Below are 56,849 nucleotides of genomic sequence, written 5' to 3'. Positions count from 1 at the left end.
GCTGAGGTTCAGGAAGATGTGGTCTTTATGTTCGCCCACACCACGACCTTCGCGGATTTCCATCGTCATCGAGCGGGACACGTAGTCACGCGGCGCGAGGTCTTTATAGGTCGGGGCATAGCGTTCCATGAAACGCTCGCCTTCGGAGTTGGTCAGATACCCGCCTTCGCCGCGCGCACCCTCGGTGATCAGACAGCCGGAGCCGTAGATGCCGGTCGGGTGGAACTGAACGAATTCCATATCCTGAAGCGCGAGACCCGCACGGGCCACCATACCGCCACCGTCGCCGGTGCAGGTGTGAGCCGAGGTCGCGGAGAAGAAGGCGCGGCCATAGCCGCCGGTCGCCAGAACGACCATCTTCGCGGAGAAGAGGTGGAAAGTTCCGTCATCGAGTTTCCAGCACAGAACGCCTTGGCACACACCGTCATCCGACATGATCAGGTCGATGGCGAAATATTCGATGTAGAATTCGGCGTTGTTTTTCACGGACTGGCCGTAAAGCGTGTGCAGGATGGCATGGCCGGTGCGGTCCGCGGCGGCACAGGTGCGCTGCACGGGCGGACCTTCCCCGAATTCGGTGGTGTGGCCACCAAACGGGCGCTGGTAGATCTTGCCTTCTTCTGTCCGGGAGAAGGGCACACCGTAGTGCTCAAGCTCATACACGGCCTTGGGCGCTTCCCGCGCGAGGTATTCCATCGCGTCGGTGTCGCCGAGCCAGTCGGAGCCCTTCACGGTGTCGTACATGTGCCACTGCCAGTTGTCCGGCCCCATGTTGGAGAGCGAGGCGGCGATCCCTCCCTGAGCGGCCACCGTGTGGGAGCGCGTCGGGAAGACCTTGGTCACACAGGCCGTGCGCAGGCCCTGTTCGGCCATGCCCAGCGTCGCACGCAGACCGGACCCGCCGGCGCCCACGACAACGACGTCATATTCGTGTGTTTCGTATTCGTATGCTGCTGTCATGTCAGTCGTCCTTCCCGCGCTCAGAGGATCGCGAGTTTCAAAATGGCGAAGAGACCGCTCAAAATCAGAGCGTAGCAGAAGCCCGCCACGGCAATGAGCGTCAGTTTGCGCTTGATGCCCCCGATATAGTCCTCAACGGCTTCGTCCACTTCAGTCTTCAGGTGGATCACACAGCCCACAAGGCTCAGCGCCATCGCAATCGCGATGAAGGGGTTGCTGAAATAGGCATAGACATCGGCCTGTTCGCGACCCACGGCGCTGCCGAACACAAAGATGAAGAACGGCACGAGAACGATCAGCGAGATCGACGTGGCAATGGTCAGCCAATGATGAGCAACACCGGAGCCCCCGGCGCCAAGACCCGTTGCACGTTTGCGGTCAGTCAGAAAATTCATATCCGGCCCCTCAGAAAATCAGAAAGAGAATGGCGGTCAGGACCGTCAGCACCGTTGCACCGATAAACATGCCCCAGCCCATCTTTTCGGAGGTCGGCACATCGAGGCAGTAGCCGAAGTCCCAGACCACGTGACGCAGACGACCAAGCAGGTGATACCAGAGCGCCCAGGCGGCGGCGAGCATCAGTATCTCACCGAAGATCGAGGAGAAAACGCTGTTGAAAGCAGCGAAAACGCTCGGGGAAGACGCGGCAGCCAACAACCAGCACACAGCCAGGAACACGGTTCCCAGAGAGGCGATTCCAGTGATCCGCACCATGATCGACGAGATCGAAGTCATCTGCGGGCGATAGTATTTTCCGAGCATGAAGGGAGAAAGCGGCCGGTTGCCGCGGTTCACATCAGCCATGGTGACGTCCTTTCACGAGTGATGCTGTAAGCTGGGTCCGTAATACTCTTTTCTATCCCCGAGTCACCACCCACTCGCCTACTGATAGCGCTAACAAGGTCTCTTTTCGGCGATTAATGTCGCCCAAAAGGCGCATTGTGATCACAAGCCTGAAAGTGTGATCACATATTTAGCGCTATCGGGTTTTCTTAGGGTTTTCATAGGATTTACTCAACACAACCGTCTCGAATTTACACCGAAAAAGGCCGCACGCGTCACGTACGGCCCGAATTTGCGATCACAAATTCAATAATTCGAATGAATCAGAGCGGCACCACCGCCCAGTAATCCAGATCGAGCAGAACATCGGGGTGATATTTGCCCTCTTCCGTTTTGTAGGCGAACGCCGGAGCGCCGTGTTTATGGGCCACCAAGCGCAAACGCAGCGCGCCGACACCGGGGGCAGAGGTCTCCGCCTTGTCGAGCACCTCGGTATAGGCCCGCACGGTATCGCCGACAAAACAAGGATTGGCATGCGCCCCACCATTGAGCCCCACGATCATCTGCGCATTGGCAAGCCCGTTGAACGACAAAGCCCGCGCCATGGAAATCACATGCCCGCCATAGATCAGCCGTTTGCCATCCTCGCGGTTGGTGGCATCGAAATGCACCTTGGCCGTGTTCTGCCAGAGCCGCGTGGCCATCATGTGCTCGGCCTCCTCGATGGTCACCCCGTCCACATGGTCGATCTTTTCACCGATCTCGTAATCCGCCCAGCGATGCTCTTCACCGGCCAATGTGAAATTGTACTGAAGGAAATCGAGTCCCTCGGGGATCACCAGATCCTCTGGTGCAACAACTTTCGACAGCTCCGGAATCACGGTCTCCGGCGCCGGCGCATCCAGATCGCGTTTGCGCACCATCACCCAACGAACATATTCCAGTACCGGTTCATCCCATTGATTGAGTCCCCACGTGCGCACATAGACCACGCCGGATTTGCCATTGGAATTCTGCTTCAGCCCGATCACTTCGGACACCGATCTCAGCGTATCGCCGGGATAGACCGGTTTCAGCCACCGCCCCTCGGCATAGCCAAGGTTCGCCACCGCGTTGAGCGAAATATCCGGAACGGTTTTACCGAAGACCACATGAAAGGCAATCAGATCGTCCAGCGGGCTTTTCTCCAGCCCGCAGTTTTCGGCAAACTCATCCGAGGAATAAAGCGCATGACGCGCCGGATAAAGCGCATGATAAAGCGCGCGCTCACCGCCCGACACAGTGCGCGGCACGGCATGTTCGATCACCTGCCCGATGGTGTAGTCTTCGAAAAATCGTCCCGGATTGGTTTTCACGCGACCTGCATTCACTCTAAAGTCCTCCCACTATAATTTCCCAAGCTTCACCTCGGGCGAATACTCCCCCTCGGCTTCCTTGATCACCGCCTGCGCGCAGCGCATCTTTCCCGTCGCCGCATCAAAGGCGTAGCTGGGAGACCCGTAAAGCGCCCAGCCCTTGTTCAGAGCCTCCGTCACCTTGTGACAAAAGGCCGACGTGTCTTCTTCGGTCAGCAACCTGTAGGCTTTCATCTCTCACCTCTTCATCCCGGAAATGGGTTGTACCCCAGCCAGATGTGAATCCCCGCGATTGCCGCGAAGACCACGAGAGAGATCAACACCAGCCGGATGTCCCCCGCAAGGCTGCCGTCTTTATAGGCCGCCGGCGTAGACTCCGCCCAGTTGATCAACGTCATCTCAGCAAAGGCCCAAACGATCATGCCCCCGAACAACACCAGTGAGGCTGCGTCCGAATTCACCAAGAGATGCGCCACACCCCATACGATGACCCCAGTCAGCATCGGATGCCGCATCTTGCCGCGTAACCGACTTTTGGACTGGCCGACACCAAAGAGGATCACCGCCAGCACCATCAAGAGGTTGTTGAGATGCCGCAGGTAAGGCGGCAGGGCATAGAGATCGTGCGTCTCCGTCATCCGAAAACCGACAACCATCAACACCAGCCCCGCCAGAATTCCAAGCCCCACCGGCCCCTTCCCCTTCTCGCCCATCCGCGCCCGCGCCCGCGCCTTTGGCGCCAGACGTTTGAACAGATGCGCTGCCACCCAAAGCAGCAGCCCGAGAATGAGAAGAGTCATGTGTTCACTCCATAGCTTTGATCGCATCCGCTTTGGCAAGCGTCGCCCGCGCCGTCACGATATGCAGATTCTCCACGATTTTCCCATCGACAACCGCCACGCCCTCGCCTTTCGCCTCGGCCTCCTCAAAAGCCGCGATCTGGCGCTTGGCAAGGTCGATCTCCGCCTCCGAGGGCGCGAAGGCCGCATTGGCAACCTCAAGTTGCGCCGGGTGGATCAGCGTCTTGCCGTCGAACCCCATATCGCGCCCCTGTTCGCATTCGAACCTGAGACCTTCTTCGTCCTTGAACGCATTGTAAACGCCGTCGAGGCAGATCACCCCATAGGCCCGCGCCGCGATCAGGCACATGTGCAGCCCGCCCATCATCGGCAGACGGTCGGCCCGGAACCGGGTGTTCAGCTCTTTCGCCAGATCGTTCGTCCCCATGACGAACCCCGCCATGCGCGGATGCGCGGCGATCTCGGCAGCGTTGAGCATCCCTTTCGGCGTCTCCATCATCGCCCAGAGCGGCACGTCGGGAATGGCCTGCGCCAGATCCTCGACCATCGCGGCGCTCTCGACCTTGGGCAAAAGAATCCCGTCGATCTCCATCCCCACGAAGGCCGCCACATCGTCGCGCCCCCATTCGGTATCAAAACCGTTGACCCGCACGATCCTGGCACGGTTGCCATAGCCGCCCACCGCCAGCGTCTCTTTCAGAAGTGCCCGTGCGTTGACTTTCTCATCCGGGGCCACCGCGTCTTCAAGATCGAACAGGATCGCGTCACAGGCCAGCCCCTTGGCCTTTTCCAGCGCGCGCTCTTTCGAACCGGGGATATAGAGGGCCGAGCGATAGGGACGGTTAGCGACTTGGGTCATTGATTCTTCTCCTCCGCAATATTGTTGCGCAAGAGGCCACAGAAACGCACCAATTCGCAAGGATAAATTTTCCGCAGCGCAGAAATCGGGACATCACGTCACAGAGCCGGAACAATTACCGTTCAGCCAACCAAGGCCTCCCAGATCAGCTTCCCACCCGTAATCACCAGAAACACATAGGCCATGCCGAAGAACAGTTTTTCCGGTACCTTGTGATGCATCCAGACCCCCACCAGCACGCCGATCACCGCCACCGGGATTAGCGTCAGATCCGCCACAAGCGACTCGTGGGTAAAAATCCCCACGAAAGCATAGGGGATCACCTTCATCAGGTTCACCGCCCAGAAGACCAGCACCGAAGTCGCCTGATAGGTAGTCTTATCCATGCGTTTCGACAGCATGTAGACTGCGGCGGGCGGACCGCCTGCGTGGCTGATGAAACTGGTGAGGCCCGTCACAGCGCCCCAGAAGAGACCTGCACCAGTGCCCAATTCCCGCTTCGGCGGATGGATCAGCCGGGCGGATTTCGCCAGTTGCCAGGCCACAAAGCCCAGCGCGACGACACCGATCAGGAATTTGAACACCTTTGGGTCAGCCACGCCATAGACCAGCGTACCGATCAGGATACCCGGCACCGCGCCAAGGATCAGTACCCCCGCCACACGCAAATCCCATTTGCGCCAGAACATCTTCACCGCGGTCACATCCATGACCATCAGAAGCGGCAACATCAGTCCCACCGCCTGTCCCGGACTGAGAATCAGAGCCAGAAACGGCGTCGCCGCAAAGGCCGCTGCGGAGCCGAAGCCACCCTTCGACATGCCCGCGAAAAGCACTGCGGGAATCGCGAAGAGATAGAAATGCAGATCGAGAGCCATGCGCGCCCCTTTTCAAAACTGTTCGGGTTTGCTGCGAAATCTCGAAGCGGTTAGCGATAACGCCAACAAAACCCGGGCAAGATGCCGCAGCGCAGACTTGCACGAACCGTTTCAAAGGGCTACCCATGCGCCAATCTCACACCAAAATTGGAGACAGATAAATGGCCCGACCCAAGATTGCCCTCATCGGCGCAGGTCAAATCGGTGGCACACTTGCACACCTTGCAGCCCTCAAAGAACTCGGCGACGTCGTTCTCTTCGACATCGCGGAAGGCACCCCGCAGGGCAAGGCGCTCGACATCGCGGAATCCGGTCCCTCCGAAGGTTTTGACGCAACGCTGAAAGGCACCACCGATTACGCCGACATCGCGGGCGCGGACGTCTGCATCGTCACCGCCGGTGTGCCGCGCAAACCGGGCATGTCCCGCGACGATCTGCTGGGCATCAACCTCAAGGTCATGAAATCCGTCGGCGAAGGCATCAAGGAAAACGCTCCTGATGCCTTTGTTATTTGTATCACCAACCCGCTCGATGCGATGGTTTGGGCGCTGCAACAGTACTCCGGCCTCCCGGCTGAAAAAGTCTGCGGCATGGCTGGCGTGCTTGACTCCGCCCGCTTCCGTCACTTCCTCTCCGTCGAGTTCGGCGTGTCCATGAAAGACGTCACCGCCTTCGTTCTCGGCGGCCACGGCGATACCATGGTGCCCTCCGTCCGTTACTCCACCGTTGGCGGCATCCCGCTGCCGGATCTGGTCGAAATGGGCTGGACCACGCAGGAGAAACTCGACGCAATCCTTCAGCGCACCCGTGACGGCGGCGCCGAAATCGTCGGCCTGCTGAAAACCGGTTCCGCCTTCTACGCTCCGGCGACCTCCGCCATCGAGATGGCCGAAGCCTACCTGAAAGACCAGAAACGCGTTCTGCCCTGCGCCGCGTACTGCAACGGCGAGATCGGCGTGGACGGTATGTACGTGGGTGTTCCGACCGTGATCGGCGCCGGCGGCATCGAAAAAGTCATCGACATCAAGCTCAACAAGGAAGAGCAAGTGATGTTCGACAAATCCGTGGACGCCGTGAAAGGTCTCGTCGAAGCCTGTAAAGCCATCGACAGCAACCTCGTCTGATCCGGCCCACATTCGAAACTGAAAAACCCGCGCTTTTCGGCGCGGGTTTTTCTTTGACCTGAAGAGCGGACAAAAGAAAACCGGGCCAAGCCCGGTTTCCGTCGTTTCACCGATCCTTTGGATCAGAACTTATAAGTCACACCGAAGTTCAGCGCATTGGTGATGATGTCGCTTTCGAGATTGCCGCCGCCATCGAGATCAACGTCGAGCTGGCTGTAGGTGCCCTTGTACTCGGTGAACAGATCCCAGCGGTCGTTCAACTCATAGCTCGCACCCAGCACCAACGCGACGGTCGGCCCGGCGATCTGATATTCGATCGTGTCGGTGTTCGCGGTCACCACCTCGACATGCGGGATGATGATCCCTGCGGAAACGCTCGCATAGGGGGTGATGTTGTTCCAAAGCCCCGGCCAGCGCCAGATCGGCCCCACGGTCAGGTTGTTCAGCCCGTCGGTGAATTCCAGCGTCGAAAATCCGTTCGCCGCCATATCGTCTTCGTCGGCATAAACCTTGCTGTGGGTGAAATCCGCGATCCAGCCGAAATTGTCCCGAACCCACCAGGTGCCACGAACACCGTAATAGGGCGGCATCGCAAAGCTCTTGCCTTCCCAACCCGTAGTGAAATCGAAATCGGCCACACCGTCGTTGCCCGATACGCCGCTGTGCGGCGCGGTTTGATAGCCACCGTAGACGGACAGGCTGAAATCACCTGCGGAGGCCAAAGCGGTCGACGCCATCAGCGCAACGCCAGCGAGTGTCGCCTTTGCAAGAACTTGCATGGGAAAGGGTCCTCTTCATCGAATCTCTTGATCCCCGGTTTATACCCGGAGCGGCCTGCGAGGCGAGATCACATTGCAGAAACTGACAATCCGTCACAGTCAGGACACATCTGTTCCTGACCTCCTTGCGGAGAGAATGGCCTCGTGAATAAAGGTTTCACCCCCCGCGCCAGATTCTCCGAAAGCGATTCTCGCCATTTGTGATCACACAAAACTTTGCTGTGATCACAAAAAACGAAAACACGCGCGTTTTACCGCCGAACACATAAAAAACCATTTCTTATGACCTGTTTCCGGTGGCATACACGGGACCAATCGAACCAGGGAGAGGATATCTCTAATGAACATCCACGAGTATCAGGCGAAAGCCCTTCTCAAGGAATACGGTGCCCCGGTCTCCGACGGGCGTGTCGTTCTCAACGCAGCCGACGCGAAAACCGCGGCGGGCGAGCTCGACGGTCCGCTGTGGGTCGTGAAAGCGCAAATCCACGCCGGTGGCCGCGGCAAAGGCTCTTTCAAGGAATCCGGCGCAGGTGAAAAAGGCGGCGTGCGCCTTGCCAAATCCGTCGAAGAAGCAGCGGAAGAAGCCAACCGCATGCTCGGTCACACGCTGGTCACGCACCAGACCGGCCCCGCTGGAAAACAGGTGAACCGCATCTACATCGAAGACGGCTCCGACATCGAACGCGAACTGTACCTCGCCCTGCTCGTCGACCGCCAGTCCTCCCGCGTCTCCATCGTAGCCTCGACCGAGGGCGGCATGGACATCGAGGAAGTCGCCGAGAAAACCCCGGAAAAAATCCTCTCCTTCTCCATCGACCCCGCGACCGGCCTTCAGGGCTTCCACGGCCGCCGCGTCGCATTCGCTCTGGGCCTCGAAGGCAAGCAGATCAAGCAATGTGCGCAGCTGATTTCGAACCTCTACCGTCTCTTCGTCGACAAGGACATGGAGATGCTGGAAATCAACCCGCTGATCGTGACCGACACGGGCGACCTGAAATGTCTCGACTGTAAAGCGGGCTTCGACGGCAACGCGCTCTACCGTCACCCGGACATCGTCGGCCTGCGCGACGAGACCGAAGAAGACCCGAAAGAACTCGCCGCCTCCCAGCACGACCTGAACTACATCGCGCTTGACGGTGAGATCGGCTGCATGGTGAACGGCGCGGGTCTCGCGATGGCCACCATGGACATCATCAAACTCTACGGCGCAGAACCCGCTAACTTCCTCGACGTGGGCGGCGGTGCGACCAAAGAGAAAGTGACCGAAGCGTTCAAGATCATCACCTCCGACGAGAACGTTAAAGGCATCCTCGTGAACATCTTCGGCGGCATCATGCGCTGCGATATCATCGCCGAAGGCGTGATCGCGGCCGTGAAAGAAGTGGGCCTCAAGGTTCCGCTCGTCGTCCGTCTCGAAGGCACCAACGTGGAGCTCGGCAAAGAGATCATCAACAACTCCGGCCTCGACGTGATCGCGGCGGACGATCTCAAAGACGGCGCCCAGAAAATCGTGAAAGCAGTGAAGGGCTAACAGACATGGCAATTCTCGTTAACGAAAACACCAAAGTCATCTGTCAGGGCTTCACCGGCTCGCAGGGCACCTTCCACTCGGAACAAGCCATCGCTTACGGCACCAAAATGGTCGGCGGCGTGACCCCGGGCAAAGGTGGCGCTGAACACCTCGGCCTGCCGGTCTTCAACTCCGTGCACGAAGCCAAGGCGAAAACCGAAGCCAATGCTTCCGTGATCTACGTGCCGCCGCCCTTCGCAGCGGATTCGATCCTTGAGGCCATCGACGCCGAGATGGAACTGATCATCTGCATCACCGAGGGCATTCCGGTGCTCGACATGATGAAGGTGAAACGCGCCCTGATGGACAGCAACTCGCGCCTGATCGGCCCGAACTGCCCGGGTGTCATCACCCCGGACGCCTGCAAAATCGGCATCATGCCGGGTCACATCCACCGTCGCGGTTCCGTCGGTGTGGTCTCCCGCTCCGGCACACTGACCTACGAGGCTGTGAAACAGACCTCCGATCTGGGCCTTGGCCAGTCCACCGCCGTGGGCATCGGCGGCGACCCGATCAAAGGCACCGAGCACATCGACGTCCTCGACATGTTCCTCGACGATCCGGAAACCCAGTCGATCATCATGATCGGTGAGATCGGCGGTTCTGCCGAAGAAGAAGCCGCCGAGTTCCTCGCCGAACAAAAGAAAAAAGGCCGCTGGAAGCCGGTTGCCGGTTTCATCGCCGGTCGCACCGCCCCTCCGGGCCGCCGCATGGGCCACGCAGGCGCCATCGTCGCCGGTGGCAAAGGCGATGCGGAATCAAAGATCGAAGCGATGAAATCCGCAGGCATCGTCGTCGCCGACAGCCCCGCCACTCTTGGCGAAGCTGTGCAGGCGGCGATTGCCAAGGGCTGAACGCGCCCCGCTCGCCTCACGGCGATGCGATTTGACAATAACGCCTGCGCCCTTTGAGAGAAGGGCGCAGGCATACCCACATAAGGCGACGCGTACCTGCCACTAAACGGAAACGCACCCCAAGCAAGGTCATGACGATGAACGACCAATCCCCGAACGACATTTTTCACGCCTCTTCCTTCATGCAGGGGCATAACGCGGAATACCTCGAACAGGTCTACGCGAATTACGTACAGGACCCCGCGTCGGTCGATGCATCCTGGGCGGAATTCTTTCAATCCCTGGGCGATGCCGCGAACGATGTCACCGCAGAAGCGGCGGGACCTTCCTGGGCGCGCATGGACTGGCCACCGGTGCCGAATGACGACCTGACCCACGCGCTCGACGGTCAATGGGCCGAACCGGTCGCCGCCGAGAAGAAGATCAAGGAAAAGGCCGTCGAGAAGGGCGTTGCCGTCTCCGAGGATCAGGTCAAACGCGCTGTGCTCGACTCGGTACGCGCGATCATGATCATCCGCGCCTATCGTATTCGCGGCCATCTGATCGCCGATCTCGATCCGCTGAAAATGCATGCCACGGAACCGCACCCGGAACTCGATCCGCGCTCCTACGGTTTTACCGAAGCCGACATGGATCGCCCGATCTTCATCGACAATGTGCTTGGGCTGACCCACGCCTCCATGCGTCAGATTCTCGACGTGCTCAAGCGCACCTATTGTGGCACTTTCGCGCTGCAATACATGCACATCTCCAACCCGGAAGAAGCGGGCTGGCTGAAAGAGCGCATCGAAGGTTTCGGCAAGGAAATTCAGTTCACCAAGAACGGCCGCCGCGCCATCCTGAACAAGCTGGTCGAGGCCGAGGGCTTCGAGAAATTCCTTCATGTGAAATACATGGGCACCAAACGCTTCGGCCTCGACGGTGGCGAAGCGCTGATCCCCGCCATGGAACAGATCATCAAACGCGGCGGCAGCCTCGGCGCGAAAGAGGTCGTGATCGGTATGCCCCACCGTGGCCGCCTGTCCGTGCTCGCCAACGTTCTGTCGAAACCCTACCGCGCGATCTTCAACGAATTCCAGGGCGGCTCCTTCAAACCCGAGGACGTGGACGGTTCCGGTGACGTGAAATATCACCTTGGCGCCTCCTCCGACCGTGAGTTCGACGGCAACAAGGTCCACCTCAGCTTGACCGCCAACCCCTCGCACCTTGAGGCGGTGAACCCGGTCGTGCTCGGCAAGGCGCGCGCCAAGACCGATCAGAACAACGATAAGGACCGTCACACGGTTATTCCGGTGCTGCTCCATGGTGACGCGGCCTTCGCCGGTCAGGGTGTGGTCGCGGAATGCTTCGGCCTCTCAGGCCTGCGCGGTCACCGCACCGGGGGCACAATCCACATCGTGGTGAATAACCAGATCGGTTTCACCACCGCGCCGCACTTTTCGCGTTCCTCGCCCTACCCGACCGACATCGCGCTGATGGTGGAAGCCCCGATCTTCCACGTCAACGGCGACGATCCGGAGGCCGTGGTGCACGCCGCGAAAGTGGCAACCGAGTTCCGTCAGAAATTCCACAAGGATGTGGTCATCGACATCTTCTGCTACCGCCGCTTCGGTCACAACGAAGGCGACGAGCCGATGTTCACCAACCCGCAGATGTACACCAACATCAAGCGGCACAAGACCACGCTTCAGCTTTACACCGAACGCCTCGTGGCCGATGGTCTCATCCCCGAGGGCGAGATCGAGGACATGAAAGCCGCGTTCCAGGCGCTTTTGAATGAAGAGTTCGAAGCCGGGAAGACGTTCAAACCGAACAAGGCCGACTGGCTCGACGGTCGCTGGTCGCACCTCGACAAAGAGGGCGAAGAGTATCAGCGCGGCCAGACCGCCATTTCGGAAGAGACCATGGCTCAGGTGGGGCGTGCTTTGAGCACCGCGCCGGAAGAGTTCAACATCCACAAAACCGTGGCCCGTCAACTCGAAGCCAAGGCGCATATGTTCGAAACCGGTGAAGGGTTCGACTGGGCGACCGGTGAAGCGCTAGCGTTCGGCTCGTTGCTGTCCGAAGGCTATCCGGTACGTCTCGCCGGTCAGGATTCGACCCGCGGCACCTTCTCCCAGCGCCACTCCGGCCTGATCGACCAGAAATCCGAAGAGCGCTACTACCCGCTCAACCATATCCGGGAGGGCCAAGCGCATTACGAGGTCATCGACTCGATGCTCTCGGAATATGCCGTGCTCGGGTTCGAATATGGCTACTCGCTGGCCGAACCGAATGCGCTCGTGATGTGGGAAGCCCAGTTCGGCGACTTCGCCAACGGCGCGCAGATCATGTTCGACCAGTTCATCTCCTCGGGCGAACGCAAATGGCTGCGGATGTCCGGTCTCGTGATGCTTCTGCCGCACGGATTCGAAGGTCAGGGCCCGGAGCACTCCTCCGCCCGTCTGGAGCGTTTCCTGCAAATGTCCGCCGAGGACAACTGGATCGTCGCGAACTGCACGACGCCCGCGAACTACTTCCATATCCTGCGTCGCCAGTTGCACCGCTCCTACCGCAAACCGCTCGTGCTGATGACACCGAAATCGCTTCTGCGTCACAAGTTGGCGACCTCGACCGCGAAGGATTTCCTCGAAGGCTCTTCCTTCCACCGCGTTCTCTGGGACGATGCCGATGCCAATTTCGGCACCGCGAAATCCGAGCTGAAACTCAAGGCGGACAAGGACATCAAGCGCGTCGTGATCTGCTCCGGCAAGGTCTATTACGACCTTCTGGAGGCCCGCGATGCCGCTGGCAAGGACGACACCTATATCCTGCGCCTCGAACAGTTCTACCCGTTCCCGGCCCTCTCCATGGTCAAGGAACTCGAACGCTTCAAACAGGCCGAGATCGTCTGGTGTCAGGAAGAGCCGAAGAATCAGGGCGGCTGGACCTTTGTCGAGCCGAATATCGAATGGGTGCTGACGCGCATCGGCGCCAAGCACACGCGCCCGGTCTATGCCGGACGTGCCGCCTCCGCCTCGCCCGCCACGGGTCTGGCGTCTCAGCACAAAGCACAACAAACGGCGCTCGTGAACGATGCGCTCAATATCGAAGGGTAATCACATGTCCGTTGAAGTCCGCGTCCCCACTCTGGGCGAGTCCGTCACCGAGGCCACCGTCGCCACCTGGTTCAAGAAACCGGGCGACACCGTGGCCGTCGATGAAATGCTCTGCGAGCTGGAAACCGACAAGGTGACCGTCGAGGTCCCTTCCCCTGCCGCTGGCGTTCTGGGTGAAATCGTCGCAGCCGAAGGCGAAACCGTCGGGGTCGACGCCCTGCTTGCCACGCTCAACGAGGAAGGCAACGCCGGTCCCGAGGAAGTCGCTCCGCGTCACCATTCCGAAATGATGGAAGAGAAACCGGTCGCGTCCGGCGCGTCCGAGACCGTCGACGTCATGGTGCCGACACTTGGCGAATCCGTGACCGAGGCCACCGTCGCCACCTGGTTCAAAGCCGTGGGTGACACGGTTGCCGCCGACGAAATGCTCTGCGAGCTGGAAACCGACAAGGTCTCCGTCGAAGTGCCCGCACCTGCCGCTGGCACCCTGACCGCGATCCTCGCAAATGAGGGCGACACTGTCGCTGCCGGTGGCAAACTGGCCGAGATGTCCTCTGGCGCGGGCGCCGTTGCCGCCACTCCGGCTACCGCTCCGGCCCCGGCCGCAACGACCGGTGGCAAGGACATCGAGAACGCCCCCTCCGCCAACAAGCTGATGGCGGAAAAAGGCATCAACCCGGCGTCTGTTTCCGGCACCGGCAAGGACGGGCGCATCATGAAAGAGGATGTGCTCAAGGCGATGACCTCCGCCCCGTCTGGCACGCCTGCTCCGGCCGCCGCTCCGCGTGCTCCGGTCCCGGCCGATGACGCCGCCCGCGAAGAGCGGGTGAAAATGACGAAACTCCGCCAGACCATCGCGCGCCGTCTGAAAGACAGCCAGAACACCGCCGCTATGCTCACCACCTACAACGAGGTGGACATGACCGAAGTGATGGCACTCCGGAACCAATACAAAGACCAGTTCGAGAAGAAACACGGCGTGCGCCTCGGCTTCATGTCCTTCTTCACCAAGGCCTGTGTCCATGCGCTGAAAGAAGTCCCCGAGGTGAACGCCGAGATCGACGGCACCGACATCGTCTACAAGAACTACGTCCACATGGGCGTGGCCGCAGGCACGCCGCAGGGCCTCGTCGTGCCGGTCATCCGTGACGCCGACAGCATGTCCTTCGCCGACATCGAGAAAGCCATCGCCGAGAAAGGCCGCAAGGCCCGCGACGGCAAGCTCTCCATGGCGGAAATGCAGGGCGGCACCTTCACCATCTCCAACGGCGGTGTCTACGGCTCGCTGATGTCGTCGCCGATCCTGAACCCCCCGCAGTCCGGCATCCTCGGCATGCACAAGATTCAGGACCGTCCGATGGCCATCAACGGCCAGGTCGTCATCCGCCCGATGATGTACCTCGCCCTGTCCTATGACCACCGTATCGTCGACGGCAAAGGCGCCGTGACCTTCCTCGTGCGCGTCAAAGAAGCGCTGGAAGACCCGCGTCGTCTGTTGATGGATTTGTAAGACTATGGATGCGCTGGCTTCGGCTTTCGAGGAGGTGGGAGTTGAACACTTCTCATCGAATGAACCGGACCATTGGTGCGCCGAAGGGGCACTAATGCTCTTGGCCGATGTCAGCGCGGCCTTCAAGGGAGACCAGTCCAGTGACGGATACATCGCTGCAAGTGGTGTCTTCGCCCTAGTTTTTTGCGATCACTTCATCCGCTTGGCGACAGCAAACAAAGAAAATGCTGCGATTTTTGCTCTCAAAGCACTAGGCTTCGGCAACGAAGAAATTCGCGAACGGGTCCCGATTATGGATTTCTATGAGACCCTCCAAGACTCGTCTCCCAATCTATTAAACGAAATTGGGCAAGGGTGCGCACAATGGGTTTTAGCGCCTAATTCAGAGTCGTTGCGCCCTCTGCGGTCGCTGTTCATAGCTCTGGCGGATGGCTTGGAATGACCCCCCTCCTCACCCTCCTCGCCCTCGCAGGCCTTTTGCACATCGCGCAATTCGTGGTGGCCTCTTACATGGCGAATGTCGATCTGGGGCCGGGCTACACCACCTCGCCCCGCGACCGGGCGCCAAGCCGCGAGATGCGCAAGACCACGAGCCGGATGCTGCGCGCCTACGACAATCACATTCAGATGTTCCCCTTCTTCGCCGCGGGCGTGTTCCTGATCCACCTGACGGATCAGTCGAGTGCCCTCACCCTCGGCATGGCCTGGGTCTATCTGATCGCAAGGGTGCTCTACGTGCCCGCCTATGCCCTCGGCTGGCAGCCGTGGCGGAGCTACATCTGGATGCTCGCCATGACCTGCTGCGCCATTCTGTTCATCGCCGCGCTGATCTGAGCGGGCTCAAGATACTGACCAAGGAGAAGACCATGGCATCTTATGACGTCATCATCATCGGCGCTGGCCCCGGCGGCTACGTCTGCGCCATCCGCTGCGCCCAACTGGGCCTCAAGACCGCCGTGGTCGAAGGCCGCGAAACGCTGGGCGGCACCTGCCTCAACGTCGGCTGTATCCCCTCGAAAGCGCTGCTGCACGCCTCGCACATGCTACATGAGGCAGAGCATAATTTCGCCGACATGGGTCTCAAGGGCAAATCCCCGTCCGTCGACTGGGACCAGATGAAGAAATACAAGGACGACGTCATCGGCCAGAACACCGGCGGCATTGAATTCCTGTTCAAAAAGAACAAGATCGCCTGGCTCAAGGGCTGGGGGTCCATCCCGGCTGTCGGCAAGGTGAAAGTCGGCGAAGAGGTCCATGAGGCCAAGAACATCATCGTCGCTTCCGGGTCTGTCCCGACCGCCCTGCCGGGTGTTGAGGTCGACAATGACAAGGGCATCGTGGTGGACTCGACTGGCGCTCTGTCGCTGCCGAAAATCCCGAAGAAAATGGTCGTCATCGGCGCGGGTGTGATCGGGCTGGAACTCGGGTCGGTCTACGCCCGTCTCGGTGCCGAAGTGACCGTGGTGGAATACATGGATTTCATCACCCCCGGCATGGACGGCGAGGTTCAGCGCCAGTTCCAGAAAATCCTTGGCAAGCAAGGCTTCAATTTCATCCTCGGCGCTGCCGTGTCGGGCGTTGAAGCCACGAAAACCAAGGCAAAAGTGAACTACAAGCTGAAGAAAGACGACAGCGAGCACACGCTCGATGCCGACGTCGTTCTCGTCGCCACCGGCCGCAAACCCTTCACCGACGGTCTGGGGCTCGAAGCCCTCGGCGTCGAGTTTACCCCGCGCGGCCAGATCAAGACCGACGCGCATTGGGCCACCAACGTGCCGGGCATCTACGCCATCGGCGACGCCATCGTGGGCCCGATGCTGGCGCACAAGGCCGAAGACGAAGGCATGGCCGTCGCTGAGGTGCTGGCAGGCAAACATGGCCACGTGAACTACGACGTGATCCCCGGCGTGATCTACACCACGCCGGAAGTCGCCTCCGTCGGCAAGACCGAGCAGCGGCTCAAGGAAGAAGGCCGCGCCATCAAGGTCGGCAAATTCTCCTTCATGGGCAACGCCCGCGCCAAAGCCGTGCATCAGGGTGAGGGCTTCGTGAAGCTGATCGTCGATAAAGACACCGACCGCGTGCTCGGTTGTCACATCATCGGCCCGGGCGCCGGCGATCTGATCCACGAGATCTGTGTGGCGATGGAATTCGGAGCCTCGGCGCAGGACATCGCGCTCACCTGCCACGCCCACCCGACCTTCTCCGAAGCGGTGCGCGAGGCGGCTCTGGCCTGTGGTGACGGCGCGATCCACGCCTGATCCCCTTAGACCCTGCAAAGGAAAAGGCGCTCCGACGAGCGCCTTTTTTATTTAGCCCTTCGCGGCCTCTTCCAGTCGCTTGGCATGTTCTCGGCGCAACTCCTTGCGCAGTTCCGCCGCTCGCCAGCGCTGCTTGTCCACCTCGGTTTCCGGTGTGAACTGCGGCACCGCCACGGTCTTGCCACTGTCGTCCACCGCCACCATGGTAAAGTAACAGGAATTCGTGTGCCGCACCTCACGGCTGCGAATGTTCTCCGCTTCGACCCGAATGCCGATCTCCATCGACGTGCGTCCGACATAATTCACCGTCGCGCGAAAATGCACCAACTCGCCCACATGAATCGGCTGTTTGAACATCACCTGATCGACCGACAGCGTCACCGCATATTGTCCCGAATAGCGCGAGGCACAAGAAAAGGCGACGAGATCGAGCAGCCGTAATAACGCGCCGCCATGCACCTTACCGGAAAAATTCGCCAAATCCGGCGTCATCATTTCAGTCATTTCCAGATAGCGCGCCATGGCTGTCCCCTCGCCTGTTCCACTTGGCACAGAACACTCTGCGCCGCAGAAAAGGTCAAGCATCCGTCAGAAAAGCGAGAAGGGGCACCATCTCTGGTGTCCCCTTCTCTCCGGTCCTTCATCGGGGGGGGGGTGACTGGGACCGGATTCCAGAGCGGGGCATCTTATTCCCCACTCTCCGCATGTCAGCTCTCCGGGACCATCACAAACAGGCAGCACCTTTGCCGGCGACTGAACACTCCAGTCTCCGTTCAAACAGCCTGCCTTCCTCTGTGCGACCCGGGCATAAACAACCTCTTTTCATGCGTCTTGATGTGTTGAACGAAAGACGCGTAAAATTCCGTCGCAGTTTTGGGATAATTTTTCGTTTTTTTCGGCGCGCCAAGGCCCGGTCTCAGACCGCCAGCATCCGCAGCCCCTGGGTCACGTCCGAGCGCACCGCAAGGCGTAACCCCGGCTCATCCCCCGCCCGGAGCGCCGCCACGATCAGACGGTGATTATGTGGCACTTCCGTGCGGTTCAGCCGCGCATAAAGCGCCCGCATGGTCGGCCCAAGTTGCAGCCAGACGGTCTCCGTCAACGCCAGCATGGCAGGCGCCTGCGCCCGCAGGTAGAGCGTGCGGTGAAATTCGAGATTGGTGCGAATATAGCCCACGTCATCGTGTTTCGCGACCGCCTCGGCAATCGTGCTGTTGATCGCCTGTAATCGGTCGATCAGCGCAATATGCGCCCGTGGCAGGGCCCGTGAGGCCAGTTCCGGTTCGATCAGCGCCCGGATCGCGGCCAGTTCTTCGATCCGCTCGTTCGAAAGCTCCGGCGTCGTCACGCGTCCCGAGGCCGAGAGGTTCAACCCGCCATCCGCCACCAGCCGCCGCACCGCCTCGCGCGCGGGCGTCATGGAAACGTCGAACATCTTGCCGATACCACGCAGCGTAAGTGCCTCTCCGGGGCGAAATTCGCCATGCATGATACGGGTACGCAGCGCCCGGTATACACGATCATGCGCAGCGGTGGAATGGTCGGTCGGGCGGGGAGACGGATGGATCATGGGCGCAATGTGATCACAAACACAGGCAAGGTCAATCCGTCTCGAAGCGCCAACCATGCAGGCGCTCGCCTTCGGTGCGCAACCAGTTTCGGTGCACCTTATGGCCGGGACACAGCCGCGCCACATGCGCCCAGAACCGCTCCGAATGATTCATTTCCAGCCGGTGCGCCATCTCATGCGCCGCAACGTAATCGAGCACCTCGGGCGGCGCCATGACCAAGCGCCAGGAATACATGAGATTGCCCGCAGAGGTGCAGGACCCCCAGCGCGAACGCGGATCGCGCAGCATGATCCGCCCATAACCGACACCAAGCGCGCCAGCATAGCGATCAGAGGCCTCACGCAGCCGCATCTGCGCCTCCAACTTGAGGAAGGCCCGCACACGCGCCACCACGCTCTCCGGCCCGCCCGGCACCTGTAACGCCCCTTCCCTGAGCTGCGCGCGCCGCCCCTGCCCCGGCACGATCTCCACCTCCTGACCGAGAAACGGCAGGCGCGCGCCAAACACCGGCACCTGATCCGGGCTGCGCCCTGCAAGGTGCTTGCGGATCCAGTCCTGCTTTTCCTGCACAAAGGCGATCGCTTCTGCCTCCGGCAAACGCTGCGGCATCGAAAGCGTCACACGTCCATCGAGCCGCGACACGCGCAAAGACAGTCGCCGCGCCCGCGCAGAGCGGCGCAGCGTCACGGAAACGGGCGGTTCCCCCTGCAATCGGATTTCGCGCATTTTGGCCCTTTCACCCCGGTTTTTCTTCCCATACCCTGCGTCCACCGTACAGACCATCGTCTTTACGGTTTTTTGAGGGAAAAGCCTTTGACACCTCTGTCGCGATATGGCATGGCCCGCAAAATCTCCGCAATGGATCAGTGATTAACGAAAGGGATTCATCATGCCCAAAGAGGAATGGGGTATCAAACGCGTCTGCCCCACCACCGGCAAACGGTTCTATGACCTGAACCGCGACCCGATCGTGTCCCCCTACACCGGCGAAATCGTGACCTTCGATGCAAACAACAAATCGCGCGTCGCGATTTCCGAGAAACCACGACCGACGAACGAGGACGATCTCGATACCGATGACGATCTGCTGATCGACGACGATGCCGATATGGATCTCGACGACGATCTGCTCGACGATGACGACGACGACGACAACGTGTCGCTCGACGACATCACGGATGTCGCGGCAAACGACGACGAGTAATTCGTCCAAAAGGACGGGCTGAAAATTTCGCAGGATTTTTTCGGGCCCGTCATTTTTTCGCTTGCAACCCCAGGCGAGACAAAATAGGAAGCGCGGGCGGACGGGAGACCCCCCCGCAGAACGCAGGACCGGCGTTACAACGGTCAATTCGGGGCCTTAGCTCAGCTGGGAGAGCGCTTGCATGGCATGCAAGAGGTCAGGGGTTCGATCCCCCTAGGCTCCACCAAATTTCCTTTGGAAATCACATCTTATCTTGTCCATTCAAGACAATGATTTGCCATTCCTAGGCTGTAAGAAAACAGCGGCTCACAAAGCTCTCCACAAAGCCTTTGCGCCATATTCTGTGCGATGTGCTTGGGCCTTTTGCTCAGCAACAGCAAATGCACACGTCCAAAGACGGTGAGTGGAACGAACAATGCTCCCTCAGGCAAGCACTCCCGACGAATTTGTTTTACTGCGCCCCCCACGTGGGGCGCGACAGGGCCGCTCTGCTGCGGTGATCTCGCAGTTCCTCGTTACTCTTGAGCCGTTTGCGCCGCCCAGTGCATAGGCCCGCCTCTCCAGCGCGGGAAGCCGTAGCCATGGATTTCGACGAGATCAATGTCACTGGCAGACCCCGAAATACCCTCGGCCAGAATACGCTGTCCTTCATCGGCCATGACACCCACGAGATGGGCAGATATGGCTTCCGAAGGCATGTCTCTCGGCGCGGCACATGAAACGGCCAGCAGGGCTGTGACAGCCGCAGAGGGCGTGGGTCGACGCTCTCCAGGCGCGTAATCATACCAACCGCCGCCCGTCTTTTGCCCCTTGCGCCCCGCACGCACCAACACATCGCCAAGGGTTTCCGGTACGTCCCGGCCCGAAGCCCGTGCGCCTTCACGCTGCAAAAAGGCGATATCGAGGCCCCCAAGATCCTGTGCCTCGAAAGGCCCCATGCGAAAGCCGAAATCGCGCATCGCAGTGTCAATCGCCTGAATGCTCACCCCCTCGCGCACCAAAGCCTCGGCTTCGCTCCGATAGCGTTTGAGGATTCGATTGCCGATGAACCCTTCACAAATCCCTGATTGCACGGGCACCTTACCGAGCCTTTTACCAAGAGCGAAAGCCGTGGCGAGCACCTCCGGCGCGGTTTCTGGAACGGGAACGATTTCAAGGAGCTTCATGATCTGCGCGGGGCTGAAGAAATGCAGGCCGATGAACCGCTCAGGATGACTCAGCCCCTCGGCAATATCGCGCGGGTCCAGATAGGACGTGTTGGTCGCCAGCACGGTGTCCTGACGACAGTGCCGATCCAGCTCGGCAAACACGGCACGTTTGACCCCGATTTCTTCAAACACCGCTTCGATAACCAGATCGCAATCGCCGAGCGCGGCATAATCGGTGGCACCTGTGATACCCACCATCAGTTCTGCGCGCTGTGCCTCGCTCATCTTGCCCCGTTTGACGGCCCCTGCAAATGTCGCGTCCACATTGGACAGTCCACGCGCAAGGGCCTCCTGGTCCCGTTCAACCAGCACAACGGGCAAGCCCGCCGAGCGACAGGCAGAGGCAATCCCTGCCCCCATCGTGCCGCCACCGACCACGCCAATGCGAGACAGGCTGCGCGGAGCCACGTGTTTCAACGCCTCAGGGCGCACCGCACGGCGTTCAGCGAAAAACACCGCGCGCAGGGCTTTCGCCTCCTCCGAAGCGCGCAAGGCAAGGAACCCCTCACGCTCATGTGCCATCGCCTCTTCGAAAGAATGCTCTGACGCAAATCTCAGCGACTCGAGCGCGCGAAGGGGCGCGTGATGTCCAGCCTTGGACGCGGTTTGGATCGCCGCCTGCCAATAACTTTCGTCACGAGCATTCATCTCACGTTGCGAGACCGGCAAAGGCAAAGGTGCAGACAAGGCCTCCCGCGCGAAAGCCACCGCCCCCGCAACGAGATCGCCTTCGATCACCGCATCAATCAAACCCACCTCTTTGGCCCTGTGGGCTTTGATCGGCATGCCCGTTGTGACCATCTCCACCGCCATATCAAGTCCCGCCAGACGCGGTGTGCGGACGGTGCCCGACGCACCGGGCATCACCCCCAACGTGACCTCCGGCAAGCCGACACGGGCTTCAGCATCCGAGACCCGGAAGCGACAGCCCATGGCAATTTCGAAACCACCGCCCAAAGCCGCACCGTGGATGGCCGCAATCCATGGCTTTTGCGCCTGTTCAAGACATTGCACCACATCCGGCAGATGAGGCGGAACAGGCTCTTGCCCGAATTCGCGCACATCGGCCCCGGAGATGAAGGTGCGGCCCGCACAACACAGAACCACGGCGCGCACGGTGTCATCGGCATCGCATTGTGCGACCATTGCCACGAGGCTCTGGCGCACGTCTGCGGAAATCGCGTTGACGGGCGGGTTATCAAGAGTGAGAACGGCGATCTCGCCATCCATGCGGCAGGTCAGTAGCGACATGAGTATTTCCTGAAATTGATCAGAGACCCAGATAGGCCTCACGAATGCGCGGATCGGCAATCAGGTCGCCCGAGACGCCTGACATCGTGATCCGCCCGGTTTCCATGACATAGCCACGATCCGCGATGCGCAGGGCGCCAAACGCATTCTGTTCGACCAGAAGCACGGTCACATCGCGTTTACGCAACAAGGTTACGACATCGAAAATCTGAGCCACCAGAAGCGGGGCCAACCCCATCGACGGTTCATCGAGCAACAGGCAATGCGGTCGCCCCATCAGGGCCCGCGCGATGGCCAGCATCTGTTGCTGTCCCCCCGAAAGCCCCCCCGCCGCGAGGTTGCGTTTCTCCCGCAGGATCGGGAACATTTCGAACGCATCCTCCATATCCCGTTCAACCCGGTCGTCGGTGAACAGAAATGCCCCCAGACGCAGGTTTTCCTCGACCGACAGATTGGTGAAAATCTGTCGCCCTTCCGGCGATTGGGACAGACCGCGTTTGAGCCGTTTGAACGCCGGCACCGTGGTCAGCCGATCACCACGGAAATGGACCTCCCCCGCCGTAACCGGCTGGGTGCCGGACAGGCATTTCAGCAGCGTCGTCTTCCCTGCACCATTGGCGCCGACAACCGTCACGATCTCGCCCGATTTGACCTCCAGATCGAGCCCGTGCAACACTTCGATACGGCCATACGCCGAGCGCAACCCCTCAACCGTCAGCATGCGCAGTCTCCTCTTCGCTCCCGAGATAGGCCGCGATCACATCGGGATTTCTCGACACCTCGGTCGGCGTGCCCTCGGCAATTTTCTCGCCGTGATCGAGCACGACAATGTGGTTGGAAATACGCATCACCATCTTCATGTCATGTTCGACCAGAAGGATGGCAATCCCCGAGGCGGCCAGTTCCGCGATCAGCGCGTCGATCTCTTCGGTTTCGACCGCATTACATCCGGCAGCAGGCTCATCGAGCAACAGAACCTTTGGCGACATGGCCAGGGCCCGCGCGATTTCGAGCCGTTTCAAAGCGCCATAGGACAGGTTACCGGCCTCCTCTTCGGCGGCTTTCTCAAGACGCACGCGGGTGAGCAGCTCATAGGCCCCGTTACGCACTTCGCCCGCCCGTTTCCGGGCCGAAGGCCATGACAGAAGATCCGCCCAGATCGGGCCCCTTTCGGTCAGATGAAACCCCGCAATGACGTTTTCGAGCACCGTCATCTCCTGAAAAATCTGAAGGTTCTGAAAGGTCCGTGTCAGCCCCTGTCGCGCCAGCAGGTAGGGGGCGCGTGCGGTGATGTCCTGCCCCTCAAGAAAGACTTGACCGACACCCGGCATATAGACCCCGGAGATCATGTTGAAGAGCGTCGTCTTGCCCGCACCGTTCGGGCCGATGACGGAAACGATCTCTCCCGGCTTGACGGCAAAGCTGACATCATTGACGGCCCGCAAGCCACCAAAGGAAATCCCCAGCCCCTTCACTTCGAGAATGCTCATCACTCACCCCTCCCTCTGAGTTTCGCGACAATCGACGGCAAAAGCCCGCGTGGCAGGAATATCATCACCAGCACCATGATGAGACCGAGCACGAGCTGTTCGTATTCGGCAAACACCGTCAGCACTTGTGGCAAAAGCGTGAGGATCGCGGCGCCGAGCGTCGCCCCGAGAACGGAACCGACACCGCCGAGAACCGCCATGGTCACCATCTCGACCGAATGCATGAAACCGGCGACCTCTGGCGTAATGAACCCATTCTGGAGCGCCAGCAGAGACCCTGCGACGGAAGCATAGACGGCAGAGATCACAAAGGCCTGCAATTTGATCCGCGGCACGTCGATACCGACCGTCTGCGCCGCCACTTCGGAGCCATGCAGCGCGCGCATCGCCCGCCCGGTCGCGCTTTGATACAGGTTGAGCGCGATCCAGATGCCGATCAAAAGGACGACAGCATTCAGCCCATACCAGAACTCACCGCCCGAAATGCGCCAGCCCATGTCCCGCAGCAGGCTTCTCAGCCCGAGATCGGGCACCGACATACCGTCCGGTCCACCGGTCAACGCCCGTTCATTCGACAAAACCATTGAAACGAGAATACCGAACCCCAGCGTTGCCACCCCGAGATAATAGCCTTTGAGTCGCAAAATCGGGCGCCCGATCAGCAGGGCGAGCGCGGCAGAAATCAACGCACCCAGAAGGATGGCCACGGCCGGGTGCAATCCCAGATGCGTCGGCGCCAGAGCGCACGCATAGGCTCCGATCCCGGCAAAGCCCGCATGACCAAGGCTGATCTGCCCGGCATACCCGACCAGGATCACCAGCCCCACAACGGAAAGCGCGTTCACAAAGACCAGTGCCCCGACACGGTAGTAATACCCCGAGGGAAAGAAGAACGGCAGCACCAGCATGATGGCCGCAATGATCGAAATCTGAATCCATTTGCGTCGACAAGTCATGGTTCAGACCCTTTCCGTCTTCTTTTCGCCGAAAATGCCCTGTGGCATGACGAAGAGAACCGCAAGGATGACGATAAAGGCGACCGCTTCCTTGTATTGCGATGAGATATAGCCTGCCGTCAGCGCCTCGAAGAGACCGAGTAAAAGCCCCCCCGCCAGCGCCCCTTTCGGATTGCCCATCCCGCCCAACATGGCAGCCGCGAAGCCCTTGAGCGCGAGCGCGACACCGATGTCATAGCCCACCAGAGTGATCGGCGTGACCAGCACACCGGCCAGCGCGCCGATGGCGGCGGAAAGGGCAAAGGACAGGGTCATCATGAAGCCGGTATTGATGCCCACGAGCTGGGCCGCGAGACGATTATTCGCGGTTGCAAGAACCGCTTTTCCTGTCAGCGTCCGGGTGAAGAACAGATAAAGCCCGACAAAGACCAAAAGCGCGCCCCCGATCACCCAGAGACTTTGCGGCAGGATCGTCGCGCCCAGCATATGGATCGGCTCATCTCCGGAAAAGGACGGTAACCGGTGCAATTGTTTGTCGAACACGATCTGGGCGGCACCGCGAATGAAGATCGAAGCGCCGATGGTGATGATGATAAGGGAGACGACAGGTGCGCCCCGCGCGGGTTCAATGGCCAGCTTGTTCAGCGCGACGCCAACAGCCGAGGTGACAAAGATCGCGATCAGCGCCGCAAGCGGCAGCGGCAGGCCCGCCTCGAAGGTGAAGACAGTGATCATCCCTCCCAACATGACGAATTCGCCTTGGGCGAAGTTCACCACGTCGGAAGCGTTGTAAATGATCGTGAACCCAAGCGCGACAAGGGCGTAGACTGCCCCGACCGTCAGACCTGAAAAGATAAATTGCATCAAGGCGTCCATAGACGTCTCCAAAAGCAGGGTTTCCGGGAAAGGGCCGAAGGTGCAGCTTCGGCCCGTAAGTCTGCCGTGGCGGTGCTCAGTCGATTGAGGTCCAGGCCCCATCACGGATTTCGAGCATCCGGAAGGCGCTCAGATTGAGGCCAAGGTGATCGTCGGCACTAAAACTGTAGATCCCCGTGGTGCCGACCAGATCCCTGGTCTCTTCGAGCGCATCGCGGATCTCGTCCGGATCATCGCTTCCGGCACGGGCGATGGCATCGACCATCAGGCGGAAAGCGTCATGCGCATAGCCGCCAAAGGTCGACACAGCCTCACCGTATTTGGCCTCATATGCCGTCTTGTAGGCCATCACAACCGGCTTTTGCGCATCGCCGTCTTCGAGAATATCGGCGATCAGAAGCGCCGTGCCGGGCAAGCGCACCCCTTCGGCCGCCTCTACCCCGGTCAGTTCGATGAAACCGTCGGACGCGACGCCATGGCTCTGGTAAAGTGGCAGATCGAGACCGATCTGCGCATAGTTGCGCGTCACAATCGCGGGGCCCTGACCGAAGCCCGGATTGAGCACGGCCTGAACGCCTTCGGTCGCCTTGATCTTGGTCAGTTGCGGGGTCATGTCCGCATCTTGCGGCGCATATGTTTCGGCCACGAGAATTTCGATGCCGTGATCCCCGGCCACATCTTTACACTGCGCTTCCATGGACGCACCGAAACCGTCGGTGCCCGCAATCATGCCGATCTTGCTGATCCCTCTGGTTTGCATGTCGGTGAAGATCTTTTCACAGGCCATCCGGTCCGTGTGCGGCGTTTTGAAAACATAGTCACGCACCGGGTCGATGATCTGGATCGCTCCGGCCAGAGAAATGAAAGGAATGCCTTCATCCTCGGCCACGCTGAGAACGGACATGGTCGTGCCGGTGGTCGTGCCGCCGATGATTGCCACAACCTCGTCATCCTCCACCAGACGTGTCGCAAAGGTGCGTGCCTTGTTCGGATCGCCGCCGTCGTCATAGAGCGTCAACACAATCTCTTCGCCGTTGATCCCGCCTGCGGCGTTCACTTCTTCGACCAGCATTTCCAGCGTTTTCGCCTCTGGGTCGCCGAGGAAAGCCGCCCCGCCGGACGCCGAAAGGCTCGCTCCAAGCCTGATTTCGGCCCCTGCGCCGGTTGCCAGTCCAAGAGCCATCAAAGTGGTCAGTGCAGTTGTCAGTTTCATGGATAATCCTCCCTGATTTATCCTGTTGATAAAGGTCCGTTGTCCGCCCGCCTCTCCTCAGGCGGTCTTGGGCCAGCGGATCATGACGCGCCGAAACCGCGACGCGACAAAGGCTGTGTCGGTCAGGCTGGCGTTGCCTGCCGGGTTTGCCCCGGTGACATGGAAATCGGAAAACGCCGCAGACTGATTGACAAAGATGTTGCCGGTCAGGTTGACCGAAAGATTCACCCCGGCCCGGGCGAAGGCCCGTGCTGCCCGCTCGATCAACGTCTGGTCCGTTGCATAGAGCGCCGCTGTGATCGCCCCCTTGTCACGAGCTATGTCCGACGCTGCGACGATGGCCGCCTCCGCATCTGTGCAGGGGATCGCAAAGGCGACCGGGCCAAAGCACTCCTCGCGATGCGCCACACCCTCGGGATCGGTCACGACGATCAGGGGCGTGGCCGAACGTCCGATGCCAGTTTCCCCGCTGTCGCGCACCACGCGTCCGCTTTCGCGCGCCCTTGAGACCCGCTCCAGAGTGGCCGGATTGACGATGGCGCCACAGACGCCCGCCGCTTGTTTTTCATCGGACAGAAGCGCATCGACGGCTTCGGCAATCCCCTCGATCACGGCATCGAAACTCTTATGCCCTTCATCGGTTTCGATACCGGCCTTCGGGACATAGATATTTTGCGGCGATGTGCACATCTGACCGGAATAGAGCGACAAAGAAAAGGCGAGGTTCGCGCACATGCCCTTGAAATTGTCGGTGCCCGTGATGGTCACCGAATTGACGCCCGTTTCCTCGGTGAAGACCTGCGCACCATGGGCGTTGGCGCGGATCCAGTTGCCGAAGACGGAAGAGCCCGTGTAGTCGATCAATGCCACCTCGGGGGCCTGAACCAGCGCCTTGGTGATTGGAGCTTCAGGCACGTCGGCAGCGAGCAGAACCGCGTCTTGCGGCAGGCCGGCTTCCGCAAAGACCTCCCGCAACACACGCACGGTCAGCGCCAGCGGAAGGATCGCCATCGGGTGCGGCTTGACGATCACGGTATTGCCGGTCGCGAGGCTCGCGAACAGTCCCGGATAGCTGTTCCAGGTTGGGAATGTGTTACAGCCGATGACCAGCGCAACCCCGCGGGGCACGATTTCCCAACGCTTCTCCAGCACGATCGGCGCGTGTTTGCCTTGCGGTTTCTCCCAGACGGCCTGCTGCGCTGTGCCGGTCATCTCGGCATAGGCTGCGGCCAAGGCTTCCAGCCCGCGGTCCTGTGCATGTGGTCCGCCCGCCTGAAAAGCCATGGCGAATGCCTGCCCCGTGGTGTGCATCGTCGCATTGCCGATGAGAAAACTCATCCCGTTGAGCCGCACCAAAGCCTCAATGAGCGCGCCGATGCGCGCTTCGACCCCGACCTCAGCCCAGCTTTGCGCCGCTGATTCGGACGCGGCGATCAAAGTTTCGACTGACGCGGCGGGATAGCTCACGCCCAACGCGCCACCCCAGGGAGATTGCTCAGCCCCCAAACGCACCTCCTGCGGATGCCCGGGCAGATCGAAGTCATACCCCAGCAGAGAATCATAGGCGTTTTTCCCGTCTTCACGGGCCGTTTCGCCATAGAATTTGCCAGAAGGAACCTCCGGGAACGGCGTCCAGAAACTGCGCGTCTTCGATGCTTCTACGGCACGCTCAAGCAGCGCCCGATGGCGCGCAAACAAGGTCATGGTGTCTCCTCCCGTTTTGTGATTCCTATCATTGACCGACCAGTCGGTTTATGCAACAGTTATGTTCGGAAGCGCCCTTGGAGGGGGTGCAGGGAGATCATCATGACCCAGAACGAGACCGTGCTTGCGCGGCTTGAGGCGGGGGTATTGCACCTTACGCTCAACCGGCCGGACAAGCTGAATTCTTTCAATGAAGACATGCACCGCGCCTTGCGCAAGCAGGTCGAGCGCGCCCATGAGGACGACGCCGTGCGGACAGTTTTGCTGACCGGGGCGGGGCGGGGCTTTTGCGCGGGTCAGGACCTCGGCGACCGCGATCCACGCAAGGGCGGCGCCAAACCCGATCTCGGCCACACGCTCGACACGTTTTACAATCCAACGCTGCGACTGATCCGGACACTGGAAAAACCCGTGGTCTGCGCCGTAAACGGCGTGGCCGCTGGGGCCGGGGCCAATATCGCCTTTGCCTGTGACATCGTACTGGCGGCCAAATCGGCAAAATTCATTCAGGCATTTTCCAAGATCGGGTTGATCCCCGACGCAGGCGGAAGCTGGTCGCTCGCCCGTATTCTGGGCGAGCCACGCGCGAAGGCTCTCACACTTCTGGCCGAGCCGCTAAAGGCCGAACAGGCCGCAGACTGGGGGCTGATCTGGAAAGCCGTCGAAGATGAGGCGTTGATGCCGGAGACCATCAAGATTGCCGAACGGCTGGCCGCAGGACCGACTGTCGGGCTTGGCCTGACCAAGCGGCTCATTCAGGCTGCGGCGGAACAACCGCTCGACGCACATCTCGACATGGAGCGCGACTGCCAGCGCAGCGCAGGCCTGACCGACGATTACGCGGAAGGCGTCACGGCCTTTCTCGAAAAGCGTCCTCCCGTGTTTCAGGGGAAATGACATGACAGACATTTCCCGAATGTCCCCGCAGGAACTGGCCGAGGCCTGTGCCGCACTCATGTGGAACGACGACAGCGCCTCGCAACGGCTTGGCATGAAACTCCTGCATATTGCGCCGGGGGAGGCAACGCTGGAGATGACCATCACCGATCAGATGACAAACGGTCACGGCAATGCCCATGGTGGATACATGTTCACGCTCGCAGACAGCGCTTTCGCTTTTGCCTGCAACACCTACAATCAGATGACTGTCGCGCAACATTGTTCCGTGACCTACATCGCTCCGGGAGCCTTGGGGGATGTTCTCATCGCGACAGCGCGCGAAGTGTCGCGGAGCGGACGCTCAGGCATCTATGATGTCACCGTGATGCGACAAGACGGCCAACGCATTGCAGAATTCCGCGGCCATTCCCGCACCATAAATCGCACATTCTTGCCCATGGATAAGGAAACGGCGTGAGGAGCGCCACAGGGAGGACCCATGACCGACATGACACCGCACCACGACATTCTCGATCCTATTGAAATCGCCAGCCGCGACGAAATTTCCGCCTTGCAGGAAAAGCGCCTCGCCTGGTCTTTGCGACACGCATACGAGAATTCGCCATTCTTCAGGAAACGCTTCGACGAACACGGGGCGCACCCGGACGATTTCAGAACCCTTGCGGATCTGGCCAAATTTCCATTCACGACCAAACAGGATCTGCGGGACACCTACCCTTTCGGGATGTTCGCCACACCGCGCGAAAAACTTGTCCGTATTCACGGATCTTCAGGGACGACCGGCAAACCGACCGTGGTGGGGTATACGGCCAATGACATCTCGACCTGGGCCGATCTCATTGCCCGTTCGATCCGTGCTGCGGGCGGGCGTTCCGGTGACATTCTGCACAATGCCTATGGCTACGGGCTGTTCACCGGCGGGCTTGGCGCACATTACGGCGCGGAGCGTCTCGGCTGTACCGTGGTGCCGATCTCCGGCGGCATGACGGAGCGCCAGGTGACCTTGATGCAGGATTTCAAACCCGACATCATCATGGTCACCCCATCCTACATGCTGTCGATTTTGGATGAATTCCGCCGTCAGGGTCTCGATCCGCGCGAAAGCTCCCTCAAAGTCGGGATTTTCGGCGCTGAACCCTGGACCAATGCCATGCGTCAGGAGATCGAGGAAGCGTTCAACATGCATGCCGTAGACATCTACGGCCTTTCCGAAGTCATGGGACCGGGCGTGGCACAGGAATGCGTCGAAACCAAGGACGGTCTGCATGTCTGGGAAGATCATTTCTATCCCGAAATCATCGACCCGGTGACCGAAGAGGTATTGCCGGACGGTGAGATGGGTGAATTGGTGTTCACCACCCTCACCAAGGAAGGCCTCCCGATGGTGCGCTATCGGACCCGCGATCTGACCCGCATCCTGCCGGGCACCGCGCGCAGCATGCGCCGCATCGAAAAGATTACCGGGCGTTCGGACGATATGATCATTCTGCGCGGCGTTAATGTCTTCCCGACCCAGATCGAGGAGCAGATCCTGAAATGCGCAGGGCTCACCGCGCATTTCCAGCTCGAACTGGTACGGGCAGGCCGGATGGATGCGATGATCGTCCATGCCGAAGCGACTCCGGACTGCGCCGATGCGGATGCGCGCGCCGCCACGGCCAAAGAATTGGCTCACCACATCAAATCCGTTGTCGGCATTTCGACCAAGATCGAGATTCATGACCCGGAACAGGTTGCCCGCTCCGAGGGCAAAGCCAAACGTGTCGTGGATAACCGCCCAAAATAAGGTCACAATCTGCTGCCTGTGGCCAACGGGCGAGATTTTATTCGCCGACCGTCTGGTCAATGAACCCGCAGGTCGCTAAGAGGGGCCCAATCCGGGCCCCTTTTCAACAAACCGGGAGTTTCTCGTGCCATGGCCAGAACCCGCGCAGACGATTTCGAAGAAAAACAACATCACATTCTGCTGACCGCCGCGCATGTTTTCGCGACACAGGGCATGGAGAAAGCCTCCATGTCACAGATCGCCTCGGAAGCCGGCGTCTCCAAATCCCTGCTTTATCACTATTACCCGTCTAAAGACGCGCTGATTTTCGAGATTATCCGCAGCCACTTACAGGAACTCGACGCAGAGTTGACCGAGGCTCGCGATCCGTCTCTGGACGATGAGGCGCAATTGGAAAAGCTCGTGGGGGTGGTGCTCAACGCCTATCGCGGTGCCGACGATCAACACAAGGTCCAGCTCAATGCAGGCCCTGCCCTGTCGGAGGCGCAAAAGGCAGAGATCACGGCGCTGGAACGCAAGATCGTAAAGCATTTTTCCAATACGCTGCGTGACATTCATCCGGAGCTGACAAATGACGACCGCCCCTTGCTGATGCCGGTGACGATGTCGCTGTTCGGGATGATGAACTGGGTTTACATGTGGTTTAAGGAAGGTGGGCCGATCTCACGCGAGGACTATGCGAAAATGGCCACTACCCTGATCCTCGAAGGGGTCAAAGCGGTTCGCTGACCCCGCTTCAACTTCATGACGACGCGGCAAATCTGCGACGTTCCAGAATGAGAGGATCGTATCTCGGCGCTTCCGCCCGACGCCGGTCGGGTTCAGGTGCATTGAGCGGAGATGCAGGCTTGATCTTGTCGCGTGCCTCAAGGGCCAATTGGCGATAGACGCCGGTACCTTGCCGTTTCCACGCAATCTCTTCTTCACTGAGCGGCCTGACCACTTTCGCAGGCGAGCCCAAGACAAGATGACCGGGCGGCACCTGCATCCCGGCTTTGACAAAGGTCATCGCCCCCAGGATCGTGTTTTCCCCGATCACCGCCTCGTCCATCACCACGGCATTCATCCCGACCATGGCATTGCGCCCGATCGAGCAGCCATGCAAAATCGCACCATGTCCGACATGCCCCTCTTCGTCGATCAGGACGTCTTTGCCGGGAAAGGCGTGCGCGACACAGGTCTCCTGCACATTCGACCCCGGACGCATCTCGATCCGTCCGAAATCCCCACGCAGCACGGCACCGGGACCGACATAACACCCGGCCCCGACAATCACATCACCGATAAGAGTTGCGGCCGGGTGGACGAAAGCCGTTTCATCCACCACGGGCACAATCCCGTCATATGAAAAAATGCCGTTCATTCGGACGCAGGCCAGGTTTTCGCGACCATGGTCAGCACATCATATTGTGCGACCACCTCGCCTTTCTGATTGGTGACCTGACAATCCCAACGCACCTCACCATGCCCGGCATTCTCACGCGGGTTGATCTCTTTGCAGGTGAGCCGCACACGCAGGCTGTCACCGAAATAAACCGGCGTAAGAAACCGCAGATTGTCCACCCCGTAATTGGCAAGCACAGGCCCCGGATTCGGCTCCACGAACAGCCCGGCGGCGAAAGACGCGATGAGATAACCATGCGCCACGCGATCCTCGAAGAACGGGTTCGCCTTCGCCGCATCGCTGTCCATATGAGCATAGAACGTATCGCCGGTAAATTCCGCGAAATGTTCCACATCCGCCTCGGTCACTTCGCGGACCGCGCTCACGAACTGATCGCCGATCTGCAACTCGGCGAGCGATTTGCGAAACGGGTGAATGTCCTGGCGCACCGGAGCGCCTTCGACCCATTGACCTGTCACGGCGGAAAGCATCTCCGGCGTGCCCTGAATGGCGGTACGTTGCATGAAATGCTTGACGCCTCGCATGCCGCCCATTTCTTCGCCGCCACCTGCACGTCCCGGCCCGCCATGCACCAGCGGCGCCAGAGGCGAGCCGTGCCCGGTGGAGCTTTTCGCAGAACCACGATTGCCGATCAGCACCCGACCGTGATAGGCGGCCAGCCCGGTCACGATCTCCTGCGCCACAGCCGTGTCATTGGTGAACAGCGAAGAGACGAGAGAGCCTTTGCCTTTGCGGGCAAGCGCCACGGCCTCTTCCGCATCCTCGTAGGCCATGATGGTTGCCACGGGACCGAAGGCTTCCACCGAATGCACGATGTCCGCCGACATCGGACGGGCGGCACGCAGGAGCACCGGAGACATGAAAGCACCTTTGTCGGGATCGCCGGATACCAGTGTCACCGCATCGGGATTTCCCGCGACGATCTCCGCATCCTGACGCAGCATGGCGATCTTTTCACGCACGCTGTCACGATCACCGCAGGACACCAGCGCGCCCATACGGGTCGCATCGTCTTCGGGCAGACCGATCGCAGTTTTTGCCAGACGCACGGAGAGCGCCTCGATCACCGCCTCCTCATGGGCTTTCGCAACCATCACCCGCCGGATCGCGGTGCATTTCTGTCCGGCTTTGACGGTCATCTCGCGCGCGATCTCTTTCACGAAAAGATCGAATTCCACGCTGCCCGGCCCGGCATCAGGCCCAAGGATCGAAGCGTTGAGACTGTCCGCCTCCATGGTGAACCGCACGGAATTGGCCAGAATGGCGGGGGACGCCTTGAGCATCTGCCCGGTCGCGGCGGAGCCGGTGAAGGTCACCACATCCTGCTCGCTCACATGAGAGAGGAGATCCCCCGCGGAACCAGTCACGATCTGCAACGCACCCTCGGGCAACAGTCCGCTCTCCAGCATCCGCCGCACCACCAGCTCGGTGAGATAAGCGGTCTGTGTCGCCGGTTTAACGAGACAGGGCATGCCAGCAATCAACGAAGGCGCGATTTTTTCCAGCATCCCCCAGACCGGGAAGTTGAACGCATTGATATGGACAGCCACACCCTGCATCGGTGTCAGAATATGCTGCGCGACGAAAGAGCCGTCCCGCGACAGCGTCTCCACCGGCCCTTCGCTCAGTACCCGGGAGTTCGGCAACTCGCGGCGAGCTTTCGAGGCAAAGGTCAGCATCGTTCCGATACCACCGTCGATATCGACCCAGCCGTCCTTGCGTGTTGCGCCCGTGGCAAAGTTTTCCTGATAGAACTCTTCCTTGATTTCCATCAGTTTCATCCCGACGGATTTGAGCATCAGGGCGCGTTCATGGATTGTCATCCTGCGCAGATTGCGCCCCCCGACCTCACGGCCCCATTCGAGAGCTGCCTTGAAATCAAGCCCCTCCGTGCCGACCAGCGCATGCACCTCTCCGGTCGCAGCATTCAGCACAGGACGACCTTCGCCCTGTCCCTTCCGCCACGCACCCGCAACAAAACTCTCCAGACGGCGCGGTGTCGTCCCCATATCCTTCATCGGATGTCCTTTTCTTTCGTCTGTTTCGCGTGAAGGCGGGGGCCGAGGCCCCCGCGTGCGGTCATTCGTCGTAGCTCAAAACCACCTTGTCGGAGATCGGGATACACTGGCACGACAAGACGTAGCCTGCGCGCACCTCGTAATCCTCAAGTGCGTGGTTCACCTCCATCTCAACCTCGCCTTCGAGCACCTTCGCCTTGCAGGTCGAACATACGCCCGCCTTACAGGAATAGGGCGCATCCATGGCATTCTGGAGCGCGGCATCGAGGATCGGCGTACCATCCTTTGGCATCGCAAAGCTCCGCGTGGTACCATCGAGCGTGACGGAAACCTCGCAGGTGCCCGCCGCCTCGGCGCTTTCTCTGGAAACCGCGCGCTGCTTCGCCCGTCCCGGTTGCGAAGAGGCAAAGAGTTCGAACCTGATCTGATCGTAGCTCAACCCGTGTTGACGCAGGCTATCGGCAATGGTCAACATCATCGGCTCGGGACCACAGATGAAAGCCGCGTCCACCGTCTCCGCGTCGATCCACAGACGGAACAATTGCTCCATCTTCTGCGCGTCGATCCGACCAGTGAAAAGATCAATATCCTGAGTTTCCGTTTCGAGAATATGCAACACCGAGAAACGCCCGAGATAGGTGTTCTTCAGATCTTCCAGTTCTTCCCTGAACATGATCGAGCCGGTCTGGCGGTTGGCATAGACCAACGTAAACGTGCTTTGGGGTTCACGCGCGAGCACCGTCTTGATGATCGACAGAACCGGCGTGATACCGGAGCCGCCCGCAAACCCGAGATAGGTTTTCGCCGCATCCGGCTCGATGGGGGTAAAAAACCTGCCCATCGGCACCATCGCATCCAGCGTGTCGCCGATTTTCAGATCTTCATTGGCCCAGCTCGAAAAAGCCCCTCCTTCGACCCGTTTGATGCCGACCCGCAGGATACCCTCGTCCTTACCGGCACAAATCGAATAGGAGCGACGCAGTTCTTCGCCCTCGAAATCACGCCGAAAGGTCAGGTATTGCCCTTGGGTAAACTCGAAGGACGGCATGTCCTCGGGACGCGGCTTGAGCGTAACCACAACCGCGTCGCGGGTGTCGTGGCGGATGTCGGTGACTTCCAGCGGGTGAAAACGTGCCATGTCGATGCCCCTCCTCCCGGGCCTCAGATGCATTTGAAATAGTCGAACGGTTCCAGACAGTCCTTGCAACGCCAGGAGGCCTTGCAGGGTGTTGAGCCAAACTGGCTGATCCGCTCCGTATTGGCCGAACCGCAACGCGGACAGGCCACAGACAGATTGCTCTTACCCGACAGGCGCGCGGCCTTGGCCGCCATGCCCCCGTCGGATGCGGTCCCGTCGATCGGCGGCGCAATGCCGAAAGCCGACAGTTTTTCCCGTGCCGCCTCGCTGACCCAATCGGTCGTCCAGGGCGGTGAAAGGCGGCGTTCGAGACGCAGGTCTTCCACCCCCTTTTCACGCAGTTTGGCCTCAATCATCATGTCGATCACGGACGTTGCCGGACACCCCGAATAGGTCGGTGTCACGGCAACAACCAAGGTGCCGCCCTCGTAGCGCGCATCCCGGATAATGCCGAGTTCTGTCACGGAGACCACAGGGATTTCCGGGTCCGGCACCTCGGAGAGCCAGTCCCAGATTTCCGCAATTTCCGGCAGCGAAGCGGTCGTCATTGCGCGCTCCTACCAGCTCGCACCCGGATAGGCGCGTTGCAAGAACTGCATTTCAGCCAGAATGAACCCGAGATGTTCCGTGTGACGCCCCTGTTTGCCACCCAAATGGCTGTAGCCATCTTCCGGCATGTCCAACGTCGCTTCTTCGAAAATCTCGCTGACGGTACGTTCCCAAGTCTCGCGCAGCGTCTCGGACGCGGGCACAATCCCGGCCTTGACCAGTTCGGCCTCGATCGCATCGCTTTTGAACATCTCCCCCGTATAGGGCCAGAGCAGATCGACCGCTGCCTGCATGCGGGCATGGCTTTCCCCGGAACCATCGCCCAGACGCACCACAAGATCGGAGGCGCGTTCTAGATGATAGGTCACCTCCTTGATCGCCTTGGCTGCGATTTCCGCCACACGCGGGCTTTGCGAATGCGCGATGAGCCAGCTCAGACAGGCATGATGCCAGGCATCGAACAAGAATTCGCGCATCAGCGTCACGCCCATGTCGCCATTCGGCAGTTCGACCAAAAGCAGATTCCGAAACTGTGCCGCATCGCGCAGATAGGCGAGCTGATCGGCATCACGGCCACGGCCTTCAACCTCACCGGCAAGCCCCAGCCACAACTGCGTATGACCGATCAGATCGAGCGCGGTGTTGGCCAGCGCGATATCCTCTTCGAGGACCGGCCCGTGACCGCACCATTCAGATGTGCGGTGCCCCAGAACAAGGGCATTGTCCCCCATGCGACACAGCCAGTCAAAGAACGCGGGTTTCAACGCGGCATCCGTCACGAACCGATCCGAAACCGGACTTGCCATGGCGGCCTTGTCACGCACCTCGCGTTCGGCGGAACTCAGATCGACAACCGCGGACATCACATCTTCCCCACTTCTTCGGGAATGTCGAAAAAGGTCGGATGCCGATAGGTTTTGCTCTCGGCGGGATCGAACAGCGGTCCCTTCTCAGATGGGCTGGATGCCGTGATCTGTACCGAAGGCACGACCCAGATCGACACGCCTTCCTTACGGCGTGTATAGACATCACGGGCATGGTTGATCGCCATTTCCGCGTCCGGCGCGTGCAGACTGCCTACGTGTCGATGGTTCAGCCCGTGCTGACCTCGGATGAAAATTTCCCAGAGCGGCCATTCTTTCTTCGACATGGCTTGGTCCTCCCTAACCTTGCGGTATCACTTTCGATATTCAGATTGCCCGGATGACACGGGGCCGTTTCATTCCGCGGCGACAATCGCAGCCCGACGCGCGGCAGCTTTTTCGGCATAGGCACTGAGCCCGTCGCGGAACCACGCCCCGTCTGTCCAGGCCTTGACCCGCGCTCCCAGACGCTCGCGGTTGCACGGACCGTTGCCCTTGATCACCTCGAAAAACTCGGACCAGTCCGGTTCGGAAAAGTCGTAGCCCTGTTTTTCTTCGTTCCAGACGAGATTCTCATCGGGAATTGTCAGACCCAGATATTCGGCCTGCGGCACGGTTTCGTTGACGAATTTCTGACGCAGCTCGTCATTGGTGTTGATCTTGATCTTCCAAGCCATGGATTGTGCCGAGTGAACGGAATCCTTGTCCGACGGGCCGAACATCATGAGCGCCGGAAACCAGAACCGGTTGAGCGCGTCCTGCGCCATTTCCTTTTGTTCCGGCGTACCGAATGCCATTTTCATCATGACCGCGTAACCCTGACGCTGATGGAAGCTCTCTTCCTTGCAGATGCGGATCATCGCCCGGCTGTAGGGACCGTAAGACGTGCGCTGCAACGGCACCTGGTTCATGATCGCAGCGCCATCCACAAGCCAGCCAACCGCGCCCATATCGGCCCAGTTCAGTGTCGGATAGTTGAAAATGGAGCTGTATTTCATCTCGCCCGAGTGCAGTTTTTCCAACAACTCGTCACGCGACACACCCAACGTTTCAGCGGCGGAATAAAGATAGAGCCCATGCCCCGCCTCGTCCTGAACCTTGGCGAGAAGGATCGCCTTGCGCTCCAGCGTCGGGGCACGGGTGATCCAGTTGCCTTCCGGCAATTGCCCGACAATCTCGGAATGCGCGTGCTGACCGATCTGCCGGATCAGTGTCTTGCGATAGCCTTCGGGCATCCACTCCTTCGGTTCGATTTTTTCGCCGCGATCCACGCGTTCCTGAAACGCGATCTCTTCCTGAGACATCTCTTCACGGGATTTCATCCCTTCGGATTTGATCAACTGTGCATACATGGCCGACCTCCTTGTTCAGACCCGTTCCAGAATAAGTGCGATCCCCTGACCGACACCCACGCACATGGTACAAAGCGCATAACGCCCGCCCGTGCGCTGCAATTGATTGGAGGCGTGCAACACCAGTCGCGCGCCCGACATGCCAAGCGGATGCCCCATCGCAATCGCGCCCCCATTGGCATTCACATGGGCCGCGTCATCCGGCAGCCCGAGATCGCGCAGAACCGCAAGCGATTGCGCCGCAAAGGCCTCATTGAGTTCGATCACATCCATATCGGCCAGCTCCAATCCTGCCCGCGCCAGCACTTTGCGCGTGGCTGGTACCGGTCCGACACCCATGATCCGCGGCGCAACGCCTGCGGCTGCCATTGCGACGATCCTCGCCTTCGGCGTCAGACCCTGAGCTTTGGCCATGGCCTCAGAGGCAACAATCACCCCTGCCGCACCGTCATTGACGCCGGAAGCATTGCCTGCCGTCACCGTCAGTTCGGGCCCGTTCACACCGCGTAGCTTGGCAAGCTTGTCCGCCGTGGTCCCCGGACGCGGATGCTCATCCGTATCCACAATGATCGGGTCGCCCTTGCGCTGCGGGATGGTCACGGGGACGATCTCCTCCGCGAAGATTCCTGCCTTCTGGGCAACTTCCCAGCGACGCTGGCTCTCGACGGCGAACCTGTCCTGATCCTCGCGCGAAATATTGTAATCCTCAGCCACGTTATCCGCCGTTTCCGGCATCGAATGCGTCCCGAATTCCCGGTCGAGCTTCGGGTTTTTAAAGCGCCACCCGATGGTTGTATCGTATATCTCGGCGTTTCGCGAAAAAGCGGACGTCGCCTTTGCCATCACGAACGGAGCGCGCGACATGCTTTCGACGCCCCCGGCAATCATCAGGTCGGCATCACCCGCCCGGATCGTCCGCGCGGCAAGCCCAATGGCATCCATCCCCGAGCCACACAAGCGGTTCACCGTCGTGCCCGGCACGGTTTCCGGCAATCCCGCGAGCAGCACAGCCATCCGCGCAACGTTGCGATTGTCCTCACCTGCCTGATTGGCGCAGCCAAGAATAACATCATCGACAGCATCCCAGTCGACGCTGACGTTGCGCGCCTTCAATGCTTCGAGCGGTACCGCCGCGAGGTCATCTGCGCGCACTTGGGACAGGGCACCGCCATAACGCCCAATCGGTGTGCGCACCGCATCGCAGATAAAAGCCTCCGCCATTCTCTCCTCCCAGAATTCATGCGTGGGGCCGGTCTTCTTTAATTCGCTGACCGATTGGTCGAACTATAGCACCAAAACATCACACCGCAATGCGTATTTTATTTTTTTGTGTGATGTTTTGGAGCGGCACTCAAAGGTCTCTGTATTTATTCGTTTTTTCGTGAGTTATCGTCCCGCTTCCGCTGTCAGACTGGAAAGTCTCTGACGGGTTGCCGGAGTTTCGTCCGGCAAGGTTCCCTCCGAATCGTGGAACGACCGACCGATGTGCCGATCGGCCGCCTCTGCGAGGGCAAGGTAACTTTCCACAAAAATCCTGCGCGCCTCCGGTGCGGGCCAATTCGCAGGCCAGGCGCTTTTCGGCAGGCGAGGATCGGCCAGTGCAGCAAGGCGATAGTGATGCACCAGCCGCAAGCGAAGAGCCAAGGCAGCCGCCCCGCTCAAGGGGGCCTTTTGTGCGAGCTTGTCGCTAAGACCAGAAAACATTTCGAGGAAAATATCGTATCGCGCCATGATCGGCGCAAAATCCCAATGCTGCGCCATAACCCCGGCAAGTTCTTCTGCCCCGGACAAAACGAAACCGGACAACACAGGCCCCGAAACGGGCGCGACGTCCTGACGATCCGGCGCGACCGCCACGCCCTCCCCGAACGCGACCCAGCCCGCAGGCAAATGCGCCGGGGCCTTGAGACAGACCCGCCAGCCGGTCGGTTCAACCGGCGGAAGATACAGAACGCGCGCCGCCTCCTGAAATTCGCTTCTCGCCGCTTCGGTCAAACGGTAATAGCTTTTGCGACCAATCCGCTCCCCCACAAGCTTGCCGGCAGTCACGAGACGGGAGACAGCCGTGCGCACCAGACTTTCGCTGATCCCCTGCTCGGCACAGGCTTCGACAAGCGTTCCCATCCAGAGAACGCCCCCGCGCGGCTCAACGGCATCGCCATAGATCGTCACGATAAAGCCGGTTGCGCGTGGCGGGGTTGGGAAATGCAATAATGTTGACATCACCATCCTCTCGTCGCGCACGGCAAAGACACAGACCTGATGGCCTGGCATCAGCAGTGCTACATGTCTCTAATATCTGTCCCCCCAAAAATCCAGCCTCAGACCTCATCTGCAAAAGATGACGGAAGCAGAGAGCACTTGTCTGACCTTCCCCGAACGTTGTCGGTCCAATTCTGACCTCTCAGGCCGCTGCTCCTGAACCACTAGGGTCACGCCAACGCCTTTTCTGCATGCTTCAAAGCTCTGATCAGCGCCTCAACACGCTCGGCATTGTCCTTTGCCAGTTGACCATCGGCATGGGTAAGGGAATTTTCGAAACCCACGCGCATCTTGCCGCCCAGCGCCGCAGCAGCGGTCAGGGCTTTGGTCTCCCCCTGACCAAAGGCGCAAACCGCCCAGTCGGGCGCGATCTGCATCGCCTGCATCCAATCGGTGAAAGGGGCAAGCATCTCTGGCGAAGAGGTTTGACCCGCCGTGTAGCGCCCCAGAACAAACAGAAGTTGCAGGGCCGGGTTCTGGAACATTTCGACAGGCAGAACGCGTGCCAAGGCTTCGGCATCGTCGCGCCCATAACAGATATGCTGCACCTGAATGCCCGCCTCAACACAGTCACGATAAAAACGCGCTGTAACCTCCTCGCCATCACGGAGCATTTCGCGGACGGATACCGAAACAAGAGATGCGCCAGAATGCAGGGCTACGTGGCGTTGGTGCGGCGGGAGATAGATTCCGGCGGCCTCGGTGGTGATCTGAAGCGCCAGACCGGGTACTTCAGAGGAAAGATGTGCCAAAGCCTCTCTATAAGCACCGCTGTCGAGCAGATGTATCCCCTCAGGCGTGCGAAGATGAAAATGCAACCCATCCGCCCCTGCCACCTGACAGGCACGCGCGCACTGCGTCACCTCCTCAAGCGTCATCGGCAAAGCCGGATGATCGGTCTTGGTTTTCGTGGCCCCGTTCGGGGCCGCCATGATGCGGGGAAGCGCCGTCATGAAAGCACCGTGGCGAATGCCGTGCCCAGTTTCTCGACCAACTCTCCAATCTGATCCTCGGACAGGATGAAAGGCGGAGCAAGGAGCACATGATCCCCACGTTGCCCGTCCACCGTCCCCCCCATAGGATAACAGATCAGCCCGGCTTCGAATGCCGCGGCCTTCACCTTTTTGTTGATCCCGAGAGCCGGATCGAAGGGCGTTTTGCTGGCGCGATCCGCGACGATTTCCAACCCGCGGAACATGCCACGCCCACGAATATCGCCAATATGAGGATGATCCTCAAAAGCTGCGCGCAATGCATGATCGAGCTTTTCACCCATCCGGGCCGCCCGCTCGACGTGCCCCCCATCGGTGAGTTTCGCCACGACGGCATCACCTGCCGCACAGGCGACCGGGTGGCCGATATAAGTGTGGCCATGCTGGAAAAAGCCGGAGCCTTGCGCAAAAGCCTCGTGAATGTGCGCGGAACACAGGGTAGCGCCGATCGGCTGATAGCCCGCACCAAGCCCCTTGGCGATGGTGATGATGTCGGGGGCCACGCCGTCCTGTTCACAGGCAAAGAGCGTACCCGTGCGCCCCATGCCGCACATCACCTCATCGAGGATCAGAAGTACACCATAGCGATCGCAAATCTCCCGGATGCGCTTGAAATAGCCGGGCACGGCAGGCACAGCCCCCAGCGTCGCCCCCACGACAGGCTCCGCGATAAAGGCAATCACGGTCTCCGGCCCCACACGCAATAGCTCCGCCTCTAACTCATTGGCAACACGGTGACCATAGCTCTCCTGACTCTCTCCCTCCTCCTGGCCACGATAAGCGTAACAAGGCGCAATATGGGAAGTCTCCGCGAGAAGCGGCGCGAATTGCGCCTTGCGCCAGACATTGCCACCAGCCGCGAGCGCGCCCAAGGTGTTGCCGTGATAGCTTTGGCGCCTTGAAATGAAACACGTGCGTTGTGGCTCTCCGGTCTCCACGAAATACTGCCGCGCCATTTTGAGCGCGGTTTCCACCGCCTCCGAGCCACCAGAAACGAAATAGACCTTATCAAGCCCTTCGGGGGCATGGGCAATCAGGCGCTCCGCCAGAGCTTCGGCAGGCTCTGAGGTGAAAAAGCCGGTATGAGCGAACTCAAGCGTTTCGACCTGCGCCTGCACCGCCGCAATGACATCGGGATCGGAATGCCCGAGACAGGAGACCGCCGCGCCGCCGGACCCGTCCAGATAACGCTTGCCGGTGCTGTCATAAATATAAGCCCCCTCACCACGGATGGCCTTCGGCGGCGTGGTTCGGGAATTGCGGTAGAAAACATGCGTCATATCTGTACTCCGGGTGAGAAGAGGCCGCTTGAAACAGGCTCATTCGGAATGGTGAAACACATGGTTCGGGAGTTGACAATAATTGAAACAATTGAAACAGTCCGGGAACCACATCAAATGCACGGGATATTCCGATTGTCGGCAAGTTATCAGCAAAGGCTGGCGGAACATTACGCCGATCTGAGCCCGCGCCTGCGCGAGGCCGGGGATTATCTTGTCGAAAATCCGCTCGATGTGGCGACGCGTTCGCTTCGGGCCCTCGCACAGGAGGCGCGAATCGCCCCGGCGACCTTTAGCCGTCTTGCCCGCGCTCTGGGGTTTGAAACATTTGAAACCCTGCGCGAAGCCGTGCGCACTCAGCTTTCCCTCAAGGTTTCGACCTTCGCCACACGCGCCAAGGACCTCAGGGAAAATCAGCAAGGCCCGTCGGAACGGCTTCTCATGCGCTCTCTGGAAACCGCCCAGCACAATCTCGATGAGCTTGTGCGGGGACTCGATCCCGTGCGTCTTGCCGATCTGGTCGAAGTGTTGCACAAGGCGCGCCGTGTGCTGATTGTGGGTGCATTGGGTTCTACGGGGATAGCGGAATACGCCGGGTACATGGCGAATTTTCTTGGCGAAAAATGGCGGCTTGCCGGGCGCATGGGGGCGTCCTACGGTTCCGCCCTGAGCGAGATGGACGAACGGGACGCCATGTTGGTCATCACCATGTCGCCCTCTGCTCGGGTATCGGTCAACGCCGCCGAAATCGCCCGGCGTCAGGGGGTACATGTCACGGTGATCACGGATGGCTATGCTTCCCCCGCATTGCGTCACGCCAACACTTCCGTCATCATTCCAGGGGAAACTCCGAACTTTTTTAACACTTACACCACCACGGTATTTTTTCTTGAAATACTGATGGCCATGCTTGCGCAACATGCCGGACCGGACGTTGTCGAACGCATATCAGAGATCGAGCGCCACAACAGAGCGCTTGGAGAAGTGGTCGATCTGTGAGGCGCATGCCTCAGGATGACCAAAAACCACTAAGGGGAGTCACCTATGACCAAACACATGAAACTCGGCCTCGCCGCTGCTGCCGCCTCCGCCATGATCGCGGGCTCTGCGATGGCTGAAGAGTTCATCACCATCGGCACCGGCGGTGTGACCGGCGTGTATTATCCGACCGGCGGCGCGATCTGTCGTCTGGTCAACAAGAACCGCAAGGAAACCGGCGTGCGTTGCTCGGTCGAATCCACCGGCGGGTCTGTTTACAACGTCAACACGATCAAGGAAGGCGAGCTGGAATTCGGCGTTGCCCAGTCCGACATCCAATACAACGCCTATAACGGCGTCGTGCAGTTCGAAGGCGCGCCGTTCGCAGGCCTGCGTTCCGTGTTCTCCGTCCACCCGGAACCCTTCACCGTCGTCGCCCGCGCGGATTCCGGCGTGAAAACCTTTGAAGACCTCAAAGGCAAGCGCATGAACATCGGCAACCCCGGCTCCGGTCAACGCGCCACGATGGAAGTCGTGATGGAAAAGCTCGGCTGGACCACCGACGATTTCGCTCTGGCGACCGAGCTGAAACCGGCCGAACAATCCGCAGCGCTTTGCGACAACCAGATCGACGCCATGGTCTACACCGTGGGTCACCCGTCGGGTTCCATCCAGGAGGCCACCACCGCCTGTGACTCCGTGCTCGTTGAGGTGGCCGGTCCGGCCATCGACGAACTGGTAGCCGACAACCCCTACTACCGCACCGCGACCATTCCGGGCGGCATGTACCGCGGCAATGACGAAGACGTGCAGACCTTCGGTGTCGGCGCGACCATCGTGACCTCCGCCGATGTGTCCGAAGATGCCGTCTATGCCGTTGTCTCGGCTGTCTTTGAAAACTTCGAAGACTTCAAAGGCCTGCATCCGGCCTTCGCCAACCTGAAACCGGAAGAGATGATCAAGGACGGTCTCTCCGCGCCGCTTCATCCCGGTGCCGTGAAGTACTACAAAGAAAAAGGCTGGATGGAATAATCCACCTCTGACCTTTTGGGCGGCGCGTAGAGTGCCGCCCTTTTCTCATAAAAAAACAAGGGACAATGGGGACCAATGTCAGACACGGAAAAACGGGCTTTGAACGAAGCCGAGCTGCAGGAACTGGTGGCAGCGTCCGACAGCGGCGCGCGCAATGTACCGGGAACATTGGGAAAGGCGATTGCGACAGTGGCGCTGTTGTGGTCGGTTTTCCAGGTGCTCCTTGCCTCTCCCATCGGGCTCAAGGTTCTGCCCGGCGACATGATCAACAACGCGCGGCAAATCCACCTCGCCTTTGCGATTTTCCTGTCGGCCATGTCCTATCCGCTGTTCAAATCGGCGTCGAAAACATCCGTCCCGTGGTATGACTGGATACTTGGCCTCGGCGGAGCGTTCCTCGCCATGTATGGCTATTTCTTCTACAACAAGATCGTCGGGAATGGCGGGCTTGCGGATGCGAGCGATGCCTATTTCGCGCTTGCGGGTCTCGCCTTTCTGTTCATCGCAGCGTACCGCACACTCGGCCCCGTGATGGTCATTCTGGCCATCGTGTTCCTTGGCTACGTATTCTTTGGCGCGTCCGAAGTCGTACCGGATTCGATCCGTTGGGCAGGGGCGTCCCTGCGCAAAGCCATGTCGCATATGTGGATCACCACAGAAGGCGTGTTCGGCATCGCGCTCAACGTCTCGACGCAATTCGTGTTCCTCTTCGTCCTGTTCGGCGCCCTGCTCGACAAGGCCGGCGCCGGCAACTATTTCATCAAGATGGCCTTTGGCGCGCTCGGGCATCTGCGCGGAGGCCCCGCAAAAGCCGCCGTGGTCGGCTCCGCCGCGACGGGTCTTATCTCCGGATCCTCCATCGCCAACGTGGTCACGACAGGCACATTCACCATCCCGCTGATGAAACGCGTAGGCTTTTCCGCAGAGAAGGCCGGTTCCGTCGAGGTGGCCTCTTCCGTGAACGGCCAGATCATGCCGCCCGTGATGGGGGCCGCCGCCTTCCTCATGGTGGAATATGTCGGGATTTCCTATTTCGAAGTGATCAAGCATGCCTTCGTGCCCGCGATCATTTCATATATTGCTCTAGTCTATATCGTTCACCTCGAAGCGGTGAAGAACAACATGCCGACCATCGGCAACAAGGTCGTGTCGCTCTGGCGCACGATCATGGGCATGTTTCTTTTCTTCGCGGGGTTCGGAGCGTTGTGTTACGCAACCCAGTTCCCCGTGCGTCTGATCACCTCCATGGTGCCTGAAGGTTCCGGTTGGATTCTCGCCGTACTGCTCGCTCTGATCTATATCGCGCTGATCAAGCTCGCCGCCGATGCCGACGAACTGGAAGCCGACGACCCGAATGCCGAGGTCGTAGAACTTCCCGACGTGGCGAAGCTCTGGAAAGCCGGGCTTTACTACCTGATGCCGATCATCGTGCTGGTCTATTTCCTTATGATCGAACGCAAATCGCCGGGCCTGTCGGCCTTTTGGGCGACTTTCCTTCTGTTCTTCATTCTGCTGACCCAAAAACCGCTCAAAGCCTTCTTCCGGGGTGAGGGCGACGCCATGGCCCGCCTCAAGGACGGCTTGATGGATCTCATCGAAGGCATGATCGACGGCGCCCGCAACATGATCGGCATCGGTCTGGCCACCGCCACCGCCGGGATCATCGTGGGCACCGTGTCGCTCACCGGCATCGGTCAGGTCATGGCGGATTTCGTCGAGTTTCTCTCCGGCGGCAATCTCATCCTCATGTTGCTGTTCGTGGCGATCCTCTCGCTCATCCTCGGCATGGGTCTGCCGACCACGGCGAACTATATCGTGGTGTCCTCGCTCATGGTGTCCGTGGTTGTGGAACTTGGTGCGCAATCCGGCCTCATCGTGCCGCTGATCGCCGTGCACCTTTTCGTCTTCTACTTCGGGATCATGGCCGATGTGACACCGCCTGTGGGGCTTGCGAGTTTCGCGGCGGCGGCGGTCTCCGGCGGCGATGCGATCCGCACGGGCTTCACCGCCTTCTTCTATAGCTTGCGGACCGTGGCCCTGCCCTTCGTGTTCATCTTCAACACCGATCTTCTGCTGATCGACGTGACATGGCTTCAGGGCATCATCGTCTTTATCATCGCGACCATCGGCATTCTGGTGTTCACGGCGGCAACGATGGGTTTCTATATCACCAAATCGCGCATCTGGGAAACGGTTGCGCTTTTGCTCGTGGCGTTCATCCTGTTCCGTCCGGGATTTTTCATGAACATGATCCAGCCCCCCTATCATGACATTGCCCCGACCGCGATTGAACAAGCCCTGAACGAGGCCCCTGCGGAGTCTCAGATGCGGATCGTCGTGACAGGCCCCGATTTCGACACGCTTGAGGAGAAAGAAGTGCATCTTGCCCTCACCGTGCCGGAGGCCGAAGGTGGCGCGGCGCGTCTTGACGAACTGGGTCTCATGCTCATGCCGGCAGGCGAACAGATAATCATGGAAGAACCGATGTTTGGCACGCCTTTGTCGGAGCAATTGTCGAGCTTTGATTTCTACGGCGACGAGCCGGTGCAAATCTCGGCAGTTCAGGCCCCTGCGAAACAGCTTCCCAAAGAGCTCATGTTCATTCCCGCGCTCATCCTCCTGGGCCTTGTGACCGTCCTGCAAAATCGCCGGGCGGCCTCTACACGCGAACTCGAAGGAGAACCCGCATGATACAGACCATTCTCTGCGCCGTTGACGTGAACCGCGTCAAAGATGAGGTGAAAGTCTTACAGCAAGCCGCACGGCTTGCCGCCACCGAAGGAGCCCAGCTCGATGTCATCACAGTGATCCCGGATTATGGCATGAGTTGGGTCGGCGGTTACTTCGACGAGAAACACACAAAGGACGCACGGAACCATGCGAAAGAGGCTCTGAACAGTCTGGTCCAAGAGGCGCTTGGAGCGGAAGCGAACGAGAAAGTCCGTCATGTGGTGGCCGTGGGGACGGCCTACCATGAGATCCTCGAAACCGCGAACAAGGATGGAGCCGACCTGATCGTACTTGGCGCGCATCGCCCGGACCTCAAAGACTATCTCTTGGGTCCGAACGCCGCCCGCGTCGTGCGGCACTCCAAATGTTCGGTTTTCGTCGTCCGGTAACGCGTTTCACCGAGGAATATAAGCACGGCTTACGGCGGGCGGGGTGGATCGTTTCGACGGCCCCAGCGCCTCGCCTTTATCGGGCTATCTCCGGGTATAAAGCGTGACGCTTGCGAAATCGGTCGACAGTGCTGTGTTCGGTTTCGACACAGCCCCCGAACCGGATCGGGCCGAACCTCGCGCGATACCCGGCAAAGAAGAATGTTCTTCCGCATCCTCGCGGCGTTTGCGGCCCCCGATGCATTTTTCCCATATCTCCCGAAGACAATCGTCTTGTTTCCTGCCCGGCTTTGGGACGTTCACCAGGGCCTGTGCGCTTTTATTGTGCAACAGCACCTTGAACCTTTGCAGGCATTCAGGTCTACCACACCACCGAACACCACCTGAGAATTGGGGCTTTGGAAGCATAACCATGACAGCACATGACAGCCAGGCCGCCTCCATCACGTTCGAGAGCGTTGGCAAATCCTTCACCAAACCGGGCGGAGGTATTGTCGATGCGATCAGCGATGTGTCTCTGACCGTTGAGGCAGGGACGATCACCGGCATTATCGGCCGCTCCGGTGCGGGTAAATCCACCATGTTGCGAATGGTCAACGGGTTGGAACGTCCGACATCCGGCAGAGTTCTGGTCGGGGATCAGGACGTCGGTGCTGCACGCGGCGCAAAACTGCGTACCATTCGCCGAGACGTCGGGATGATTTTCCAACATTTCAATCTGTTGTCCTCACGCACGGTATCCGAAAACATTGCGCTGCCTCTGGAAATCTCTGGCATGGCCGCCTCCGAGATAAAAACGCGGGTGACCGATCTGGTCGAGCGCGTGGCCCTTTCCGCGCAGGCGGATCGTTATCCCGCCGAACTGTCCGGCGGCCAGAAGCAGCGTGTGGGCATTGCCCGCGCGCTGGCGACAGAGCCGAAAATCCTGCTGTCGGATGAGGCCACATCGGCACTTGACCCGGAAACCACACAAACGGTCCTGTCGCTTCTGAAAGACATCAACCGCGATCTTGGCCTGACCATCCTGTTGATCACTCATGAAATGGCCGTCGTGCGCGACATCGCGAGCCATGTGGCAGTGATCGAGGGGGGCCGGATTGTCGAGGCGGGAACGACATACGATGTCTTCATCGCACCGCAACATCCGACGACCCGGTCTTTTCTCTCCGGTGTGACGGGCGTGACGCTTCCGGCCTTTATCAAGGATAAAATCCGCAAACAAAAGCCAGAGACAGACAGCGAAGAAGTGATCCGCGTGACCTTTGCGGGCAAACATGCCACCGACCCGATGCTGGCTCTGTTGACCCGCGATCTGGGGATCGAGGTCAACATTCTCGCGGGGGCCGTCGAGGAGATCGGAACCCAGCCGTTCGGCAATCTTCTGGTATCGCTGAATGCCGCCAAGGGGGATGAGGCACGGGCCTATCTGGAACGTCATGGGCTTTTGACGGAGGTGCTTGGCTATGTCGGCTAATCTCATCAACCTGTTGCTCGAAGCGACCGGACAAACGCTCTACATGGTGGCGGTCTCCACGCTTCTTGGCACACTCTTTGGCCTGCCTCTCGGCGTGTTCCTGGCCATTTCGCAACGCGGTGAATTGCTCTCCGCGCCCTGGCTGAACAAGGTGTTGGGGCTTTTGGTCAACGCGACCCGTTCCGTGCCCTTCATCATCCTCGTCGTGGCCATCATCCCCTTCACCCGCGCCATCGCGGGCACCTCGATCGGCACCACGGCGGCGATCGTGCCGCTAACAATTGCTGCCGTACCCTTTATCGCGCGACTGGTGGAAAACGCCATTCGTGAAGTGGACGGCGGGCTGATCGAAGCCGCTCGCGCCATGGGCGCGACCCCGTTTCAGATCATCCGCAAAGTCCTGATCCCCGAGGCATTGCCCTCCATCACCCTTGGCCTGACCCTCGCGGTGGTGAGCCTCATCGGCTATTCCGCCATGGTCGGGGCCGTAGGGGGCGAGGGCCTCGGCGATCTCGGCATTCGCTATGGCTATCAACGGTTCATGCCCGATGTCATGGCCGTTGTCGTGGTCATTCTCATTGTTCTCGTCCAGCTCGTGCAATCCATTGGAGAATGGATTGCCGCCAGAGTGGACAAACGCGCGCCCAAGGGGCGTGGTCAATAACCGCATCATAAGGAGATTATACATGCTGCGCGTTGCAACCCTTTCCTCCGTTCTGGCCCTCATGGCCTCTGTCGCCATAGCCGAAGAGATCAAAGTCGGTGTGTCCCCCGGTGAACATGCCGAAATCATGGAAGAAGTCGCGAAAGTGGCTGCCCCCATGGGTCTCGACATCGACGTGGTGGAATTTTCCGACTACGTGATCCCCAACACCGCGCTGGCCGATGGCGACATCGACGCCAACTCGTTCCAGCACGTCCCCTATCTCGAAAACCAGATGAAGGACCGTGGCTTTGAACTGGTTGTCGTGGGCAATACGATCACCACGCCGATGGGGATTTACTCCGACAAGATTGAGGATATCGCCGATCTCGAAGACGGCGCCAAAGTGGCCATTCCGAACGATCCGACCAATGGCGGACGCGCGCTTTTGCTGTTGCAGGATCTCGGGCTTGTCACGCTGGCCGAAGGCACCGGGCTGGTCCCGAGTCCGCTTGATATCGAGGACAACCCCAAGGGTCTGAAATTCCTCGAACTCGACGCCGCACAATTGCCGCGGACCCTCGCGGATGCCGAAATCGCGATCATCAACACCAATTATGCCATCGCTTCCGGCCTGAGCCCGAAAGAGGATTCCATCGCGATGGAAAAGGCGGACAGCCCTTATGTGAACGTCATCGTTGTGCGCAAAGGCGACGAGGATCAGCCCTGGGTGAAGACGCTGGTTGAAGCATATCACTCCGATGAGGTTAAAACCTTTATCGAAGAAAGCTACGACGGGGCCGTGATCACCTCTTGGTGAGATCAGCCCAAAGCGTTACAGCGCTCCGCCTTCAAGCCGTCTCACGAGTATTGGGCGGAGCGTTTGCCATTGCAGGGTTCGAGAGATGTATCTCCCCTGCTCTCTGCTATTCCAACAGGTCGACCACAATCGCATGCATTTCCCTGTGTGAAAAAACACAAGGGGGATGCATGCCATCCTGTCTGTGCTGTTGGCTTGCATCTTTCGAAAGTTTTCCGCCATATGCGCAATAAATCTGCAATCCAAGGCGGTTTTTCGCAGCTATGTAATGCCAGTCGGGCAGCTTTGGGTTGTTTCTTGAAAAGAGCGTCTGCGCACGCTCTTCGCTTTAACTGTCTGGGAGGACACTCATGAAAACCCTTTTGAAAGCGGCAGCATTTGCTGCGGCAAGTTTCACTGCGCTTCCGGCGGTCGCGGAGATTGATCCCGTGACCCTGCGTCTTGCGCATGTGGTCAACGAACAGGACGGCTTCCACGCCGCCGCGATGAAATTTCAGGAACTGGTGTCCGAACGCTCCGCGGGCGCGATTACGGTCGAGATCTTCCCGAACGCCACGCTGGGCGACGAGCGCACCCTGCTCGAAGGCATGCAGATCGGCACCGTGGATATGGGCGTGATCACCAATGGTCCGGTGTCCAACTTCCTCGAAGACATGGCCGTGTTCGAACTGCCTTTCCTGTTCCCGTCGCCGGAAGCCGCCTACAGCGTGCTCGACGGTGAGATCGGTCAGGAACTGTTGGGTCGCCTCGAAGAGGTGAACCTCAAAGGTCTCGCCTATGCCGAACGCGGGTTCCGCAACCTGACCAACTCCAAACGTCCAGTGAGCACGCCCGCCGATCTTGACGGGCTGCGCATCCGCGTGATGGAAAATCCGGTCTATATCGACACGTTCCGCGAACTTGGCGCCGATGCGATCCCGATGGCCTGGACCGAAGCGCTGACTGCGATGCAGCAGGGCACGATCGACGGTCAAGAAAACCCGGTGGGCGTGGTCTACTCCTTCAAACTGAACGAAACCCAGACCAACATGACCATGACGCGCCACACCTACGCGCCCGCGATCTTTGTGATGGGCATGCCGAAATGGAACCAGCTCTCCGAGGAAGCGCAGGACATCATTTCCGACGCAGCACAAGAGGCCGCAGAATACGAACGTGCACTCAACGCCGAATTGGAAGGCGAGCAGCTTGAGGCACTCAAAGCCTCCGGCATGGCGGTGATCGAAGATGCGGACCTCTCCGCCTTCTCCGCAGCCGTCCAGCCGGTCTACGAGAAATACGGCAAGAAGTTCGGTGATTACCTGCCGCGCATTCAGGACGCGCTGAAGTAAGATGCTCAGGCGGCTGGCGTGGATTGACAGAAAGGTGGGGGCGATCCTCAAACCCGTGATCTTTGCGGGGATGGCCGGTCTGACGGCGGTGATCACGCTTCAGATCGTGTCGCGAGTGTTTTTTACCTCGATGAGCTGGACTGAGGAGGTTGCACGCTTTCTTCTGATCTGGATCACCTTTCTGGGGGCTGCGCTGGCCTATCAACAAGGGCGGCATATCGCAGTCACGCTCTTGCGTGACAGCCTGCCGCCCATGCCCGGCCGGATCGTGTCCGGTCTGGCAACGCTTGTTGCGATTGTATTCCTGCTGACGCTGGCCGAGATCGGCTGGCGTTACATGACCATGCAGAGTTTCCAGAAGTCTCCCTCTCTGCGGCTCAGCATGACCTATGTCTATGCCGTCATGCCGCTGGCTGCGGTGATTATGGCCGGATTGTCCCTGATCGACCTGCTGCGACTTCTGGCCGGAGCGCCAATGCGCGAAGCTCATGCCGAGATCGACAGCGATGTCGAACAGGATCTGGCTCGGGAGAGTTTGAAATGAGCCTCGTTCTCGCCGGTCTTTTCGTCTTGTTCCTGCTCATGGGCATTCCGGTCGCAATCGTGATCGGAGCGGCCACGATGAGCGCACTGAACCTGTCGGGCGTACCACTGATGGTGGTGCCGCAGCAAATGTTCTCCGGCATCAATTCCTTTGCGCTTGTGGCTGTACCAATGTTCGTACTGGCGGGCGATATCATGGCGCAGGGCGAGATTTCCAAGCGTCTGGTGGCTTTCGCAGACAGCATGTTCGGCTTCATCAAGGGCGGTCTGTCCATCGTGTCGGTTCTGGCGGGCATGTTCTTTGCCGCGATTTCCGGCTCGGGTGCCGCCACGACCGCCGCCGTCGGCGCAAGCCTCGTGCCGGAACTGAAACGCAAGGGATACGATCCAGCCTCCGCCGCCTCGCTCATTGCCGCGTCGGGGACCATCGGCGTGGTGATCCCGCCTTCCGTGCCGATGATCATCTATGCGGTGATCGCCCAGGAATCCGTCCGTGATCTGTTTCTGAACGGCTTTATCCCCGGCATCGCCATGGGTGTGGGACTGATTTTCATCGCGCTCATTCAGGGCCATCGCCGCGCCTATCCGCGCGGGACCGCGTTCAACCTCACAACCATCTGGCGCACCTTCGTGTCGGCAAGCTGGGGTCTGATGGCCCCGCTGATCATTTTGGGCGGGATTTTTTCCGGCGTCTTCACCCCGTCCGAGGCGGCCGTGATCGCGGTGGACTACGCCATTCTCGTGTCCCTGTTCATTTATCGCGACATGACCCTGAAGCAGCTCTACCGGATCATCATTCGCTCGGGCGTCACCACGGCGGTCATCATGTTCGTCATCGCCGCCTCTTCGGTTCTAAGCTGGACCTTGTCGAGCTGGCAGGTGCCGAACCAGATTGCCACCGCCGCGCTGTCCTTGTCCTCGAACACCTATGTACTCCTGCTTCTGGTGATGGCGGTGATCCTCGTGGCGGGCGTGTTCCTTGAAACCGCCTCCGCACTGATCATCCTCACCCCGATGCTCTTGCCTCTGGCGGCGCAACTCGGGCTTGGCACCGTGCATTTCGGCATCATCATCGTGGTCGGTCTGGCCATCGGGATGGTGACACCGCCGGTGGCGATCAACCTTTTCGTGGCCTCGACCACAGCGCGCTTGCCGATCGAGAAAATCACCCGTGCCGTGCTTCCCTATCTCGGCGTGCTCCTTTGCGTCTATCTCCTGATCGCCTTCATTCCCCTCATATTCTGAACCCCCGCATACTGCTAACATCCCCTCAAAGGACTGCATGCGAAAACGGAAACCGCACCGCATAAAACTGTTCGAAATCGGCTGATTTCACACCGTTTTCCCGAAACGTGAGGGGCGGGCTCACCGCGCTTTGCAGTCCCATATCCCGTTTCAAGACACATCCGTTTTCCACCCGCTATTTTACAATTCTCAATAGATCTCAATAGAAGCCACGGAAAATTAACGGGTCACCTTCAGGATGTGTAACGATGACATCCTGATTCAGAAAGCGGCCCACGATGCTCAGAGCCCATCTGTCCAAACTCTCCACACGCATTTATGCGATCGTCGCCGTAGCCGTGATCATGATTGCGGTGCTCACACAGATCATCCTCGACATCGCTCGCGATTCCGCCTTCAGCATGCGCGAACACCACCTGAGCGATGTGGTCGACACCGCTGTCTCCAGCCTCGACGTCCTGCAACGTGATGTACAATCCGGGGCCCTTACCGAGGAGGAAGCCAAAAAAGCCGGTCAGGACATTCTCATGTCTCTGCGTTATGACGAAACCGGTTACCTCTTTGCCCTCGATTTCGACAACCGGGTGATCGCATACCCGACCAAACCCGAATGGATCGGACAGGATCAATCCGGATATACCGACACACATGGCACCAAGATCTTCATCGCGATGTCCGATGTTGCAAAGACACAGGGCGGCGGGACCATCACCTATTTCTTCAACACGCCGGACGGCAAAGGTGAAGAAGAAAAAATCGGCTATGTCAAAGCTTTCGAACCTTGGGGCTGGGTCGTTGGTACGGGCTCCTATCTTTCAGACATTGATACGCAACTCGCCTGGATGTCGAAAATCGGAAATGGCATCCTGCTCGCAACTCTGGTGCTTTTGATTGCCATTTCGACTTTGCTCGTCCGAAGCGTTACGCGCCCACTCGACGCCCTCAAACACCGCATGTCGCGCATGTCCGAAGGCGACACCGAAACTCCCGTGCCAATGACCGAGGCCCAAAGCGAGATCGGACAAATGGCGCGCGTCCTAGAGGTGTTTCGGCTGGCACTGGTTGAGCGCACAGAACTGGAAAAGGCACAAGCCGCCAAGGACGCCGAACTGGCACGGGAACGTGCGGAAAATGCGGAGCGGGAACATCAGGCACGCCTGCGTGAAGAGGCAGCCGAAGCCAAACGTCGTCAGGAACAGGAAATTGCACGTCAGGAAAAAGAGAAAGCGCGTCAGACTGCCGAGCACGAACGCGAGAAAAACCTTCAGGAGCAGCAACGCGTTGTGTCCTCCCTCGCCGAGGGCCTCGGAGCCGTGTCTCGCGGCGATCTCACGGTGCGCATCAAGGAACACTTTCCCGATGGCTACGAAAAACTCCGCAACGACTTCAACGACGCGGTCGAGAAAATCGCGCACCTTGCGGGCGCCATTGCCGAAGGCACGACGACCATCATCCTGGAGACCGACAACCTGAACAGCGCTGCAATTGATTTGAGTCGCCGGACGGAAACCCAGGCCGCTTCACTGGAGGAAACCGCAGCTGCGATTACTCAGCTCGCAGCCTCCGTCGACAGTTCCGCCAAAAGCGCCAGAGACGCGGCAACCACCGTTGGACAAACGAAACAACGCTCCATGGCAGGTCGCGATGTAGTGCAGCGCACCGTCAAAGCCATGAATGACATTGCGGAGAGCTCCACCCAAATCTCGAAAATCACCTCTGTGATCGACGACATCGCCTTCCAGACCAACCTTCTCGCACTGAACGCCGGTGTCGAGGCGGCGCGAGCGGGCGAATCGGGCCGTGGTTTCGCCGTCGTCGCTTCAGAAGTCCGCGCCCTTGCCCAACGCAGTTCCGAAGCCGCCAATGAAATCGCAAAACTCATCGAAACTTCAGGACATCAGGTGGACGAGGGGGTTAATCTGGTCAATGCCTCCGGAGATGCACTGGTCGAAATTGAGACACTCGTGTCCAATCTCGACGGATTAATGCAAACCATTGCAATCTCAGCCTCCGAACAATCCGTTGGTTTATCGGAAATCACCACGGCGGTCGCTCAACTCGATCAGGTTACACAGTTTAATGCGGCCATGTTCGAAGAAACAACAGCGGCCCTGCAATCGCTCAAAGCTCAGGCAAGCGCTCTCGAACGAGACAGTTCACAGCTCAAAACCAGAAATGACGATCCCGTCAGACTCGTTTCTTGAGCTTCTGTATCAAAGAAACATCGGCGCATTTTGAGAGTGTCGGCGTCTTTGTACTCAAAGGCCATTCCCTTCGAGCAGCAGAGCCGCACACAGGGCGCATAGGCGAGTCGCACTCCTTGGCGACCTCTGGCGGTCACGAATATCTCTGACAATGAAACGTAAGCATGACATGCCGACGAGCGGGTTGCGGCAAGCACCCCCTTACACTCTGCCGACAAGCCCTATCTCACCTAACAGACTGTAAAGTAATGCGTTTTAGCCGAACCACATTTGAATTGTAAACAAAATTCACAATACGATACGCTTATCGTCAATATTTTTACAAAAAAATCCATTCAATGCAGCAACTTAAAGGCAACTTCACAAAAAAACTATAAACAGAGAAGTGAGGAGGAGGTCTGCCCGACGGGTGGACCGCATTTGATATTTCTGGGAGGCCATATGTCTGACGACTCGAACAAGATGACCGCACCTTCAGAGGCGTTTGCTTCTGGAGCGCTGATATCGGCGAGCGATTACGAAGATCTTTACCGTCGCTCGGTTGAAGATCCGGTGAGTTTCTGGGCTGAGCAGGGCAAGGTGCTCGACTGGATGGAGCCCTACACGCA

At 59.4% G+C, this 56,849-nt stretch carries 55 protein-coding genes and 1 tRNA gene (1 of these 56 running past the window's edge); 26 read left to right on the top strand and 30 right to left on the bottom strand.

The window, feature by feature from the left end:
- The 8 genes from sdhA to C8N42_RS12680 all read right to left on the bottom strand — a co-directional run.
- A protein-coding gene (sdhA, locus tag C8N42_RS12715) for a succinate dehydrogenase flavoprotein subunit (RefSeq protein WP_107816949.1) crosses the window boundary here: on the bottom strand, nucleotides 1-960 show its 5' portion. The gene continues 849 nt to the left of window position 1, outside the view; the window shows 960 of its 1,809 coding nt (coding positions 1-960); it begins with the start codon at nucleotides 958-960; the stop codon falls past the left edge of the window.
- 20 nt (nucleotides 961-980) lie between these two features.
- Nucleotides 981-1,355 carry a succinate dehydrogenase, hydrophobic membrane anchor protein gene (gene sdhD / locus C8N42_RS12710; RefSeq protein WP_107816948.1) on the bottom strand — a complete coding sequence of 125 codons (375 nt, stop codon included), beginning with the start codon at nucleotides 1,353-1,355 and terminating at the stop codon, nucleotides 981-983.
- Between the two features lie 10 nt (nucleotides 1,356-1,365).
- On the bottom strand, nucleotides 1,366-1,764 hold the full coding sequence (gene sdhC / locus C8N42_RS12705; RefSeq protein ID WP_107816947.1) for a succinate dehydrogenase, cytochrome b556 subunit: 399 nt from the start codon (nucleotides 1,762-1,764) through the stop codon (nucleotides 1,366-1,368).
- Between the two features lie 302 nt (nucleotides 1,765-2,066).
- A complete protein-coding gene (locus C8N42_RS12700) occupies nucleotides 2,067-3,098 on the bottom strand; it encodes a MaoC family dehydratase (RefSeq protein ID WP_107817031.1) in 1,032 nt (343 codons plus the stop codon).
- Between the two features lie 30 nt (nucleotides 3,099-3,128).
- Complete coding sequence (locus C8N42_RS12695; protein ID WP_107816946.1) at nucleotides 3,129-3,332, bottom strand: DUF1737 domain-containing protein; 204 nt, start codon at nucleotides 3,330-3,332, stop codon at nucleotides 3,129-3,131.
- An 11-nt stretch (nucleotides 3,333-3,343) separates the two neighbouring features.
- On the bottom strand, nucleotides 3,344-3,898 hold the full coding sequence (locus tag C8N42_RS12690) for an NnrU family protein (RefSeq protein ID WP_107816945.1): 555 nt from the start codon (nucleotides 3,896-3,898) through the stop codon (nucleotides 3,344-3,346).
- A 4-nt stretch (nucleotides 3,899-3,902) separates the two neighbouring features.
- Entirely contained in the window at nucleotides 3,903-4,757 is an 855-nt protein-coding gene (locus C8N42_RS12685) for an HpcH/HpaI aldolase/citrate lyase family protein (protein ID WP_107816944.1), read from the bottom strand.
- A 122-nt stretch (nucleotides 4,758-4,879) separates the two neighbouring features.
- Entirely contained in the window at nucleotides 4,880-5,635 is a 756-nt protein-coding gene (locus C8N42_RS12680; protein ID WP_107816943.1) for a sulfite exporter TauE/SafE family protein, read from the bottom strand.
- A 161-nt stretch (nucleotides 5,636-5,796) separates the two neighbouring features.
- Between C8N42_RS12680 and mdh the strand changes: the two genes are divergently transcribed.
- Complete coding sequence (gene mdh, locus C8N42_RS12675; RefSeq protein ID WP_107816942.1) at nucleotides 5,797-6,759, top strand: malate dehydrogenase; 963 nt, start codon at nucleotides 5,797-5,799, stop codon at nucleotides 6,757-6,759.
- Nucleotides 6,760-6,881: 122 nt separating this feature from the next.
- Here mdh and C8N42_RS12670 read toward each other — a convergent pair whose 3' ends face one another.
- Entirely contained in the window at nucleotides 6,882-7,538 is a 657-nt protein-coding gene (locus C8N42_RS12670; RefSeq protein WP_107816941.1) for an outer membrane protein, read from the bottom strand.
- Nucleotides 7,539-7,878: 340 nt separating this feature from the next.
- Between C8N42_RS12670 and sucC the strand changes: the two genes are divergently transcribed.
- The 7 genes from sucC to lpdA all read left to right on the top strand — a co-directional run bounded on the left by sucC (nucleotide 7,879) and on the right by lpdA (nucleotide 16,834).
- The gene (gene sucC / locus C8N42_RS12665; RefSeq protein ID WP_107816940.1) at nucleotides 7,879-9,072 is read left to right on the top strand and encodes an ADP-forming succinate--CoA ligase subunit beta; all 1,194 of its coding nucleotides are present in this window, start codon (nucleotides 7,879-7,881) and stop codon (nucleotides 9,070-9,072) included.
- Nucleotides 9,073-9,077: 5 nt separating this feature from the next.
- Nucleotides 9,078-9,965 carry a succinate--CoA ligase subunit alpha gene (gene sucD / locus C8N42_RS12660; protein WP_107816939.1) on the top strand — a complete coding sequence of 296 codons (888 nt, stop codon included), beginning with the start codon at nucleotides 9,078-9,080 and terminating at the stop codon, nucleotides 9,963-9,965.
- A 137-nt stretch (nucleotides 9,966-10,102) separates the two neighbouring features.
- Nucleotides 10,103-13,063, top strand: coding sequence for a 2-oxoglutarate dehydrogenase E1 component (locus C8N42_RS12655; protein WP_107817030.1), 2,961 nt, complete (start codon nucleotides 10,103-10,105; stop codon nucleotides 13,061-13,063).
- A gap of 4 nt (nucleotides 13,064-13,067) precedes the next feature.
- Nucleotides 13,068-14,573, top strand: a complete 1,506-nt coding sequence (gene odhB / locus C8N42_RS12650) for a 2-oxoglutarate dehydrogenase complex dihydrolipoyllysine-residue succinyltransferase (RefSeq protein WP_107816938.1) — start codon at nucleotides 13,068-13,070, stop codon at nucleotides 14,571-14,573.
- A gap of 4 nt (nucleotides 14,574-14,577) precedes the next feature.
- The gene (locus C8N42_RS12645) at nucleotides 14,578-15,015 is read left to right on the top strand and encodes a hypothetical protein (RefSeq protein WP_107816937.1); all 438 of its coding nucleotides are present in this window, start codon (nucleotides 14,578-14,580) and stop codon (nucleotides 15,013-15,015) included.
- Entirely contained in the window at nucleotides 15,012-15,407 is a 396-nt protein-coding gene (locus C8N42_RS12640) for an MAPEG family protein (protein WP_107816936.1), read from the top strand. Before C8N42_RS12645 ends, C8N42_RS12640 begins: the two co-directional genes overlap by 4 nt.
- Before the next feature lie 32 nt (nucleotides 15,408-15,439).
- The gene (gene lpdA, locus C8N42_RS12635) at nucleotides 15,440-16,834 is read left to right on the top strand and encodes a dihydrolipoyl dehydrogenase (RefSeq protein WP_107816935.1); all 1,395 of its coding nucleotides are present in this window, start codon (nucleotides 15,440-15,442) and stop codon (nucleotides 16,832-16,834) included.
- A 51-nt stretch (nucleotides 16,835-16,885) separates the two neighbouring features.
- Here lpdA and C8N42_RS12630 read toward each other — a convergent pair whose 3' ends face one another.
- From C8N42_RS12630 to C8N42_RS12620, 3 genes are all read right to left on the bottom strand, one after another.
- Nucleotides 16,886-17,356 carry an acyl-CoA thioesterase gene (locus tag C8N42_RS12630; RefSeq protein ID WP_107816934.1) on the bottom strand — a complete coding sequence of 157 codons (471 nt, stop codon included), beginning with the start codon at nucleotides 17,354-17,356 and terminating at the stop codon, nucleotides 16,886-16,888.
- Nucleotides 17,357-17,750: 394 nt separating this feature from the next.
- The gene (locus C8N42_RS12625) at nucleotides 17,751-18,404 is read right to left on the bottom strand and encodes a GntR family transcriptional regulator (protein ID WP_107817029.1); all 654 of its coding nucleotides are present in this window, start codon (nucleotides 18,402-18,404) and stop codon (nucleotides 17,751-17,753) included.
- A gap of 31 nt (nucleotides 18,405-18,435) precedes the next feature.
- Complete coding sequence (locus C8N42_RS12620) at nucleotides 18,436-19,131, bottom strand: M48 family metallopeptidase (protein ID WP_107816933.1); 696 nt, start codon at nucleotides 19,129-19,131, stop codon at nucleotides 18,436-18,438.
- Between the two features lie 163 nt (nucleotides 19,132-19,294).
- On the opposite strand from C8N42_RS12620, the gene C8N42_RS12615 reads away from it, so the two are divergent.
- Together C8N42_RS12615 and C8N42_RS12610 are read left to right on the top strand one after the other, a co-directional pair.
- Complete coding sequence (locus C8N42_RS12615) at nucleotides 19,295-19,609, top strand: TIGR02300 family protein (RefSeq protein WP_107816932.1); 315 nt, start codon at nucleotides 19,295-19,297, stop codon at nucleotides 19,607-19,609.
- Nucleotides 19,610-19,759: 150 nt separating this feature from the next.
- Nucleotides 19,760-19,835, top strand: a tRNA-Ala gene (locus C8N42_RS12610).
- A gap of 289 nt (nucleotides 19,836-20,124) precedes the next feature.
- Here the strand turns inward: C8N42_RS12610 and C8N42_RS12605 are convergent.
- From C8N42_RS12605 to paaN, 7 genes are all read right to left on the bottom strand, one after another.
- A complete protein-coding gene (locus C8N42_RS12605) occupies nucleotides 20,125-22,068 on the bottom strand; it encodes a 3-hydroxyacyl-CoA dehydrogenase NAD-binding domain-containing protein (protein WP_107816931.1) in 1,944 nt (647 codons plus the stop codon).
- A 19-nt stretch (nucleotides 22,069-22,087) separates the two neighbouring features.
- Entirely contained in the window at nucleotides 22,088-22,789 is a 702-nt protein-coding gene (locus tag C8N42_RS12600) for an ABC transporter ATP-binding protein (protein ID WP_107816930.1), read from the bottom strand.
- Nucleotides 22,776-23,558: an ABC transporter ATP-binding protein gene (locus C8N42_RS12595; protein WP_107816929.1), complete on the bottom strand. Its 783-nt coding sequence runs from the start codon at nucleotides 23,556-23,558 to the stop codon at nucleotides 22,776-22,778. Before C8N42_RS12595 ends, C8N42_RS12600 begins: the two co-directional genes overlap by 14 nt.
- On the bottom strand, nucleotides 23,558-24,514 hold the full coding sequence (locus tag C8N42_RS12590; RefSeq protein ID WP_107816928.1) for a branched-chain amino acid ABC transporter permease: 957 nt from the start codon (nucleotides 24,512-24,514) through the stop codon (nucleotides 23,558-23,560). Before C8N42_RS12590 ends, C8N42_RS12595 begins: the two co-directional genes overlap by 1 nt.
- Before the next feature lie 3 nt (nucleotides 24,515-24,517).
- The gene (locus C8N42_RS12585) at nucleotides 24,518-25,390 is read right to left on the bottom strand and encodes a branched-chain amino acid ABC transporter permease (protein ID WP_107816927.1); all 873 of its coding nucleotides are present in this window, start codon (nucleotides 25,388-25,390) and stop codon (nucleotides 24,518-24,520) included.
- Between the two features lie 76 nt (nucleotides 25,391-25,466).
- Nucleotides 25,467-26,603: an ABC transporter substrate-binding protein gene (locus C8N42_RS12580; protein WP_107816926.1), complete on the bottom strand. Its 1,137-nt coding sequence runs from the start codon at nucleotides 26,601-26,603 to the stop codon at nucleotides 25,467-25,469.
- 57 nt (nucleotides 26,604-26,660) lie between these two features.
- A complete protein-coding gene (paaN, locus tag C8N42_RS12575; RefSeq protein WP_107816925.1) occupies nucleotides 26,661-28,307 on the bottom strand; it encodes a phenylacetic acid degradation protein PaaN in 1,647 nt (548 codons plus the stop codon).
- A gap of 102 nt (nucleotides 28,308-28,409) precedes the next feature.
- Here paaN and paaG point away from each other — a divergent pair, with 102 nt between their 5' ends.
- The 4 genes from paaG (at nucleotide 28,410) to C8N42_RS12555 (ending at nucleotide 31,722) form a co-directional block, all read left to right on the top strand.
- Nucleotides 28,410-29,204: a 2-(1,2-epoxy-1,2-dihydrophenyl)acetyl-CoA isomerase PaaG gene (gene paaG / locus C8N42_RS12570; protein ID WP_107816924.1), complete on the top strand. Its 795-nt coding sequence runs from the start codon at nucleotides 28,410-28,412 to the stop codon at nucleotides 29,202-29,204.
- Between the two features lie 19 nt (nucleotides 29,205-29,223).
- Nucleotides 29,224-29,664, top strand: coding sequence for a hydroxyphenylacetyl-CoA thioesterase PaaI (gene paaI, locus C8N42_RS12565; protein WP_107817028.1), 441 nt, complete (start codon nucleotides 29,224-29,226; stop codon nucleotides 29,662-29,664).
- A 21-nt stretch (nucleotides 29,665-29,685) separates the two neighbouring features.
- Nucleotides 29,686-30,993, top strand: a complete 1,308-nt coding sequence (gene paaK, locus C8N42_RS12560) for a phenylacetate--CoA ligase PaaK (RefSeq protein ID WP_107816923.1) — start codon at nucleotides 29,686-29,688, stop codon at nucleotides 30,991-30,993.
- A 129-nt stretch (nucleotides 30,994-31,122) separates the two neighbouring features.
- A complete protein-coding gene (locus tag C8N42_RS12555) occupies nucleotides 31,123-31,722 on the top strand; it encodes a TetR/AcrR family transcriptional regulator (protein ID WP_107816922.1) in 600 nt (199 codons plus the stop codon).
- Between the two features lie 13 nt (nucleotides 31,723-31,735).
- On the opposite strand, the gene C8N42_RS12550 is transcribed toward C8N42_RS12555, so the two are convergent.
- The 11 genes from C8N42_RS12550 to C8N42_RS12500 form a co-directional block, all read right to left on the bottom strand.
- Nucleotides 31,736-32,320, bottom strand: a complete 585-nt coding sequence (locus tag C8N42_RS12550) for an acyltransferase (RefSeq protein WP_245890105.1) — start codon at nucleotides 32,318-32,320, stop codon at nucleotides 31,736-31,738.
- Nucleotides 32,321-32,352: 32 nt separating this feature from the next.
- Entirely contained in the window at nucleotides 32,353-34,416 is a 2,064-nt protein-coding gene (paaZ, locus tag C8N42_RS12545; protein ID WP_211309188.1) for a phenylacetic acid degradation bifunctional protein PaaZ, read from the bottom strand.
- Nucleotides 34,417-34,477: 61 nt separating this feature from the next.
- Nucleotides 34,478-35,554 (bottom strand): 1,2-phenylacetyl-CoA epoxidase subunit PaaE, encoded by a 1,077-nt coding sequence (gene paaE / locus C8N42_RS12540; RefSeq protein WP_107816920.1) that lies wholly within the window; start codon nucleotides 35,552-35,554, stop codon nucleotides 34,478-34,480.
- A 23-nt stretch (nucleotides 35,555-35,577) separates the two neighbouring features.
- A complete protein-coding gene (paaD, locus tag C8N42_RS12535) occupies nucleotides 35,578-36,102 on the bottom strand; it encodes a 1,2-phenylacetyl-CoA epoxidase subunit PaaD (RefSeq protein ID WP_107816919.1) in 525 nt (174 codons plus the stop codon).
- Nucleotides 36,103-36,111: 9 nt separating this feature from the next.
- On the bottom strand, nucleotides 36,112-36,909 hold the full coding sequence (paaC, locus tag C8N42_RS12530) for a 1,2-phenylacetyl-CoA epoxidase subunit PaaC (RefSeq protein WP_245890120.1): 798 nt from the start codon (nucleotides 36,907-36,909) through the stop codon (nucleotides 36,112-36,114).
- 56 nt (nucleotides 36,910-36,965) lie between these two features.
- A complete protein-coding gene (gene paaB / locus C8N42_RS12525; protein ID WP_107816917.1) occupies nucleotides 36,966-37,253 on the bottom strand; it encodes a 1,2-phenylacetyl-CoA epoxidase subunit PaaB in 288 nt (95 codons plus the stop codon).
- Nucleotides 37,254-37,322: 69 nt separating this feature from the next.
- Nucleotides 37,323-38,318 carry a 1,2-phenylacetyl-CoA epoxidase subunit PaaA gene (gene paaA / locus C8N42_RS12520; RefSeq protein WP_107816916.1) on the bottom strand — a complete coding sequence of 332 codons (996 nt, stop codon included), beginning with the start codon at nucleotides 38,316-38,318 and terminating at the stop codon, nucleotides 37,323-37,325.
- Between the two features lie 15 nt (nucleotides 38,319-38,333).
- Nucleotides 38,334-39,539: a 3-oxoadipyl-CoA thiolase gene (gene pcaF, locus C8N42_RS12515; protein WP_107816915.1), complete on the bottom strand. Its 1,206-nt coding sequence runs from the start codon at nucleotides 39,537-39,539 to the stop codon at nucleotides 38,334-38,336.
- A gap of 165 nt (nucleotides 39,540-39,704) precedes the next feature.
- The gene (locus C8N42_RS12510; RefSeq protein WP_170109296.1) at nucleotides 39,705-40,541 is read right to left on the bottom strand and encodes a PaaX family transcriptional regulator C-terminal domain-containing protein; all 837 of its coding nucleotides are present in this window, start codon (nucleotides 40,539-40,541) and stop codon (nucleotides 39,705-39,707) included.
- A gap of 209 nt (nucleotides 40,542-40,750) precedes the next feature.
- Nucleotides 40,751-41,533 (bottom strand): 3-keto-5-aminohexanoate cleavage protein, encoded by a 783-nt coding sequence (locus C8N42_RS12505; protein WP_107816913.1) that lies wholly within the window; start codon nucleotides 41,531-41,533, stop codon nucleotides 40,751-40,753.
- Complete coding sequence (locus tag C8N42_RS12500; RefSeq protein ID WP_107816912.1) at nucleotides 41,530-42,852, bottom strand: aspartate aminotransferase family protein; 1,323 nt, start codon at nucleotides 42,850-42,852, stop codon at nucleotides 41,530-41,532. Before C8N42_RS12500 ends, C8N42_RS12505 begins: the two co-directional genes overlap by 4 nt.
- A 117-nt stretch (nucleotides 42,853-42,969) precedes the next feature.
- On the opposite strand from C8N42_RS12500, the gene C8N42_RS12495 reads away from it, so the two are divergent.
- The 12 genes from C8N42_RS12495 to C8N42_RS22175 form a co-directional block, all read left to right on the top strand.
- On the top strand, nucleotides 42,970-43,851 hold the full coding sequence (locus C8N42_RS12495) for a MurR/RpiR family transcriptional regulator (RefSeq protein WP_245890103.1): 882 nt from the start codon (nucleotides 42,970-42,972) through the stop codon (nucleotides 43,849-43,851).
- A gap of 45 nt (nucleotides 43,852-43,896) precedes the next feature.
- Nucleotides 43,897-44,862: a TAXI family TRAP transporter solute-binding subunit gene (locus C8N42_RS12490; RefSeq protein ID WP_107816911.1), complete on the top strand. Its 966-nt coding sequence runs from the start codon at nucleotides 43,897-43,899 to the stop codon at nucleotides 44,860-44,862.
- Nucleotides 44,863-44,937: 75 nt separating this feature from the next.
- The gene (locus C8N42_RS12485; RefSeq protein WP_107816910.1) at nucleotides 44,938-47,553 is read left to right on the top strand and encodes a TRAP transporter permease; all 2,616 of its coding nucleotides are present in this window, start codon (nucleotides 44,938-44,940) and stop codon (nucleotides 47,551-47,553) included.
- Nucleotides 47,550-47,981, top strand: coding sequence for a universal stress protein (locus C8N42_RS12480; RefSeq protein WP_107816909.1), 432 nt, complete (start codon nucleotides 47,550-47,552; stop codon nucleotides 47,979-47,981). Before C8N42_RS12485 ends, C8N42_RS12480 begins: the two co-directional genes overlap by 4 nt.
- A gap of 412 nt (nucleotides 47,982-48,393) precedes the next feature.
- Nucleotides 48,394-49,455 (top strand): methionine ABC transporter ATP-binding protein, encoded by a 1,062-nt coding sequence (locus tag C8N42_RS12470; protein ID WP_107816907.1) that lies wholly within the window; start codon nucleotides 48,394-48,396, stop codon nucleotides 49,453-49,455.
- Nucleotides 49,445-50,119: a methionine ABC transporter permease gene (locus C8N42_RS12465; RefSeq protein ID WP_107816906.1), complete on the top strand. Its 675-nt coding sequence runs from the start codon at nucleotides 49,445-49,447 to the stop codon at nucleotides 50,117-50,119. The genes C8N42_RS12470 and C8N42_RS12465 overlap by 11 nt, the downstream gene beginning before the upstream one ends.
- 22 nt (nucleotides 50,120-50,141) lie before the next feature.
- On the top strand, nucleotides 50,142-50,918 hold the full coding sequence (locus tag C8N42_RS12460; protein WP_107816905.1) for a MetQ/NlpA family ABC transporter substrate-binding protein: 777 nt from the start codon (nucleotides 50,142-50,144) through the stop codon (nucleotides 50,916-50,918).
- 350 nt (nucleotides 50,919-51,268) lie between these two features.
- Nucleotides 51,269-52,249, top strand: coding sequence for a TRAP transporter substrate-binding protein (locus C8N42_RS12455; RefSeq protein WP_107816904.1), 981 nt, complete (start codon nucleotides 51,269-51,271; stop codon nucleotides 52,247-52,249).
- A 1-nt stretch (nucleotide 52,250) separates the two neighbouring features.
- Complete coding sequence (locus C8N42_RS12450) at nucleotides 52,251-52,793, top strand: TRAP transporter small permease (protein WP_107816903.1); 543 nt, start codon at nucleotides 52,251-52,253, stop codon at nucleotides 52,791-52,793.
- Entirely contained in the window at nucleotides 52,790-54,037 is a 1,248-nt protein-coding gene (locus C8N42_RS12445; protein ID WP_107816902.1) for a TRAP transporter large permease, read from the top strand. The genes C8N42_RS12450 and C8N42_RS12445 overlap by 4 nt, the downstream gene beginning before the upstream one ends.
- Nucleotides 54,038-54,315: 278 nt before the next feature.
- Nucleotides 54,316-56,241, top strand: coding sequence for a methyl-accepting chemotaxis protein (locus C8N42_RS12440; protein ID WP_107816901.1), 1,926 nt, complete (start codon nucleotides 54,316-54,318; stop codon nucleotides 56,239-56,241).
- A 441-nt stretch (nucleotides 56,242-56,682) separates the two neighbouring features.
- Nucleotides 56,683-56,849, top strand: a 167-nt coding sequence (locus C8N42_RS22175; RefSeq protein WP_211309189.1) for an acetyl-coenzyme A synthetase N-terminal domain-containing protein, incomplete at its 3' end; no start/stop codon positions are given.

The sequence above is a fragment of the Celeribacter persicus genome (assembly GCF_003050785.1).
Taxonomy (GTDB): Bacteria; Pseudomonadota; Alphaproteobacteria; order Rhodobacterales; family Rhodobacteraceae; genus Celeribacter; species Celeribacter persicus.
This window is presented reverse-complemented; position numbering and strand designations above follow the sequence as displayed.

Bases quoted from the DNA above. Each gene is read 5' to 3' on its own strand.
- C8N42_RS12470 (WP_107816907.1), top strand. From the start codon at position 48,394: ATGACAGCACATGACAGCCAGGCCGCCTCCATCACGTTCGAGAGCGTT.
- C8N42_RS12690 (WP_107816945.1), bottom strand. From the start codon at position 3,898: ATGACTCTTCTCATTCTCGGGCTGCTGCTTTGGGTGGCAGCGCATCTG.
- odhB (WP_107816938.1), top strand. From the start codon at position 13,068: ATGTCCGTTGAAGTCCGCGTCCCCACTCTGGGCGAGTCCGTCACCGAG.
- paaD (WP_107816919.1), bottom strand. From the start codon at position 36,102: ATGACGACCGCTTCGCTGCCGGAAATTGCGGAAATCTGGGACTGGCTC.
- C8N42_RS12480 (WP_107816909.1), top strand. From the start codon at position 47,550: ATGATACAGACCATTCTCTGCGCCGTTGACGTGAACCGCGTCAAAGAT.
- C8N42_RS12685 (WP_107816944.1), bottom strand. From the start codon at position 4,757: ATGACCCAAGTCGCTAACCGTCCCTATCGCTCGGCCCTCTATATCCCC.
- paaI (WP_107817028.1), top strand. From the start codon at position 29,224: ATGTCCCCGCAGGAACTGGCCGAGGCCTGTGCCGCACTCATGTGGAAC.
- C8N42_RS12655 (WP_107817030.1), top strand. From the start codon at position 10,103: ATGAACGACCAATCCCCGAACGACATTTTTCACGCCTCTTCCTTCATG.
- C8N42_RS12505 (WP_107816913.1), bottom strand. From the start codon at position 41,533: ATGACGGCGCTTCCCCGCATCATGGCGGCCCCGAACGGGGCCACGAAA.
- C8N42_RS12440 (WP_107816901.1), top strand. From the start codon at position 54,316: ATGCTCAGAGCCCATCTGTCCAAACTCTCCACACGCATTTATGCGATC.
- C8N42_RS12645 (WP_107816937.1), top strand. From the start codon at position 14,578: ATGGATGCGCTGGCTTCGGCTTTCGAGGAGGTGGGAGTTGAACACTTC.
- C8N42_RS12580 (WP_107816926.1), bottom strand. From the start codon at position 26,603: ATGAAACTGACAACTGCACTGACCACTTTGATGGCTCTTGGACTGGCA.
- sdhC (WP_107816947.1), bottom strand. From the start codon at position 1,764: ATGGCTGATGTGAACCGCGGCAACCGGCCGCTTTCTCCCTTCATGCTC.
- mdh (WP_107816942.1), top strand. From the start codon at position 5,797: ATGGCCCGACCCAAGATTGCCCTCATCGGCGCAGGTCAAATCGGTGGC.
- C8N42_RS12620 (WP_107816933.1), bottom strand. From the start codon at position 19,131: ATGCGCGAAATCCGATTGCAGGGGGAACCGCCCGTTTCCGTGACGCTG.
- paaA (WP_107816916.1), bottom strand. From the start codon at position 38,318: ATGTATGCACAGTTGATCAAATCCGAAGGGATGAAATCCCGTGAAGAG.
- paaZ (WP_211309188.1), bottom strand. From the start codon at position 34,416: ATGAAGGATATGGGGACGACACCGCGCCGTCTGGAGAGTTTTGTTGCG.
- C8N42_RS12630 (WP_107816934.1), bottom strand. From the start codon at position 17,356: ATGGCGCGCTATCTGGAAATGACTGAAATGATGACGCCGGATTTGGCG.
- sucC (WP_107816940.1), top strand. From the start codon at position 7,879: ATGAACATCCACGAGTATCAGGCGAAAGCCCTTCTCAAGGAATACGGT.
- C8N42_RS12500 (WP_107816912.1), bottom strand. From the start codon at position 42,852: ATGACGCATGTTTTCTACCGCAATTCCCGAACCACGCCGCCGAAGGCC.
- paaK (WP_107816923.1), top strand. From the start codon at position 29,686: ATGACCGACATGACACCGCACCACGACATTCTCGATCCTATTGAAATC.
- lpdA (WP_107816935.1), top strand. From the start codon at position 15,440: ATGGCATCTTATGACGTCATCATCATCGGCGCTGGCCCCGGCGGCTAC.
- C8N42_RS12640 (WP_107816936.1), top strand. From the start codon at position 15,012: ATGACCCCCCTCCTCACCCTCCTCGCCCTCGCAGGCCTTTTGCACATC.
- C8N42_RS12485 (WP_107816910.1), top strand. From the start codon at position 44,938: ATGTCAGACACGGAAAAACGGGCTTTGAACGAAGCCGAGCTGCAGGAA.
- C8N42_RS12585 (WP_107816927.1), bottom strand. From the start codon at position 25,390: ATGGACGCCTTGATGCAATTTATCTTTTCAGGTCTGACGGTCGGGGCA.
- paaB (WP_107816917.1), bottom strand. From the start codon at position 37,253: ATGTCGAAGAAAGAATGGCCGCTCTGGGAAATTTTCATCCGAGGTCAG.
- C8N42_RS12625 (WP_107817029.1), bottom strand. From the start codon at position 18,404: ATGATCCATCCGTCTCCCCGCCCGACCGACCATTCCACCGCTGCGCAT.
- C8N42_RS12600 (WP_107816930.1), bottom strand. From the start codon at position 22,789: ATGCTGACGGTTGAGGGGTTGCGCTCGGCGTATGGCCGTATCGAAGTG.
- paaN (WP_107816925.1), bottom strand. From the start codon at position 28,307: ATGACCTTGTTTGCGCGCCATCGGGCGCTGCTTGAGCGTGCCGTAGAA.
- C8N42_RS12490 (WP_107816911.1), top strand. From the start codon at position 43,897: ATGACCAAACACATGAAACTCGGCCTCGCCGCTGCTGCCGCCTCCGCC.
- paaG (WP_107816924.1), top strand. From the start codon at position 28,410: ATGACCCAGAACGAGACCGTGCTTGCGCGGCTTGAGGCGGGGGTATTG.
- C8N42_RS12605 (WP_107816931.1), bottom strand. From the start codon at position 22,068: ATGTCGCTACTGACCTGCCGCATGGATGGCGAGATCGCCGTTCTCACT.
- C8N42_RS12465 (WP_107816906.1), top strand. From the start codon at position 49,445: ATGTCGGCTAATCTCATCAACCTGTTGCTCGAAGCGACCGGACAAACG.
- paaE (WP_107816920.1), bottom strand. From the start codon at position 35,554: ATGGCACGTTTTCACCCGCTGGAAGTCACCGACATCCGCCACGACACC.
- pcaF (WP_107816915.1), bottom strand. From the start codon at position 39,539: ATGGCGGAGGCTTTTATCTGCGATGCGGTGCGCACACCGATTGGGCGT.
- C8N42_RS12555 (WP_107816922.1), top strand. From the start codon at position 31,123: ATGGCCAGAACCCGCGCAGACGATTTCGAAGAAAAACAACATCACATT.
- paaC (WP_245890120.1), bottom strand. From the start codon at position 36,909: ATGGCAAGTCCGGTTTCGGATCGGTTCGTGACGGATGCCGCGTTGAAA.
- C8N42_RS12680 (WP_107816943.1), bottom strand. From the start codon at position 5,635: ATGGCTCTCGATCTGCATTTCTATCTCTTCGCGATTCCCGCAGTGCTT.
- C8N42_RS12670 (WP_107816941.1), bottom strand. From the start codon at position 7,538: ATGCAAGTTCTTGCAAAGGCGACACTCGCTGGCGTTGCGCTGATGGCG.
- C8N42_RS12455 (WP_107816904.1), top strand. From the start codon at position 51,269: ATGAAAACCCTTTTGAAAGCGGCAGCATTTGCTGCGGCAAGTTTCACT.
- C8N42_RS12510 (WP_170109296.1), bottom strand. From the start codon at position 40,541: ATGTCAACATTATTGCATTTCCCAACCCCGCCACGCGCAACCGGCTTT.
- C8N42_RS12590 (WP_107816928.1), bottom strand. From the start codon at position 24,514: ATGACTTGTCGACGCAAATGGATTCAGATTTCGATCATTGCGGCCATC.
- C8N42_RS12495 (WP_245890103.1), top strand. From the start codon at position 42,970: ATGCACGGGATATTCCGATTGTCGGCAAGTTATCAGCAAAGGCTGGCG.
- sucD (WP_107816939.1), top strand. From the start codon at position 9,078: ATGGCAATTCTCGTTAACGAAAACACCAAAGTCATCTGTCAGGGCTTC.
- C8N42_RS12615 (WP_107816932.1), top strand. From the start codon at position 19,295: ATGCCCAAAGAGGAATGGGGTATCAAACGCGTCTGCCCCACCACCGGC.
- C8N42_RS12460 (WP_107816905.1), top strand. From the start codon at position 50,142: ATGCTGCGCGTTGCAACCCTTTCCTCCGTTCTGGCCCTCATGGCCTCT.
- C8N42_RS12450 (WP_107816903.1), top strand. From the start codon at position 52,251: ATGCTCAGGCGGCTGGCGTGGATTGACAGAAAGGTGGGGGCGATCCTC.
- C8N42_RS12695 (WP_107816946.1), bottom strand. From the start codon at position 3,332: ATGAAAGCCTACAGGTTGCTGACCGAAGAAGACACGTCGGCCTTTTGT.
- sdhD (WP_107816948.1), bottom strand. From the start codon at position 1,355: ATGAATTTTCTGACTGACCGCAAACGTGCAACGGGTCTTGGCGCCGGG.
- C8N42_RS12595 (WP_107816929.1), bottom strand. From the start codon at position 23,558: ATGAGCATTCTCGAAGTGAAGGGGCTGGGGATTTCCTTTGGTGGCTTG.
- C8N42_RS12445 (WP_107816902.1), top strand. From the start codon at position 52,790: ATGAGCCTCGTTCTCGCCGGTCTTTTCGTCTTGTTCCTGCTCATGGGC.